At 71.1% G+C, this 56277-nt stretch carries 54 protein-coding genes (1 of these 54 cut by a window edge); 24 read left to right on the top strand and 30 right to left on the bottom strand.

Annotated elements, in window-relative coordinates; translation table 11 throughout:
* Positions 1–327 precede the first annotated feature (327 nt).
* The 5 genes from EDD54_RS14895 to EDD54_RS14875 all read right to left on the bottom strand — a co-directional run bounded on the left by EDD54_RS14895 (position 328) and on the right by EDD54_RS14875 (position 3362).
* Complete coding sequence (locus EDD54_RS14895) at positions 328–774, bottom strand: hypothetical protein (RefSeq protein ID WP_126540393.1); 447 nt, start codon at positions 772–774, stop codon at positions 328–330.
* 62 nt (positions 775–836) lie between these two features.
* Positions 837–1301 carry a hypothetical protein gene (locus EDD54_RS14890; RefSeq protein ID WP_126540392.1) on the bottom strand — a complete coding sequence of 155 codons (465 nt, stop codon included), beginning with the start codon at positions 1299–1301 and terminating at the stop codon, positions 837–839.
* 241 nt (positions 1302–1542) lie between these two features.
* Positions 1543–2007 (bottom strand): hypothetical protein, encoded by a 465-nt coding sequence (locus EDD54_RS14885; protein WP_126540391.1) that lies wholly within the window; start codon positions 2005–2007, stop codon positions 1543–1545.
* A 173-nt stretch (positions 2008–2180) separates the two neighbouring features.
* A complete protein-coding gene (locus tag EDD54_RS14880) occupies positions 2181–2645 on the bottom strand; it encodes a hypothetical protein (RefSeq protein WP_126540390.1) in 465 nt (154 codons plus the stop codon).
* A 261-nt stretch (positions 2646–2906) separates the two neighbouring features.
* The gene (locus EDD54_RS14875) at positions 2907–3362 is read right to left on the bottom strand and encodes a hypothetical protein (protein ID WP_126540389.1); all 456 of its coding nucleotides are present in this window, start codon (positions 3360–3362) and stop codon (positions 2907–2909) included.
* A 178-nt stretch (positions 3363–3540) separates the two neighbouring features.
* On the opposite strand from EDD54_RS14875, the gene dapF reads away from it, so the two are divergent.
* Positions 3541–4428 carry a diaminopimelate epimerase gene (dapF, locus tag EDD54_RS14870; RefSeq protein ID WP_126540388.1) on the top strand — a complete coding sequence of 296 codons (888 nt, stop codon included), beginning with the start codon at positions 3541–3543 and terminating at the stop codon, positions 4426–4428.
* Here dapF and EDD54_RS14865 read toward each other — a convergent pair.
* Positions 4409–4882, bottom strand: a complete 474-nt coding sequence (locus EDD54_RS14865) for a hypothetical protein (protein WP_126540387.1) — start codon at positions 4880–4882, stop codon at positions 4409–4411. The genes dapF and EDD54_RS14865 overlap by 20 nt on opposite strands.
* A gap of 164 nt (positions 4883–5046) precedes the next feature.
* Here EDD54_RS14865 and mtaB point away from each other — a divergent pair, with 164 nt between their 5' ends.
* From mtaB to recQ, 3 genes are read left to right on the top strand one after another with little or no spacing between them, the layout of a single operon-like run.
* Entirely contained in the window at positions 5047–6303 is a 1257-nt protein-coding gene (gene mtaB, locus EDD54_RS14860; RefSeq protein WP_126540386.1) for a tRNA (N(6)-L-threonylcarbamoyladenosine(37)-C(2))-methylthiotransferase MtaB, read from the top strand.
* Between the two features lie 37 nt (positions 6304–6340).
* Positions 6341–7645: a signal recognition particle-docking protein FtsY gene (ftsY, locus tag EDD54_RS14855; RefSeq protein WP_133674011.1), complete on the top strand. Its 1305-nt coding sequence runs from the start codon at positions 6341–6343 to the stop codon at positions 7643–7645.
* The gene (gene recQ, locus EDD54_RS14850; RefSeq protein WP_126540384.1) at positions 7642–9486 is read left to right on the top strand and encodes a DNA helicase RecQ; all 1845 of its coding nucleotides are present in this window, start codon (positions 7642–7644) and stop codon (positions 9484–9486) included. The genes ftsY and recQ overlap by 4 nt, the downstream gene beginning before the upstream one ends.
* A gap of 16 nt (positions 9487–9502) precedes the next feature.
* Here recQ and EDD54_RS14845 read toward each other — a convergent pair whose 3' ends face one another.
* The 4 genes from EDD54_RS14845 to EDD54_RS14830 all read right to left on the bottom strand — a co-directional run bounded on the left by EDD54_RS14845 (position 9503) and on the right by EDD54_RS14830 (position 12786).
* Positions 9503–10399, bottom strand: coding sequence for a DMT family transporter (locus EDD54_RS14845; protein ID WP_126540383.1), 897 nt, complete (start codon positions 10397–10399; stop codon positions 9503–9505).
* 117 nt (positions 10400–10516) lie between these two features.
* A complete protein-coding gene (locus EDD54_RS14840) occupies positions 10517–11569 on the bottom strand; it encodes an aldo/keto reductase (RefSeq protein WP_126540382.1) in 1053 nt (350 codons plus the stop codon).
* A 32-nt stretch (positions 11570–11601) separates the two neighbouring features.
* Positions 11602–12138: a DinB family protein gene (locus EDD54_RS14835; RefSeq protein WP_126540381.1), complete on the bottom strand. Its 537-nt coding sequence runs from the start codon at positions 12136–12138 to the stop codon at positions 11602–11604.
* Positions 12139–12195: 57 nt separating this feature from the next.
* The gene (locus tag EDD54_RS14830) at positions 12196–12786 is read right to left on the bottom strand and encodes an arylesterase (RefSeq protein ID WP_126541874.1); all 591 of its coding nucleotides are present in this window, start codon (positions 12784–12786) and stop codon (positions 12196–12198) included.
* Positions 12787–12906: 120 nt separating this feature from the next.
* On the opposite strand from EDD54_RS14830, the gene EDD54_RS14825 reads away from it, so the two are divergent.
* The 4 genes from EDD54_RS14825 to EDD54_RS14810 all read left to right on the top strand — a co-directional run bounded on the left by EDD54_RS14825 (position 12907) and on the right by EDD54_RS14810 (position 17883).
* Positions 12907–13617, top strand: a complete 711-nt coding sequence (locus EDD54_RS14825) for an ABC transporter ATP-binding protein (protein ID WP_126540380.1) — start codon at positions 12907–12909, stop codon at positions 13615–13617.
* Positions 13618–13629: 12 nt separating this feature from the next.
* A complete protein-coding gene (locus EDD54_RS14820) occupies positions 13630–16203 on the top strand; it encodes an ABC transporter permease (protein WP_126540379.1) in 2574 nt (857 codons plus the stop codon).
* 220 nt (positions 16204–16423) lie between these two features.
* Positions 16424–17206 carry a Bax inhibitor-1/YccA family protein gene (locus EDD54_RS14815; protein WP_126540378.1) on the top strand — a complete coding sequence of 261 codons (783 nt, stop codon included), beginning with the start codon at positions 16424–16426 and terminating at the stop codon, positions 17204–17206.
* 146 nt (positions 17207–17352) lie between these two features.
* Positions 17353–17883 carry a GNAT family N-acetyltransferase gene (locus tag EDD54_RS14810; protein WP_126540377.1) on the top strand — a complete coding sequence of 177 codons (531 nt, stop codon included), beginning with the start codon at positions 17353–17355 and terminating at the stop codon, positions 17881–17883.
* 26 nt (positions 17884–17909) lie between these two features.
* On the opposite strand, the gene EDD54_RS14805 is transcribed toward EDD54_RS14810, so the two are convergent.
* Positions 17910–18338, bottom strand: coding sequence for a DUF2794 domain-containing protein (locus EDD54_RS14805; RefSeq protein ID WP_321184080.1), 429 nt, complete (start codon positions 18336–18338; stop codon positions 17910–17912).
* A 430-nt stretch (positions 18339–18768) separates the two neighbouring features.
* Positions 18769–20706, bottom strand: coding sequence for an acetate--CoA ligase (gene acs, locus EDD54_RS14800; RefSeq protein ID WP_126540376.1), 1938 nt, complete (start codon positions 20704–20706; stop codon positions 18769–18771).
* Between the two features lie 225 nt (positions 20707–20931).
* Between acs and EDD54_RS14795 the strand changes: the two genes are divergently transcribed.
* The gene (locus EDD54_RS14795; RefSeq protein ID WP_126540375.1) at positions 20932–21234 is read left to right on the top strand and encodes a c-type cytochrome; all 303 of its coding nucleotides are present in this window, start codon (positions 20932–20934) and stop codon (positions 21232–21234) included.
* 177 nt (positions 21235–21411) lie between these two features.
* Positions 21412–21813 carry a hypothetical protein gene (locus tag EDD54_RS14790; RefSeq protein ID WP_126540374.1) on the top strand — a complete coding sequence of 134 codons (402 nt, stop codon included), beginning with the start codon at positions 21412–21414 and terminating at the stop codon, positions 21811–21813.
* A 103-nt stretch (positions 21814–21916) separates the two neighbouring features.
* Here EDD54_RS14790 and acnA read toward each other — a convergent pair whose 3' ends face one another.
* Entirely contained in the window at positions 21917–24592 is a 2676-nt protein-coding gene (acnA, locus tag EDD54_RS14785; protein ID WP_126540373.1) for an aconitate hydratase AcnA, read from the bottom strand.
* A gap of 321 nt (positions 24593–24913) precedes the next feature.
* Between acnA and ccmA the strand changes: the two genes are divergently transcribed.
* Together ccmA and ccmB are read left to right on the top strand one after the other, a co-directional pair.
* Positions 24914–25585, top strand: coding sequence for a heme ABC exporter ATP-binding protein CcmA (ccmA, locus tag EDD54_RS14780; protein ID WP_126540372.1), 672 nt, complete (start codon positions 24914–24916; stop codon positions 25583–25585).
* Positions 25582–26250 carry a heme exporter protein CcmB gene (gene ccmB / locus EDD54_RS14775; RefSeq protein WP_126540371.1) on the top strand — a complete coding sequence of 223 codons (669 nt, stop codon included), beginning with the start codon at positions 25582–25584 and terminating at the stop codon, positions 26248–26250. The genes ccmA and ccmB overlap by 4 nt, the downstream gene beginning before the upstream one ends.
* Positions 26251–26260: 10 nt before the next feature.
* Here ccmB and EDD54_RS14770 read toward each other — a convergent pair whose 3' ends face one another.
* Complete coding sequence (locus EDD54_RS14770) at positions 26261–26845, bottom strand: septation protein A (protein WP_126540370.1); 585 nt, start codon at positions 26843–26845, stop codon at positions 26261–26263.
* Between the two features lie 246 nt (positions 26846–27091).
* On the opposite strand from EDD54_RS14770, the gene leuS reads away from it, so the two are divergent.
* Genes leuS through holA form a run of 3 tightly spaced genes read left to right on the top strand, consistent with a single transcriptional unit; the run spans position 27092 to position 31304 of the window.
* A complete protein-coding gene (leuS, locus tag EDD54_RS14765) occupies positions 27092–29719 on the top strand; it encodes a leucine--tRNA ligase (RefSeq protein WP_126540369.1) in 2628 nt (875 codons plus the stop codon).
* Positions 29706–30248 (top strand): LPS assembly lipoprotein LptE, encoded by a 543-nt coding sequence (gene lptE / locus EDD54_RS14760; protein WP_126540368.1) that lies wholly within the window; start codon positions 29706–29708, stop codon positions 30246–30248. Before leuS ends, lptE begins: the two co-directional genes overlap by 14 nt.
* Before the next feature lie 12 nt (positions 30249–30260).
* Entirely contained in the window at positions 30261–31304 is a 1044-nt protein-coding gene (gene holA, locus EDD54_RS14755) for a DNA polymerase III subunit delta (protein ID WP_126540367.1), read from the top strand.
* A gap of 148 nt (positions 31305–31452) precedes the next feature.
* Here the strand turns inward: holA and EDD54_RS14750 are convergent, their stop codons facing one another.
* The 8 genes from EDD54_RS14750 to hemE form a co-directional block, all read right to left on the bottom strand.
* Positions 31453–32340, bottom strand: coding sequence for a ParB/RepB/Spo0J family partition protein (locus EDD54_RS14750; protein WP_126540366.1), 888 nt, complete (start codon positions 32338–32340; stop codon positions 31453–31455).
* A 20-nt stretch (positions 32341–32360) separates the two neighbouring features.
* Positions 32361–33197, bottom strand: coding sequence for a ParA family protein (locus tag EDD54_RS14745; protein ID WP_126540365.1), 837 nt, complete (start codon positions 33195–33197; stop codon positions 32361–32363).
* Between the two features lie 43 nt (positions 33198–33240).
* On the bottom strand, positions 33241–33891 hold the full coding sequence (gene rsmG / locus EDD54_RS14740) for a 16S rRNA (guanine(527)-N(7))-methyltransferase RsmG (RefSeq protein ID WP_126541872.1): 651 nt from the start codon (positions 33889–33891) through the stop codon (positions 33241–33243).
* A 2-nt stretch (positions 33892–33893) separates the two neighbouring features.
* Positions 33894–35768, bottom strand: coding sequence for a tRNA uridine-5-carboxymethylaminomethyl(34) synthesis enzyme MnmG (gene mnmG, locus EDD54_RS14735; RefSeq protein WP_126540364.1), 1875 nt, complete (start codon positions 35766–35768; stop codon positions 33894–33896).
* 207 nt (positions 35769–35975) lie between these two features.
* Positions 35976–37295 carry a tRNA uridine-5-carboxymethylaminomethyl(34) synthesis GTPase MnmE gene (gene mnmE / locus EDD54_RS14730; RefSeq protein ID WP_126540363.1) on the bottom strand — a complete coding sequence of 440 codons (1320 nt, stop codon included), beginning with the start codon at positions 37293–37295 and terminating at the stop codon, positions 35976–35978.
* 219 nt (positions 37296–37514) lie between these two features.
* Positions 37515–38780, bottom strand: coding sequence for a transcription termination factor Rho (rho, locus tag EDD54_RS14725; protein WP_126540362.1), 1266 nt, complete (start codon positions 38778–38780; stop codon positions 37515–37517).
* Between the two features lie 299 nt (positions 38781–39079).
* Positions 39080–39511 (bottom strand): protoporphyrinogen oxidase HemJ, encoded by a 432-nt coding sequence (hemJ, locus tag EDD54_RS14720; RefSeq protein WP_126540361.1) that lies wholly within the window; start codon positions 39509–39511, stop codon positions 39080–39082.
* Positions 39504–40586, bottom strand: a complete 1083-nt coding sequence (gene hemE, locus EDD54_RS14715) for a uroporphyrinogen decarboxylase (protein WP_126540360.1) — start codon at positions 40584–40586, stop codon at positions 39504–39506. Before hemE ends, hemJ begins: the two co-directional genes overlap by 8 nt.
* A gap of 538 nt (positions 40587–41124) precedes the next feature.
* Here hemE and EDD54_RS14710 point away from each other — a divergent pair.
* The 6 genes from EDD54_RS14710 (at position 41125) to EDD54_RS14685 (ending at position 45395) form a co-directional block, all read left to right on the top strand.
* Positions 41125–41979 carry a pyruvate, water dikinase regulatory protein gene (locus EDD54_RS14710; protein ID WP_126540359.1) on the top strand — a complete coding sequence of 285 codons (855 nt, stop codon included), beginning with the start codon at positions 41125–41127 and terminating at the stop codon, positions 41977–41979.
* A gap of 50 nt (positions 41980–42029) precedes the next feature.
* Complete coding sequence (locus EDD54_RS14705) at positions 42030–42623, top strand: Maf-like protein (RefSeq protein ID WP_126540358.1); 594 nt, start codon at positions 42030–42032, stop codon at positions 42621–42623.
* Positions 42620–43438, top strand: a complete 819-nt coding sequence (locus EDD54_RS14700; RefSeq protein WP_126540357.1) for a shikimate dehydrogenase — start codon at positions 42620–42622, stop codon at positions 43436–43438. Before EDD54_RS14705 ends, EDD54_RS14700 begins: the two co-directional genes overlap by 4 nt.
* On the top strand, positions 43435–44016 hold the full coding sequence (gene coaE / locus EDD54_RS23035) for a dephospho-CoA kinase (protein WP_165644317.1): 582 nt from the start codon (positions 43435–43437) through the stop codon (positions 44014–44016). Before EDD54_RS14700 ends, coaE begins: the two co-directional genes overlap by 4 nt.
* A 90-nt stretch (positions 44017–44106) precedes the next feature.
* Complete coding sequence (gene dnaQ / locus EDD54_RS14690; RefSeq protein ID WP_126540356.1) at positions 44107–44829, top strand: DNA polymerase III subunit epsilon; 723 nt, start codon at positions 44107–44109, stop codon at positions 44827–44829.
* Between the two features lie 89 nt (positions 44830–44918).
* On the top strand, positions 44919–45395 hold the full coding sequence (locus EDD54_RS14685) for an NUDIX hydrolase (RefSeq protein ID WP_245515778.1): 477 nt from the start codon (positions 44919–44921) through the stop codon (positions 45393–45395).
* 65 nt (positions 45396–45460) lie between these two features.
* Here the strand turns inward: EDD54_RS14685 and cysK are convergent, their stop codons facing one another.
* The 6 genes from cysK to EDD54_RS14655 all read right to left on the bottom strand — a co-directional run bounded on the left by cysK (position 45461) and on the right by EDD54_RS14655 (position 51400).
* Positions 45461–46426 (bottom strand): cysteine synthase A, encoded by a 966-nt coding sequence (gene cysK, locus EDD54_RS14680; protein ID WP_126540354.1) that lies wholly within the window; start codon positions 46424–46426, stop codon positions 45461–45463.
* A 175-nt stretch (positions 46427–46601) separates the two neighbouring features.
* Complete coding sequence (gene dut, locus EDD54_RS14675) at positions 46602–47048, bottom strand: dUTP diphosphatase (RefSeq protein ID WP_207620222.1); 447 nt, start codon at positions 47046–47048, stop codon at positions 46602–46604.
* Complete coding sequence (gene coaBC / locus EDD54_RS14670) at positions 47045–48271, bottom strand: bifunctional phosphopantothenoylcysteine decarboxylase/phosphopantothenate--cysteine ligase CoaBC (protein WP_126540353.1); 1227 nt, start codon at positions 48269–48271, stop codon at positions 47045–47047. Before coaBC ends, dut begins: the two co-directional genes overlap by 4 nt.
* A complete protein-coding gene (gene phoU / locus EDD54_RS14665; protein ID WP_126540352.1) occupies positions 48268–48990 on the bottom strand; it encodes a phosphate signaling complex protein PhoU in 723 nt (240 codons plus the stop codon). The genes coaBC and phoU overlap by 4 nt, the downstream gene beginning before the upstream one ends.
* 65 nt (positions 48991–49055) lie before the next feature.
* Entirely contained in the window at positions 49056–50045 is a 990-nt protein-coding gene (locus tag EDD54_RS14660; protein ID WP_165644316.1) for a PstS family phosphate ABC transporter substrate-binding protein, read from the bottom strand.
* A gap of 50 nt (positions 50046–50095) precedes the next feature.
* Positions 50096–51400 (bottom strand): ATP-binding protein, encoded by a 1305-nt coding sequence (locus tag EDD54_RS14655; protein ID WP_208112206.1) that lies wholly within the window; start codon positions 51398–51400, stop codon positions 50096–50098.
* 232 nt (positions 51401–51632) lie between these two features.
* On the opposite strand from EDD54_RS14655, the gene ppk2 reads away from it, so the two are divergent.
* A complete protein-coding gene (gene ppk2 / locus EDD54_RS14650) occupies positions 51633–52529 on the top strand; it encodes a polyphosphate kinase 2 (RefSeq protein ID WP_126541868.1) in 897 nt (298 codons plus the stop codon).
* Between the two features lie 26 nt (positions 52530–52555).
* On the opposite strand, the gene EDD54_RS14645 is transcribed toward ppk2, so the two are convergent.
* The gene (locus tag EDD54_RS14645; protein WP_126540350.1) at positions 52556–53707 is read right to left on the bottom strand and encodes a response regulator; all 1152 of its coding nucleotides are present in this window, start codon (positions 53705–53707) and stop codon (positions 52556–52558) included.
* 238 nt (positions 53708–53945) lie between these two features.
* Here EDD54_RS14645 and galE point away from each other — a divergent pair, with 238 nt between their 5' ends.
* The gene (gene galE / locus EDD54_RS14640; RefSeq protein ID WP_126540349.1) at positions 53946–54950 is read left to right on the top strand and encodes a UDP-glucose 4-epimerase GalE; all 1005 of its coding nucleotides are present in this window, start codon (positions 53946–53948) and stop codon (positions 54948–54950) included.
* Between the two features lie 18 nt (positions 54951–54968).
* On the opposite strand, the gene EDD54_RS14635 is transcribed toward galE, so the two are convergent.
* Positions 54969–56147 carry an alpha/beta hydrolase gene (locus tag EDD54_RS14635; protein ID WP_165644586.1) on the bottom strand — a complete coding sequence of 393 codons (1179 nt, stop codon included), beginning with the start codon at positions 56145–56147 and terminating at the stop codon, positions 54969–54971.
* 112 nt (positions 56148–56259) lie between these two features.
* Here EDD54_RS14635 and EDD54_RS14630 point away from each other — a divergent pair, with 112 nt between their 5' ends.
* Positions 56260–56277, top strand: the 5' portion of a protein-coding gene (locus EDD54_RS14630) for an aspartate aminotransferase family protein (protein WP_126540347.1). Its footprint extends 1347 nt past the window's final position; the window shows 18 of its 1365 coding nt (coding positions 1–18); its start codon is at positions 56260–56262; the stop codon falls past the right edge of the window.

Genomic DNA, 56277 nt, shown 5'->3' with positions numbered 1-56277 from the left:
GGGGGCGTTGGGGGAGCTGGTGCGCGCAACCAACACGTTGGCGCCGGCCACCGAGACGGTCGACAGCGTGCTCGTCGTGGCGAGGCAGGCGACGTCGGTGAGGATCGGCGTCTTGCCGGCCGGGACACGGCCGCGCCCTGGAAGACGCACATGCCGGCGTTCCAGCCGCCGCCGTAGATGCGCTCGGGATACTCGACATCGACGCGGGTCGGCGCCATGGCGGCCGAGGCGACGGTGGCCGCGGCTGCGACAGTCTTGCGGATCGTGGCGTTGCCTACCCGGCTCCGGTCGACGCGGCACGATCGGTCCGGCCGTGCCACACGAAGCTCACTTCAGCACGCCGACGATGGTGCAGTCGGCGAAGTTGTCGCCGGGTGCCTTGCTCTTGATCACGTCGATCACCGGCTTCTCGCCGGGGAACACGACGAAGCGCATCTGCTGGTGAGCCTGATAGTAGCGCACCGAGGTGATGCCCATGTACTGCGGCTGCAGCGCCGCCGACAGGCCGGTGTAGGCTTCGTCGGCCTTGCGGCTGGCGAGATCGAGCGTCAACAGGGTCTGGTCGGGCGCGATCTTGACCACGCAGCTGACGTCGGTGACGAACAGCGTCTTGCCGGCGGGGATCGCCGTGCCCTTCACGACGCACATGGAGGCGTTGTAGCAGCCGCCGTAGACGCGCTCGAGATACTCGACGCCGATGATGGTCGGGGCGGCGGCGGCGGGGGCGACGGAGGCAGCGGCGAGCGCCGCGGCGAGGACGGTCTTGCGGATCATGGCGTTTCCTACTCGGATTTGGTCGGCGGGCCACGGCCGGTCCGGCAGTGACGCCACGAAACTCATTTCAGGACGCCCACGATGGAGCAGCTGTAGTAGTTCTCGCCGACGAACTTGTTCTTGAGGTTGGCGACCACCGGCTTCTCGCCGGCGTAGACGACGTAGCGCATCTGCTGATGGGCCTGGAACGTGTTGTAGAGGCCGTTCACCACCTGCGGGCCGAACTCGATGATGCTGTTGAGGAAGGCGTAGGTGCCGTTGGTCTTCAGGCTCAGCAGCTGCAGGAGGACGAGATTCTGGTCGTAGGGCATCTGGCCGCTGCAGCTCACGTCGGTGACGACGAGGGTCTTGCCGGCCGGGATGGCGCTGAAGTTGATGGCGCACTGGTCCTTGCCGTAGCAGCTGCCCTGCAGGCGTTCCGCATAGTCGCTGCCGACGACGATCGGGGTGGCGGAGGCGTGGGGGACGGCGGCGCCGAGCGCGAGGGTCGCGAGGGCGGCGGCGAAGGTGGCGCGGGCGATGGTCATGATGTCGTGCTCCGAATGTCGCGCGGCGCACCGGGATCGGACGGCGCCGGACGGTTGCCGAGGCCGGACCGGTTCCGGTCCGTCGCGTCGGTGTCGTCGGACACTTACGGTCTGGTCGGTGCTCCCCTCGCGACCCGAACCGGGCGGCGCCCCCTCCCCTCGCCGATGCCGCGACCGGTCGCACGTCGAGCCGACCGCGGATCGTCGCGGCGCGGCCCGTTCGGCCGCGCCGCGCCGAAGGTCACTTCAGGACGCCGACGATCGAGCAGACCATGTAGTTGTTGCCGGCGGACTTGTCCTTGAGAGTGCTCGCGACCGGCTTTTCGCCGGCGTAGACCACGAAGCGCATCTCCTGGTGAGCCTGGTAGGTGTTGTCGAGTCCGTTCGTGATCTGATTGCCGAACGCGATGACGCTGTCGATGTAGTTGTAGCTTCCGTTGGCCTTGAGGCTGTTCAGCTGCAGGTACACCAGCTTCTGGTCGTTGGGCATGGAGCCCCGGCAGCTGGCGTCGGTGACGACGAGCGTCTTGCCGGCCGGGACGGCGCTGAAGGAAGCGGCGCACTCGGCCTTGCCGTAGCAGTTGGCGAGGACGCGGTCGTTGTAGTCGCTGCCCACGATGGTCGCGGCGGCGGAGGCGTGGGGGACGGCGGCGCCGAAGGCGAGCGTGGCCAGGGCGGCGGCGAAGGCGGAGCGGGCGATGGTCATGGTGGTGTCCTCTGGATGTTCGGGGGCGCGCCGGAGACGGCTGGCGCCGGATGGTTCGCGGATCGGACCGGGCGGGTCCGGAAATCGATGTCCGTCGTGGCGGTGCATCGGGTCGGGCGCGGCGTGTTTCGTCCGCACGCGGCACGACCCCTCCGGTCGCGCCGCGTCGAAGTTCACTTCAGGATGCCGACGATCGAGCAGACGAGGAAATTCTCGCCGACGAAATCGGCCCTGAGATTGGTCACGATCGGCTTCTCGCCCGCGAAGATCACGAAGCGCATCTGCTGATGACCCTGGTAGGCGTTGTAGAGACCGTTCGGAACCGGAGTATTGAATTCGATGACGTTGTCGATGTAATTGTAATAACCGTCCGGCTTAGCGCTGGTCATCTGGAGACTGACGAGCTTCTTGTTGACCGGGATCTGCCCCCTGCAGCTGACATCCGTGACGACGAGCGACTTGCCCGCCGGGACGGCGCTGAACGTGACGGTGCACTCCGCCTTGTTGGGGCAGCTGCCCATCGAGCGCTCGGCGTAGTCGGTACCGACGACGATCGGGGCGGCGGAGGCGTGGGGGACGGCGATGCCGAGCGCGAGGGTCGCGAGGGCGGCGGCGAAGGTGGTGCGGGCGATGGTCACGGTCGTGTCCTTCGGAACGGGTGGGGCGCTGGCGGACGGGCCGGCGCCGGGTGGTGCGGGGTGTCGAAGCGGGTTCTGTTCGCCGGCCCCGGGACCCGTGGTCCGTCTCGGCCGGCCGTGAGAGAACCCTAGGCGCCCCGCGTTTCGTCCCGTGGACACCACGGCGCCCGGTTCCGTTTCATTCGTTTCAGAACGGTCGCAGAACCGGGGCCGTGGATCAGGTGCATCAGGCATCGCCGCCGCAGGGCGGCGGCCCGACCGTCACTGCAGCAGGCCGGAGATCGAGCACTGCGCCACGAAGGACGCCGGCGCCGGATTCGCTTCCACATAGACGCGCGGCCTCTCCTGTGCGGCGACGATGTGGGTGAGTTCGGCCTGGGCCTGGTAGCGCCGGATGCCGCCGACCACCGACAGCGTGGTGGCGGTCGGGTAGCTCGTACGCGCCACCAGGACGTTGGCGGCGGTGCGCGAGGACACCGAGAGGGCCGACAGCGTGCTCGACGACGTCATCGTGGCGACGCAGGCGACGTCGGTGAGGATCAGCGACTTGCCGGCGGGAACGGCGGTGAACATGAGTTCGCAGGCGGAGACGCCGCTGCAGAGCTTGAGCGTCTGTTCCTGGTAGTAGGCGCCGGCGATGGTCGGGGCGGCCGCGGCGGAACCGGCGGCGGCGAGGAGGACGGTGGCGGCGAGCGCCGCGGTGGTCGAGCGGGTCATGGGTCTTCCCTCGGTTCGGGTTTTCGCACCGGGGCGGGAGCCGGCCGACCGGAACGGTCGTTGCGCGCCCGCCCGGGTTGCACCATCTCCTTACGGACCGACCGGCGACGGCCGGGCTTCTGGCGGCGCGGCAAACCGGTTAGAAGAAAACCTGACGACCTCGACATCCGGCGGCGACATGGGCGGCGACCTCTCCTTCGTGAAGATGAACGGCATCGGCAACGAGATCGTCGTGCTCGACCTGCGCGGCCGGCCCGAACGGGTCGACGCCGCCGCCGCCCGCGCGATCGCGGCGCTGCCCGGCGGCTGGTTCGACCAGATGATGGTGCTCTACGACCCGGTGACGCCCGGCACCGCGGCGGCGATGCGGATCTTCAACGTCGACGGTTCGGAATCCTTCGCCTGCGGCAACGGCACGCGCTGCGTCGCCGCCCGCGAGTTCGCCCGCACCGGTGCGAGCCGCGTCCTGCTCCAGAGCCGCGCCGGCCTGCTCGTCTGCACCGACGCCGGCGACGGCGCCGTCACCGTCGACATGGGCACGCCGAAGTTCGGCTGGGCCGACATCCCGCTCGCCGAACCGTTCCACGACACGCGCGCGATCGAACTGCAGATCGGCCCGATCGACGCGCCGATCCTGCACTCGCCGTCCGTGGTCAACGTCGGCAATCCCCACGCGATCTTCTGGGTCGACGACGTCGAGGCACTCGACCTCGGCCGGATCGGGCCGATGCTCGAGAACCACCCGCTGTTCCCCGAGCGCGCCAACATCTCGCTGGCGCACGTCACGGCCCCGGACGCGCTGACGCTGAAGGTGTGGGAGCGCGGTGCCGGCCTGACCCGCGCCTGCGGCTCGGCCGCCTGTGCCGCCGCCGTCTCGGCCGCGCGCACGCGTCGGACCGGGCGGACGGTGACGGTGTCGCTGCCCGGCGGCGATCTCGTGATCACCTGGACCGACGCCGACCGCATCCTGATGACCGGCCCGGCGGAACACGAATACGACGGCGCCGTGCCGGCGGCCGTGTTCGCGGTGTCGACCGGGGCGGGTCTCAGCGCACCGATGCGGTGAGCGTGCAGTCGAGCATCACGGTGGAGGCGGTGCCGTTGAGCGCGATCGACAGCTGCGGCGTCTCGCCGGCGTTGACGACCAGCTTGACCGGCTCCGACAGCCGATAGTGCTTGATGCCGGCCGTGGAAGCCATCTGGATCGGCGTCAGGTAGGCCGCACGGCCCGACGACCCGCCGCCGGCGCTCGTCAGGCGGAGCAGCGACTGGACCACGTAGAAGGTCGACGAGAAGACCTGCGCGTCGCAGCTGACGTCCGTGACCATCATCTGGTGGCCCGCCGCCACCGGCGAGAAGGCGACGGAGCAGGCGTTGGCGGGCGTGCACGAGGCGTAGGAGCGCTGCTGCATCGTGGCGCCGAAGTACACCGGCGGATCCGGCACCGGCCCGGCGACGGCCGGCAGGGCCGCGAGCGCGGCGGCGATGGCGACGACGGCGGTGGCGGCGATGCGGTGCATGTGACGATCCCCCCGGAACGCGGCGACGCCGGCCCCGGCCGGCGTCCCATGCCCCCTTACGGTCCGCCGGACGCACGCGGGAGCGCTCCACTCTGGCATTCCGCGGCCGTTTCCGCCATATACCGCCCGACCCACCCCTGCGAACGGGAGCACGGATCCCCGCCATGGCGATCGAGGTGATCACCTTCGGCTGCCGCCTCAACACGGCCGAGTCCGAGGTGATGAAGCAGAAGGCCGCCGAGGCGGGCCTCACCGACGCGGTGCTGGTGAACACCTGCGCCGTGACCGGCGAGGCCGTGCGCCAGGCCCGTCAGGCGATCCGCCGCGCCCGCCGCGACAACCCGGGCGCGCGCATCGTCGTCACCGGCTGCGCCGCCCAGACCGACCCCGCCGCCTTCGCCGCCATGGCCGAGGTCGACCTCGTGGTCGGCAACGCCGACAAGACCGACGCCGCCGCCTACCGCGCCCTGCCCGACTTCGGCGTCTCCGCCGAGGAGAAGACGCGGGTCAACGACATCATGAGCGTGCGCGAGACCGCGCTGCATCTCGTCGACGGCTTCGAGGGGCGGGCCCGCGCCTTCGTGCAGGTCCAGAACGGCTGCGACCACCGCTGCACCTTCTGCATCATCCCGTTCGGCCGGGGCAATTCGCGCTCGGTGCCGATGGGCGACGTGGTCGGCCAGATCCGCCGCCTCGTCGAGAACGGCTACGCCGAGGTCGTGCTGACCGGCGTCGACCTCACCTCCTACGGCGCCGACCTGCCGGGACGGCCGCCGCTCGGCCGGCTCGCCCGCACCGTCCTGCGCGAGATCCCCGACCTGAAGCGCCTCAGGATCTCCTCGATCGACTCGATCGAGGCCGACGACGACCTGATGCGGGCGATCGCCGAGGAAGAGCGGCTGATGCCGCACATGCACCTGTCGCTGCAGCACGGCGACGACCTGATCCTGAAGCGGATGAAGCGGCGCCACCTCTCGGCCGACGCGATCCGCTTCTGCGAGGAGGCCCGGCGGCTGCGCCCGGACATGGTGTTCGGCGCCGACGTCATCGCCGGCTTCCCGACCGAGACGGAGGCGATGTTCGCCGGCTCGCTCGCCATCGTCGACGCCTGCGGCCTCACCCACCTCCACGTCTTCCCCTATTCGCCGCGCCCGGGCACCCCGGCGGCGCGGATGCCCCAGGTCGACAAGACGGTGGTGAAGGAACGCGCCGCCCGCCTGCGCGAGAAGGGCGACGCCGCCCTCGCCCGCCACTTCGCCGCCGAGACCGGCCGCCACCGGCTCGTGCTGGTGGAGAAGGCCGGCCTCGGCCGCACCGAACAGTTCACCCTGACCGAGATCGACCGCGGCGCGCCCGGCGAGATCGTCCCGGCCGTCGTCACCGGCCACACCGCCCGCGCCCTCACCGCCCGCGCGGCCTGACCGGCCGCCGGCGCGACACGACAGGATCGAACGCCCGATGGCCGAAGAGAAGAAGCCCGGATTCTTCAGCCGCCTGTTCGGCGGCAAGACGGCGCCCGCGCCCGACGCGGCCGCCGAACCGGCGCTGCCCGCCTCGATCGCCCCGGTGCCGGGCGGCTTCGGCATCGACGGCGCACCGGTCCGCCCGGCCGAACCGGAGCCGGCCGAACCGGAGCCGGTCGAAGCCCGGACGGCCGAGCCCGCGCCGGCCGCCCCCGAGCCGGCCGAAGCCGCGCCCGCGATCGTGGCGACGCCGCGCGAACCCGAGGCCCGCGCGGCGGAACCCGTCGTGCCCGCCCCCGCGCCGACGCCGCCTCTCCCCCCCGCACCCTTGGCGGCCCGCGCCGTCGAGCCCGCTCCCGTGCCGCCGCCCGCTCCGGCGCCGAAGCAGTCGTGGTTCCAGAAGCTGAAGGCCGGCCTCTCCCGCTCGTCGGGGGCGATCGGCACCGGCATCGTCGCGATCTTCACCAAGCGCAAGCTGGACGACGAGACCCTCGAGGAGCTCGAGGACGTCCTGATCCAGGCCGACCTCGGCGTCGCCACCGCGACCGCGATCACCAAGCGCCTCGCCGCCGGCCGCTACGGCAAGGACGTCACCGACGCCGAGGTCAAGGGCGTGCTCGCCGAAGAGGTCGAGAAGGTGCTCGCCCCGGTCGCCGCGCCGCTGGTGCTCGACGGCGCTCTGAAGCCGCACGTAATCCTGGTGGTCGGCGTCAACGGCTCGGGCAAGACCACCACCATCGGCAAGCTCGCCGCCAAGTACCGCGCCGAGGGCCGCTCGGTGATGCTCGCCGCCGGCGACACCTTCCGCGCCGCCGCCATCGACCAGCTCAAGGTCTGGGGCGAGCGCACCGGCGTGCCGGTGCTCGCCCGCCCGGTCGGCTCCGACGCCGCCGGCCTCGCCTTCGACGCCCTCACGGAGGCGCGCGCCGAGGGCCGCGACGTGCTGATGATCGACACCGCCGGCCGGCTCCAGAACAAGGCCGAGCTGATGGCCGAGCTCGAGAAGGTCGTCCGCGTCATCCGCAAGGTCGACCCGACCGCGCCGCACTCGGTGCTGCTGGTGCTCGACGCCACCACCGGCCAGAACGCGCTCAACCAGGTCGACGTCTTCGGCAAGACCGCCGGCGTCACCGGCCTCGTCATGACCAAGCTCGACGGCACCGCCCGCGGCGGCATCCTGGTTGCGATCGCCCAGAAATTCGGCCTGCCCGTCCACTTCGTCGGCGTCGGCGAGAGCGTCGACGACCTCGAGCCCTTCGCCGCGCGCGACTTCGCCCGCGCCATCGCGGGGCTCGAGTGAGCGCCGCGGCCGGCGGCGGGCGCGACCCCGCCGAGATCCTGCGCGCCGTCTTCGGCTTCCCCTCCTTCCGTCCGCAGCAGGAGGACGTGGTGCGCCACGTCGCCGGCGGCGGCGACGCGCTGGTGCTGTTCCCGACGGGCAAGGGCAAGTCGCTCTGCTACCAGATCCCGGCGATCGCCCGGCCCGGCACCGGCATCGTGGTGTCGCCGCTGGTGGCGCTGATGCGCGACCAGGTCGAGGCGCTGCGTCAGGCCGGCGTCCCCGCCGCGGCCCTCAACTCGACGCTCGACGCCGACGAGGCCCGCGCCGCCCGCGAAGCGATGCGCGCCGGCCGGCTCGACCTGCTCTACGTCACCCCCGAGCGGCTCCTGATGCCGCAGTTCCTCGACTGGCTCGAGCAATTCGAGATCGCGCTTTTCGCGGTCGACGAGGCGCACTGCGTCAGCCAGTGGGGCCACGACTTCCGGCCCGAATACGCCGGCCTCGGCCTCCTCGCCGAGCGCTTCCCGGGCGTGCCGCGGATCGCGCTCACCGCCACCGCCGACCCGCGCACACGCGAGGACATCGCCCGCTCGCTGCGTCTCGACGACGCGCGCATCTTCCTGTCGTCCTTCGACCGGCCGAACATCGCCTACACCATCGCCGACCGCACCGAGCCGCGCCGCCAGCTGCTCGACGTGCTCGCCCGGCACCCCGAGGAATCCGGCATCGTCTACTGCCTGTCGCGCAAGTCGGTGGAGACGACCGCGGAGTGGCTGCAGGGCCGTGGCATCCGCGCCCTGCCCTACCACGCCGGGCTCGACCGTGGCGTGCGCGCCGCCAACCAGGACGCCTTCCTGAAGGAGGACGGCCTCTGCCTCGTCGCGACCGTCGCCTTCGGCATGGGCATCGACAAGCCCGACGTGCGCTACGTCGTCCACATGGACCTGCCGTCCTCGATCGAGGCTTACTACCAGGAGACTGGCCGCGCCGGCCGCGACGGCCTGCCGTCGGAGGCCTTCATGCTGTTCGGCATGTCGGACGTGGTCACCCGCCGCCGCATGATCGAGGAGGGCGAGGCGCCCGAGACGGTCAAGCGCGTCGAGCGCGCCAAGCTCGACGCCCTGCTCGCACTCTGCGAGACCTGCGACTGCCGCCGCCAGACCATCCTGCGCCATTTCGGCGAGGCCCATCAGGGCGGCTGCATGAACTGCGACACCTGCGTCACCCCGGTGGCGCGCTGGGACGGCACCGAGGCGGCGCAGAAGGCGATGTCGGCGATCCTGCGCACCGGCGAGCGCTTCGGCGCCGGCCACGTCGTCGATGTGCTCGTCGGCAAACGCACCGAGAAGGTGGTCAAGTTCCAGCACGACCAGATCCGCACCTTCGGCGTCGGCGCCGACATGGACGCCAAGGCCTGGGGCTCGGTGCTGCGCCAGCTCGTCTCCGCCGGCGTCGTCGAGGTCGACCACGACGCCTACGGTGCGCTCCGCCTCACCGCGGCGGCGCGGCCGATTCTGAAGGGCGAGACCCGAGTCACCCTGCGTCACGCCGCCGAGAAGCCGACCCGGCGTTCCATGGGCCGCCGCGGCGGCCCCGCCATCGAGCGCGCCGCGCCGGACACGGCGGACGCCCGCCTGTTCGAGCGGCTGCGCGCCCGCCGGGCCGCGCTCGCCCGCGAACAGGCCGTGCCGCCCTACATGGTGTTCGGCGACGCCGCGCTGTGGTCGATGGTGGCGCTGAAGCCTGCGACCCGCGAGGCGATGGCCGAGGTCCACGGCGTCGGCGCGGAGAAGCTGAAGCGCTACGCCCGCGACTTCCTCGACGCCATCGACGAATGGCGCTCCGAGGAAGGCGCCTGAAGCCGCGCGCGCGCCGTCACGCCGCCGGGACGATCCGGCGCGGCCGGTTGACGAGGTGGATGCCGACGGCGACAAGCGCCACCGCCCCGGCGAGCCGCCATGACGCCGGCTCGCCGAGGAGCAGCACCGCGCCGACGACGCCGAACACCGGCGTCATGAAAGTGGCGGCCGAGAGCAGGCCGGCCGGGTGGGTGCGCACCAGCTGGAACCAGATCACGTAGGTGACCGCGCTGATCCAGACGCCCTGGTAGACCAGCGACCAGCCGACCACCGGCGTCGGCAGCGTCGGCGCCGGTTCGCCGAGGACGAGCGCCACCGCGAGGCCGATCACGGCGGAGACCGCGAGCTGGTAGAGCAGCGTCTTCTCCGCGGGTGCCGCGGCGAGGGCGGTGCGCTTGATCGTCAGCGTGCAGGCGGCCCAGGCGATCGAGGCGAGCACGCTGAAGGCGTCGCCGAGCAGGTGGTCGGGTCCCGCGGTCGCGCCGCCGGTCGAGAACACCAGCACCACCCCGGCGAAGGCGACCGCGAGGCCGGCGATCCGGCCGCCGTCGAGCCGTTCGCCGAGCCAGAGATGTGCGCCGACCGCGACGTGGAACGGGCCGAGGTAGAGCAGGATCGCCGAGCGCGACGCGGTGGTGAACTGCAGGCCGGCGAACAGCAGCACGAATTCGATGCCGAAGGCGGCGCCGACCAGGAGTCCCGGCCGGAGCGTACCGTCGCGCTCGAACAGCCGGATGCCGCGCAGGCGACACCACGCCAGCACCAGCAGCGTCGCCACCGCCGATCGGATCGCCAGCTGGCTCGCCGGACCGACCCCGGCGAGCGTCACCTTCACGGCGGTCTGGTTGAGGCCCCACGACGCGCAGCAGACGACGAGGAGGGCGAGCGTTGCGGCGTCGAGACGCGATTTCATGAGCGGGGAAGGTCCGGCGGGCGGGACCGCCCGGAGCGGCGGCGCCGCTCCGAGTAGCCGCCGGCACCGCCGATGTCCACCGCTCCTCTCGGCGGCGACGGGCGGTCCGGCGCGGTGTCAGGGCGCCGGGTTGCCGACCCGCTGGTGCACGGCGTCGACCGCCTGCTGCATCGCCGCCGTCCATTCCAGCCGCGCCGCGGCGAGGCAGGTCTCGAGCTGCGCCGGGGTCGTCGCCCCGATGATCGAGGAGGTGCAGCAGGACTGGTTCAGCGTGAAGGCGACAGCAAAGGTCGCCGGGTCGACCCCGAAGTCGCGGGCGAGCCCGACATAGGCGTCGACCGCCGCCGCGGTGCCCGGCTTCTCGTAGCGCTGTAGCCGGTCGAACAGGCGCTTGCGGCTGCCTTCCGGCAGGGCGCCGCCGGCGTATTTGCCGGTGAGATAGCCCTGGGCGAGCGGCGAATAGGCGAGCAGGCCGACGCCCTCGCGCTCGCCGACCTCGGCCAGCGCCACCTCGTAGGTGCGGTTCAGGAGGCTGTAGGCGTTCTGGATCGCGATCGGGCGCGGCCCGATCCCCTTCTCGGCGGCGGCGATCCAGCGCATCGTGCCCCAGGCGCTCTCGTTGGAGAGACCAAGCCAGCGGATCTTGCCCTCGCGCACGAGGTCGGCGAACACGGCGGCGCTCTCCTCGATCGCGGTCTCGTCCGAGGCCGGCTCGACCCGGGCCCAGCGCGTCGGGTTGGAGCCGAAACCCGGCACCTCGCGGTCGGGCCAGTGCACCTGGTAGAGGTCGATCACGTCGGTTTGCAGCCGGCGCAGCGACTTCTCGACCGCCTCGACGATCTGGCTGCGGATCAGCCGGCCGGGCGAGCCGTCGTCGCGGAACCAGTCCATCACCGTGCGCCCGACCACTTTGGTGGCGACGGTGACGCGGTCGCGGTTGCCGCGGGCCTTCATCCAGCTGCCGACGATCTCCTCGGTGCGCCCGGTGGTCTGCGGCTTCGGCGGGATCGGGTAGAGCTCGGCGGCGTCGAGGATGTCGACGCCGGCGTCGAACGCCCGGTCCATCTGGGCGTGGCCCTCGGCTTCCGTGTTCTGTTCGCCGAAGGTCATGGTACCGAGCGTGATGGACGAGACCATCGGGCCGGATCGGCCGAGACGCCGCTTCTGCATGTCGGGGGAGGCTCCGGAGCGCGGCAGGCCGATCAGTCGGCGTCGGGCACGAGCAGGATCACGTCCGTCGCGCCCGGATCGATCCCGGCCTGGGTGAGCAGGGTCGTGATCTGTCCGCGGTGGTGGGTCTGGTGGTTGAAGACGTGGCTCAGGACGGGCCCGAGGGCCTTGACGTGACCTTCGCCGCTGACGCGGCGATAGGCAAGGGGGACGTCGAGGTCCGCCTCGGTCAGCGCCGCCGCGAAGGACTCGATCGCCGCGTCGATCCGCGTGCGGGCGGCGCGGAGGTCGGCGAGGTCGCGGAAGAGGACGTCGGCGAGGGCCGTCGGAACCGGCAGGCCGTCGAGGGCACCGGCGAGCGGCGCCCCTGCCGGATGGCCGGCGATGCGGCGCAGCCAGATCAGGTCGGCGACCACGAGGTGGTTCAGCGTGCCCATCGCCGAGCCGAAGAAGGCGCCGCAGTCGGCCCAGCGCGCGTCCGGATCGAGCCGCGCGACGGCGTCGAGGATCCGGCCGTTCATCCAGGTGTTGTAGCTCGCCATCAGGCGGACGTGGTCGAGGAAGCTCATCGGGATCGTCTCCGGCGTGTCGCGCGGCCGGATCCTGGCGAGCGCGGGTGCCGGTGTCTAACGAGAGTTTTCGATCCGATCGATCAACGATTCCACCGCCGGCAGGATCCGCTCGACCACGACGTCTACGCCGCTGACGTTCGGGTGGATGCCGTCGGCCTGGTTGAGGGCGGCGTCGGCGGCGACGCCGTCGAGGAAGAACGGGTAGAGGAGCGCGCCGTGCTTTGCCGCGAGATCCGGGTAGATCGGATCGTAGGCGTCACGGAAGGCCGGCCCGAGGTTGGGTGCCGCCCGCATCCCGGCGACCAGCACCGGCAGCCCGCGCGCCGACAGCTTGCCGAGGATGGCGTCGAGCGCCTTGCGCGTCTCGGCCGGATCGACGCCGCGCAGCATGTCGTTGGCGCCGAGTTCGAGGATCACGCCCTCGACGTCGGGCGTCAGCGACCAGTCGAGCCGCGCCAGCCCGCCGCTGGCGGTGTCGCCGGAGACCCCGCCGTTGACGATGCGGACGTCGCGGCCCTTCGCCTTCAGCGCCGCCTCGAGGCGGGTCGGGAAGGCTTCGGCGGCCGGCAGGCCGTAGCCGGCGGTCAGGCTGTCGCCGAGCGCGAGGATCGTCATCGGCGCCGCGGCGGCGGGCAGCGCGGCCATGATGGCCAGCACCATCGCGAAAACCGCGCTCACCGCATCGTGACCGAACCTGGAAGCCATTTCTCGTCTACCCATATCCGTTGACCGGCACCGACGCCGCCGCACCCGATATAGGACCCGATCTTGGAAAGACCGCAGATCCTCCTGTCCGACGTCGACCTCAGTCTGGGCAGCGGTGCCGCCCGCGTCCACATCCTGAAGGGTCTCGGCCTCTCCGTCGCCCCCGGAGAGAGCGTCGGCATCGTCGGTCCGTCCGGCTCCGGAAAGTCGACACTGCTGATGGTGATGGCCGGCCTCGAACGCGCCGACCGCGGCGGCGTCGAGATCGCCGGCGAGCGGCTCGACCGCATGGACGAGGACGCCCTCGCCCGCTTCCGCGGCCGCCGGATCGGCATCGTGTTCCAGTCCTTCCACCTGATGCCGACCATGACGGCGCTCGAGAACGTCGCCGTGCCGCTCGAACTCGCCGGCCGCCGCGACGCCTTCGCCCGCGCCGAGGCCGAGCTCGCCGCCGTCGGCCTCGGCCACCGGCTGCACCACCATCCCGCCGAGATGTCCGGCGGCGAGCAGCAGCGCGTCGCCATCGCCCGCGCCCTCGCCCCCGAACCCGCCGTGCTGATCGCCGACGAGCCCACCGGCAACCTCGACGCCGAGACCGGCGAGGAAATCGTCCGGCTGATGTTCGCCGCCAAGGCCCGCCGCGGCGCCACGCTGGTGATCGTCACCCACGACCGCGCCCTCGCCGACCGCTGCGACCGCCGCATCGCGATGCGCTCCGGCGAGATCGTCGAGGACGTCCGCCTCGCCCCGCGCGCCGTCGCGACCGTCTGACCCGGAGCCGAGATGAGCGCCTTCGTCGCCGCGCCGACCGCGCCGCCCTTCGCCGCCGCCCTCCGCTTCGTCCGGCGCGAACTGCGCGGCGGCCTTTCCGGCTTCCGCATCTTCGTCGCCTGCATCGCCCTCGGCGTCGCCGCCATCGCCGGCGTCGGCTCGGTGACGCGAGGCATCACCGAAGGCATCGCCCGCGAGGGCGGCACCATCCTCGGCGGCGACCTCTCCTTCACCCTCAGCCAGCGGATGCCCTCGTCCGCGGAGGCTGCCTTCCTGGACGGCCAGGGCCGGACCTCCACGATCGCGAGCCTGCGTTCGATGGCGCGCACCGGCGACGGCGCGACCTCGGCCCTGGTCGAGATCAAGGCGGTCGACGACGCCTATCCGCTGTCGGGCACGGTCGCCTTCGAGCAGCCGGTCCGGCTCGCCGATGCCCTCGCCCCGCGTCCCGACGGCCGCTTCGGCGTCGCCGTCGATCCCCTGCTGCTCGCCCGCCTCGACGCCGCCGTCGGCGACGCCGTGACGATCGGCCGGGCGACCATGGTGGTGACCGCCACGGTCGCCGCCGAGCCCGACAAGATCGGCAGCGGCATCGACTTCGGCCCGCGCGTCATGATGAGCCGCGCCGCCCTCGACGCCACCGGCCTCGTCCAGCCCGGCAGTCTCGTTCGGTGGCAGACCCGGCTGAAGCTCGCAGGCGAGCCGACCGACGAGCGGGTCGCCGCGGTGCGCACCGCCGTCGAGGCCGCGTTCCCCGAGGCCGGCTGGCGCATCGCCAGCCGCGACGACGCCTCGCCCGGCCTGAAGCGCAACGTCGAACGCTTCGCCGAATTCCTGACGCTGGTCGGCCTCACCGCCCTGGTGGTCGGCGGCGTCGGTGTCACCAACGCGGTCAAGGCCTTCGTCGACCGCAAACGCGACAGCATCGCCGCCTTCAAGGCGCTCGGCGCGCCGGGGGGCTTCGTCGTCGGAATCTACCTTATCGAGATCCAGGCGATCACCGCGATCGGTGTCGCGATCGGCCTCGCCGCCGGGCTCCTGCTCGCCACCTTCGGTGGCGACGTCCTCGCCGCGGCGCTCGACCTGCCGATCGAGATCGGCGTCTACCCCTCGGAACTGGCGCTCGCCGCGCTCTACGGCGTCGTCACCGCCCTCGCCTTCGCGCTCTGGGCGCTCGGCCGCGCCCACGACGTGCCGGTCGCGGCGCTGTTCCGCGACCGCGTCGCGCCCGAACGGCGCTGGCCGCGCTGGCGCTACCGCCTCGCCACCGCGGCGGCGGTGGTGGCGCTCGCCGCCCTCACCATCACCGCCGCCTACGACCGCTTTGTCGCCACCGTCTTCGTGGCCGCGATCGCGGTCACCTTCGTGCTGCTCGCGGGCGTCGCCCACGCGGTGATGGCGGCGGCGCGGCGGGCGCCGCCGGTGCGCTCGACGGGCCTGCGCCTCGCGCTGCGCAACATCCACCGCCCCGGCGGCCTGACCCTGTCGGTGATCCTGTCGCTCGGCCTCGGCCTCGCGCTGCTCGTCACGCTCGCGCTGATCGACGGCTCGCTACGGGCCCAGCTCACCTCGACGATCCCGGAGAAGGCGCCGAACTTCTTCTTCCTCGACGTCCAGTCGACCGACGCCGACGGCTTCGCCGCCCTCGTCGAGAAGACCGTGCCGGGCACCACGCTGGAGCGGGTGCCGATGCTGCGCGGCCGCCTGACCGCCCTGAAGGGCGTGCCGGTCGACAAGATCGACGCCCCGCCGGACTCCCGCTGGGCGCTCGACGGCGAGCGCGGCGTCACTTACGCCGACACCCCGCCGCGCGGCGGCGCGCTCGCCGAGGGCACGTGGTGGGCGAAGGATTATTCCGGCCCGCCGCTGGTCTCGTTCGAGGCCGAGCTCGCCGACCGCTTCGGCCTGAAGGTCGGCGACGACGTCACCGTCAACGTGCTCGGCCGCGAGCTCACGGCGCGGATCGCCAACACCCGCCGGGTCGAGTGGGAGTCGCTCGCGATCAACTTCGTCATGGTGTTCTCGCCGAACACCTTCGCCGGCGCGCCGCATTCGGTGCTCGCCACCGCCGCCCTGCCCGGCGGCGGCAGCCGCGAACAGGAGGCGGGGCTGATGAAGGCCGTCGTCGCCGCCTACCCGACCGCCACCGTCGTCCGCGTCAAGGACGTGCTCTCGGCCGTCAACGACCTCGTCGGCGACCTCGTTCTGGCGATCCGGGCGGCGGCGAGCGTCGCCCTGGTCGCCTCGGTGCTGGTGCTCGCCGGCGCCCTCGCCTCCGGCCACCGCCAGCGAATCTACGACGCGGTGCTGCTGAAGACCTTCGGCGCCACCCGCGCCCGGGTGCTCGCCGCCTTCGTCGCCGAGTACATGCTGCTCGGCCTTGCCGCGGCGCTGTTCGGTATCGTCGCCGGCACCGCGGCCGCCTATGGCGTGCTCGAGGGCATCATGAAGATCCCGCCGGTGCTCGACCTCTCGGTCGCCGCGCTCGCGGCCGGCTCCGCCCTGGTGCTGACGGTCGGCTTCGGCCTCGTCGGCACCTGGCGCATCCTCGGCCGCAAGGCCGCACCGGTGCTGCGGGACCTGTGAGCGGCGGCTTCGCGAGCCGCCTCTCGCCGGAGACTCGCGGCGGTAGCGGGCGTCCGGGCGGGACCTTCGGCGTCACATGACGGAAGTTTCATTGCGCCCTCCGCGGATTCACGGATTTCGCGCCCTTGTGAGGGGGGAATGTGTCGCCCATATTCCGGGACGAGGTCCGCCCGAACGGCGGGCCGCTCGCTTCCCAGAGGGTCAGAAAGGGTTACGGTCCATGGCATTCCCCGATCGCAACGCCCAGATGCGCTACGGCTCGGTGGCGCCCGACAGGGCCGCTGACATCGACCAGGGCCTCCGGTCCTACATGCTCAAGGTCTACAACTACATGGCCATCGGCCTCGTGGTGACGGGCCTCGCCGCCATCGGCGCCTTCAGTGCGGCGGTTACCACCGATCCGTCGAACGCGGTTGCTCAGGCCGGCAACATTTTGCTGACCGGCTTCGGCGCGGCAATCTTCACGAGCCCGCTGCGCTGGGTGATCATGTTCGCCCCGCTGATCGCGGTACTGTTCCTGTCCTTCCGCATCCACCGCATGAGCGTCGGCGCGGCCCAGGCGCTGTTCTGGGGCTATTCGGCCCTGGTCGGCCTGTCGCTGTCGTCGATCTTCCTGGTCTACACCGGCCAGTCGGTGGCGCAGGTGTTCTTCGTTACGGCGGCGAGCTTCGGCGCGCTCAGCCTCTACGGCTACACCACCCGCCGCGATCTCTCGGCCTTCGGCTCGTTCCTGATCATGGGCCTGTTCGGCATCGTGATCGCGTCGATCGTCAACATCTTCCTGCAGTCGTCGGCGCTCGGCTTCGCCGTGTCGGCGATCGGCGTGCTGGTGTTCGCGGGCCTGACCGCCTACGACACCCAGCGCATCAAGGAGATGTATTTCGAGGGCGACGACTACGCGACCACCGGCCGCAAGGCGATCATGGGCGCGCTGCAGCTCTACCTCGACTTCATCAACATGTTCGTCATGCTGCTCCAGCTGTTCGGCCAGCAGCGCGACTGACGACGATCCGGACCGACGACGGTTCGCCGAGGGCGCGGGAGACCATCCCGCGCCCTTTTTTAATGGTCGCAGCGGCGGAGAACTTGGCACCGCGGCGCCGGCGTGGTCGAAGGAGACCGTTCCGACAGCCTTCAGACCGGTCCGCCATGTCCGACGTCACGATCCGTCCCGCCACCCCGTCCGACCTTCCCGCGATCGCGGCGATCTACCGCGACGCCGTCCTCCACGGTACCGCCACCTGGGAACTCGATCCGCCCGACGACGCGGAGATGCTGCGCCGCTTCGAGGAGCTGACGGACGCCGGCTATCCCTATCTGGTCGCCGAGGCGGACGGCGTCCTCGCCGGCTACGCCTACGCCGGCAGCTACCGGCCGCGCGCCGCCTACCGCTTCACGGTCGAGAATTCGATCTACGTCGCGCCGGCCCTGCACTGCCGCGGCGTCGGCCGCCGGCTGCTCGCGGCGCTGATCGACGCCTGCACCGCCCGCGGCTTCCGCCAGATGGTGGCGGTGATCGGCGACAGCGCCAACGCCGCCTCGATCGGCCTGCACACGGCGGCGGGCTTCACGCCGGTAGGGGTAGCGCCCGCGGTCGGTTGGAAGCACGGCCGCTGGCTCGACCAGATGCTGATGCGTCGCCCGCTCGGCGACGGTGACGAGACCCCTCCCGTGGGCTGAGATGGGCGACGCGAACAGCCGACCGTTCAGGCGTCGACCAGCGACACGCTCTTGTCGATCACCCGGATCACACGGGAGAGGTCGGTGCCGCGCTTCAGGATGACGCCGGTCTGCGAGATCACGGCGTAGGCGCCCTGGCGGCGGGCGAGCTTGGGGTTCTTCTCGACGCGGTAGAGCGGCATCTCGGTGCTGCGGCGGAAGATCGAGAACACCGCGCGATCGGCGAGCGTGTCGATGGCGTAGTCGCGCCATTCCCCGGCGGCGACCATGCGGCCGTAGACCTTGAGGATCTCTGACAGCTCGTGGCGGTCGAAGGCAACGAAGGGTTTTTCGCGCGCCGGCGGTCCGGCGTGGGGAGCGTTCTGGAGGGGCGCCGTCCCGGGAGAGGCCGAACCGCGCGGGCGCAGCGGGATCAGTTCGGCCGAGAACCTGTCGTCGTCTGCAGCGTCTGCCAAACGCACCTCCCGAACCGGAGCCGCCCCGTCACCCGCCTGTCATGATCGCGCGGCGGGCAGGGCGATGCAAACGGAAAAGGCAGCCGCCTCACCGCAGCAGCATCGCGGCGACCAGAATCGCGACCACGGCCAGGACGGCGACCGGTCCCTCCGCTTCGAGCCGCACCGACCGTCCGAAGAGGACGAAGAGCCTGTCGCGCATCGTCCGATCCCCCTGCTCGCTTAGAGGGGCGCGAGTCTACGGCCGCGGTCGGGGCCTCGAGCGCTCCGCGGTCCGGAAGGCAAACTGGGAGACGCATACGCGGCGGGTTCGGAACGAGAAGATCGTTCCCGGCAATGAAGAAGGGCCCCGATGGAACGAAGCCATCGGAGCCCTTCAGTAGCATTCAACAAAGGCCGCGGCCCAATGAGGTTCGGGCCACCCGCCCTCTCACTTCAAATTCTGGCGGTTGTCGATCAGGTCGGTCACCACGGCCGGATCGGCCAGGGTCGAGGTGTCGCCGAGGCTGCCGAACTCGTTCTCGGCGATCTTGCGCAGGATGCGGCGCATGATCTTGCCGGAGCGGGTCTTCGGCAGGCCGGGGGCGAACTGGATCAGGTCCGGCGTGGCGATCGGGCCGATCTCCCGGCGCACCCAGTCCTTGAGTTCCTTCTTCAGCGCCTCGGTCGGCTCCTCGCCGGCCATCAGGGTGACGTAGCAGTAGATGCCCTGGCCCTTGATGTCGTGGGGATAGCCGACCACGGCCGCCTCGGACACCTTCGGATGGGCGACGAGGGCGCTCTCGACCTCGGCGGTGCCCATGCGGTGGCCCGAGACGTTGATGACGTCGTCGACGCGGCCGGTGATCCAGTAGTAGCCGTCCTCGTCGCGGCGGCAGCCGTCGCCGGTGAAGTAGAGGCCCTTGTAGGTCGAGAAATAGGTCTGCTCGAAGCGCTCGTGGTCACCGTAGATGGTGCGCATCTGGCCGGGCCACGAGTCGGTGATCACGAGGTTGCCCTCGGTCGCGCCCTCGAGGAACTTGCCCTCGGCGTCGACCACCGCCGGCTGGACGCCGAAGAACGGCCGCGTCGCCGAGCCCGGCTTCAGGGCGGTCGCGCCCGGCAGCGGGGTGATCAGGATGCCGCCGGTCTCGGTCTGCCACCAGGTGTCGACAATCGGGCAGCGCTGCTGGCCGACGACGTTGTGGTACCAGAGCCAGGCCTCGGGGTTGATCGGCTCGCCGACCGACCCGAGGATCCGCAGCGAAGCGCGCGAGGTCTTGGTCACGTGGTCGTTGCCGGCGCCCATCAGCGAACGGATCGCGGTCGGCGCGGTGTAGAAGATGTTGACCTTGTGCTTGTCGACCACCTGCCAGAATCGGCCGGCGTCGGGCCAGGTCGGCACGCCCTCGAACATCAGCGTGGTCGCGCCGTTGGCGAGCGGGCCGTAGACGATGTAGCTGTGGCCGGTGACCCAGCCGACGTCGGCGGTGCACCAGTAGACGTCGCCGTCGTGATAGTCGAAGACGTACTGGTGCGTCATCGAGGCGTAGACGAGATAGCCACCGGTGGTGTGCAGCACGCCCTTCGGCTTGCCGGTCGAGCCGGAGGTGTAGAGGATGAACAGCGGATCCTCCGCGTTCATCTCCTCGGGCGGGCAGTCGGCCGGCACCTTGGCGGCCTCCTCGTGGTACCAGACGTCGCGCCCCTCGGTCATGGCGATCGCGCCGCCGGTGCGCTTGACGACCACCACGGTCTCGACGCCGCCGATCTTGGCGAGCGCCGCGTCGACGTTGGCCTTCAGCGCCACCTTGCGGCCGCCGCGCAGACCTTCGTCCGCCGTCAGCACGATCTTCGAGGCGCAGTCCTCGATGCGGCCGGCGAGGCTGTCCGGCGAGAAACCGGCGAACACGATCGAGTGGATCGCGCCGACGCGGGTGCAGGCCAGCATCGCGTAGGCCGCCTCGGGGATCATCGGCAGGTAGATCGTGACCCGGTCGCCCTTCTTCACGCCGTGCGCCTTCAGCACGTTGGCGAAGCGGCAGACCTCGGCGTGGAGCTCGCGGTAGGTGATGTGGCGGCTGTCGTTCGGATCGTCGCCCTCGAAGATGATCGCGGTCTTGTCGCCGCGGGTCGCGAGATGGCGATCGATGCAGTTGGCCGAGACGTTGAGCGTGCCGTCCTCGAACCACTTGATCGAGACGTCCGGCGCGTAGCGGGTGTCCTTGACCTTGGTGTACGGCTTGATCCAGTCGAGCCGTTTGCCGTGCTCGCCCCAGAAGCCGTCGGGATCCTCGACGGAGCGCTGGTACATGGCCCGATAGGCCGCATCGTCCACGTAGGCGGCCTCGGCCACGCTCGCGGGAACCGGAAACACTTCGCCGGACATCTTCGGGGACCTCCCTGGCGGGGGCTCCGCCGACCGTCCTCCCGCGGCGGTACGCCCCCTGTTCGATGCCCGGCATTATGGCCGCCACCCCCAGGGGCGTCCACGCCCGGAGCTTCGAACTTTCGTTCGACAAGGGGGCCCGGAAGCCTCGATTCCGTCTCGTCAATTGGTAGGGTGGAGCCGGTCGGCGACGGGCCGGCCGCCGAATCGGACGGGAGACGGGCGATGAACGCACGGATTTTCGCGGCGGCGGCGCTGACCGTCGCCCTCGTCGGACCGGCCGGGGCGGCGGAACCCGACCTCGCCCGCCTCGTCGCCGAATGCGAGCCCTGCCACGGCGTCGACGGCATCGCCCGCGACGCCGAGGTGCCCCACCTCGCCGGGCAGAACCTCCTCTACCTCGCCAACCAGCTGCGCGCCTTCCACGCGGGCACCCGCCGCCACCACGAGATGCGCGTGATGACCCGCGGCCTCTCCGAGGACGAGATCGAGGCGCTCGCGGAATATTACGCCGGCCTGCCGCGTTGAGCGGGACGCGGACGTCGTCCGCGGCGACCGGACGGCGACCGTGGGTGGCGGCCGTGAGGATGAAGCCGGCGTTATCGGCACCGTAAAAATGTTCGGATCGGCGTTGGCCTGATCTCGAGGGGTGTCGTGCGACAAGGAGCCACCGACGAGAACGACAACGGTGCAGGACCAACCCGCATGATCGACGCCGCCACCCCGCTCTCGCTGACGCTGCTCGGCCTCCTGGTCACCGTCGGCTCCGTGGTCTCGGCCGGTTCCGCCGGCGTGCTGTGCCGCCTCGGCGGCCGCTTCGCCGCGACCGCCCTCGACGACCATGCCGATCCGTTGCAGGTGATGAGCGTGATCCACGGCGTCACCTTCGCCGTCTGGGTCGTCGTCGCCGCCTTCGGCTTCGGCATCTCGGCGGCGCTGCTGCTCGCCGCCGCCGGTCTCCTGGTCCAGGTGTTCCCGGCGGTCGACGCCGGCCTGCGCGACCTCGCCGAGCGCCTCGGCCTCGGCGGCTTCGGCCGCGCCAGCCTGATGGCGCAGGCGTGCGTCATCGTCGCCGCCGCCACCGCCTACGCCGCGACCGCCGCCTGATACCGCCGATCGCAAGACGTTCACGACAAGCGAAGGGCCCGCCGGACGGATCGTCCGGCGGGCCCTCTTCATTTCACGGTCGGCCCGGATGCCGGGCGGCCGGTCAGGCCGCCAGCTGGCGCAGCACGTAGTGCAGGATGCCGCCGTTCCGGAAGTAGTCGAGCTCGTCCAGCGTATCGATCCGGCAGACGAGGTCGACGGCCTTGGTGGAGCCGTCGGCGAAGGTGATCTCGGCCGTCAGCGTCTGGCGCGGCTTGACGGTCTCGAGGCCGCGGATGGTCACGGTCTCGTCGCCCTTCAGGCCGAGCGTCTGCCAGCTCTCGCCGTCCTTGAACACCAGCGGGACGATGCCCATGCCGACGAGGTTCGAGCGGTGGATGCGCTCGAAGGACTGCGCCACCACGGCCTTGACGCCGAGGAGGTTGGTGCCCTTGGCCGCCCAGTCGCGCGACGAGCCGGTGCCGTATTCCTTGCCGGCGAAGACCACCAGCGGAACGCCCTCGTGGCGGTACTGCATGGCGACGTCGTAGATCGGCGCCTGCGCGCCGTCCGGATAGTGGACGGTGACGCCGCCCTCGACGCCCGGCACCATCTGGTTCTTGATGCGGATGTTGGCGAAGGTACCGCGCATCATGACTTCGTGGTTGCCGCGGCGGGTGCCGTACTGGTTGAAGTCGGCCGGCGCGACGCCGTTCGACTGCAGGTACTTGCCGGCCGGGCTCGCCGCCTTGATCGAACCGGCCGGGGAGATGTGGTCGGTGGTGATCGAGTCGAGGAACAGGCCGAGCACGCGGGCGCCGACGATGTCGGTGACGTCGCCCGGCTTGCGGCCCATGCCGACGAAGTAGGGCGGGTTCTGGACGTAGGTCGACTTGTCGTCCCAGACGAAGGTCTGGCCGGCCGCGACCGAGATCGCCTGCCAATTGTCGTCGCCCTTGAAGACGTCGGCGTACTTCTTCTCGAAGATCTCGCGGGTGACGTTGGCGCGGATGAACTCCGCGATCTCCCGCGAGGTCGGCCAGATGTCCTTGAGGTAGACCGGCTGGCCGTCGGAGCCCGTGCCGAGCGGCTCGGTGGTGAGATCCACCTGCAGCGAGCCGGCGAGGGCGTAGGCGACCACGAGCGGCGGCGAGGCGAGGTAGTTGGCGCGCACGTCCGGATTGACGCGGCCCTCGAAGTTGCGGTTGCCCGACAGCACCGCGGCGGCGACGAGATCGGCGGCGTTGATCGTCTTCGAGATCGCCTCCGGCAGCGGGCCGGAGTTGCCGATGCAGGTGGTGCAGCCGTAGCCGACGAGGTTGAAGCCGAGGGCGTCGAGGTCGGGCTGCAAGCCGGACTTGGCGAGATACTCGCCGACCACTTGGCTTCCGGGCGCCAGCGAGGTCTTCACCCACGGCTTGGACGTCAGGCCCTTCTTGACCGCGTTGCGGGCGAGCAGGCCGGCGCCGATCATCACCGAGGGATTCGACGTGTTGGTGCAGGACGTGATCGCCGCGATCACCACGTCGCCGTGGCCGAGGTCGAAGTCGGTGCCGCCGACCTTGGCGCGCTCGCCCGCCTCGGTCTTCTTGAACTCGCCGGCGAGCGACTTCAGGAAGCCCTCCTTGGCGTTCTTCAGGAGCACGCGGTCCTGCGGGCGCTTCGGACCGGCGAGCGAGGGCTCGACGTCGGAAAGGTCGAGCGACAGCGTGGTGGTGAACTCCGGGTCCGCCGTCTCGGCGGTCCGCCACAGGCCTTGCGCCTTGGCATAGGCCTCGACGAGGGCGACGCGGGCGGGATCGCGCGCGGTGTCGGAGAGGAAGCGCACCGTCTCGGCGTCGACCGGGAAGTAGCCGCAGGTGGCGCCGTATTCCGGGGCCATGTTGGCGATGGTCGCGCGGTCCTCGAGGCTCATGGCGTCGAGGCCGGGGCCGTAGAACTCCACGAACTTGCCGACCACGCCGAGCTTGCGCAGCGCCTCGGTGACCGTCAGCACGAGGTCGGTGGCGGTGACGCCCTCCTTCAGCTTGCCGGTCAGCTTGAAGCCGACCACCTCGGGAATCAGCATCGACTGCGGCTGGCCGAGCATGGCCGCCTCGGCCTCGATGCCGCCGACGCCCCAGCCGAGCACGGCCATGCCGTTGACCATGGTGGTGTGGCTGTCGGTGCCGACGAGCGTGTCGGGATAGGCGACCTCCGAGCCGTTCTCCGAGCGGGTCCAGACCGTCTGGGCGAGATACTCGAGGTTGACCTGATGGCAGATGCCGGTGCCCGGCGGCACGACGCGGAAGTTGTCGAAGGCCTGCTGGCCCCAGCGCAGGAAGCGGTAGCGCTCGCCGTTGCGCTCGTATTCCAGTTCGACGTTGCGCGCGAAGGCGGCGGCGTTGCCGAACTCGTCGACGATCACCGAATGGTCGATGACGAGGTCGACCGGCACCAGCGGGTTGATCTTGGACGGGTCGCCGCCGAGCGCCACCATGGCGTCGCGCATGGCCGCGAGGTCGACCACCGCGGGCACGCCGGTGAAGTCCTGCATCAGAACGCGGGCCGGGCGGAAGGCGATCTCCTGGGTGGAGGTCTTCGGGCCGAGCCACTCGACCACCGCCTTGATGTCCTCGGCGGTCACCGTGCGGCCATCCTCGTGACGGAGCAGGTTCTCGAGCAGCACCTTCAGCGAGAAGGGCAGGCGCGAGACGCCGGAAAGACCGTTCTTCTCCGCCTCCGTCAGGGAGTAGTAGACGTAGGTCTTGCCGCCGGCGGTGAGTTCCCTGCGGCACTTGAAGCTGTCGAGCGAGGACATCGGCGAACGGTCCCTCTTTCCTTGGTTGGACGGCGGGTGGCCCGTCGGCCGGGACCGGACTGCCGCGCGGGAGGGCGCGACGCCCGGGACCCGGTGCCCCCGGGCCGTCTCCGCCACCGGTTTTTCGAGCGGTGAAGCGGTGCCGTCGGGGCGAAAAACCAGTGACGTTTACGTAAAGGTCGTATCCCGACCTCAGAACCCGCGGGCCTTATAGTGAATTTCAACCCGCGTGACTAGGATGACGTGAGTCTATATGAAGCGGCTGTCGTGACGGTCTCAAGGCCCCGCGCTGCCCGTAATTTCTCCGGATCGCCGCCACCGATGCCCGCCTTTTCACCAGATCCCGGGACGACGCTGCCGGCCCGTCGTCTGGTGGTGCGCGACCTCGCCGTCGAGCGTGGCGGCCGGCGGGTGCTGGACGGCGTCTCCTTCACCCTCGCCCCCGGCGAGGCGATGACGCTGGTCGGCCCGAACGGCGTCGGCAAGTCCACCCTGATCCGGGCGTTGACCGGCCTCGTCCGGCCCGCCGCGGGCGAGGTCCGCGTCATCGGCGACGGCGTCGAGGACGAGACCGACGTCGCCCCGCACTGCCACTACCTCGGCCATCGCGACGCCCTCAAGGCGGCGCTCTCGGTCGCCGAGAACCTCGCCTTCTGGCGCGACTTCCTCGGCGCCGACGGCGGCCTTCCGGTCGACGCGGCGCTCGACGCGGTCGACCTCGCCGATCTCGCCGACCTGCCCGCCGCCTATCTCTCGGCCGGCCAGCGGCGCCGGCTCGCGGTCGCCCGCCTCGTCGCCGTGCGCCGCCCGCTCTGGCTGCTCGACGAGCCGACCGCCGCCCTCGACACCGCCTCGGAGCGCCGTCTCCTCGAGTTGATGCGCGCCCATGTCGCCGCCGGCGGCGCGCTGATCGCGGCGACCCACCTGCCGCTCGACCTGCCGCGGGCCCGGGTGCTGCGGCTGTCGCCCGCCGGCGCGGAGGCCGTGGCGTGACCACCTGGACCGCCCTGTTCCTGCGAGAACTCCGGCTCGCGGTCCGCGTCGGCGGCGGCGCCCTGATGGGCGTGCTGTTCTTCCTGATCGTGGTGTCGGTCATCCCCTTCGCGGTCGGACCCGACCTCAACCTGCTGTCCCGGCTCGGACCGGCCGTTCTGTGGATCGGCGCCCTGCTCGCCACCCTGCTCGGGCTCGACCGCCTCTACGAAGCCGACCGCGAGGATGGCGCGCTCGACCTGATCGTCGCCTCCGGCCGGCCGCTCGAACTCGTGGTGCTGGTCAAGGCGGCGGCGCACTGGACCGCGACCGGCCTGCCGCTGGTGCTGGCCGCGCCGCTGTTCGCCCTGTTCCTGGCGATGCGCCCCGCCGAGATCGGCTCGACCATGGCGACGCTGGCCGTCGGCACGCCGGCGCTGACGCTGATCGGCTCGATCGGCGCCGGTCTGGCGGTGTCGCTGCGCCGCGGCGGCCTCCTGGTGCCGATCCTGGTGCTGCCCTTCTGCATCCCGGTGCTGATCTTCGGCGTGTCGGCCTCGGTGGCGGTGGCCTTCGACCCCGCCGCCTTCCGCACGCCCTTCCTGCTTCTGACCGCGGTGTCGCTGGTCGCCGCCGTGGTCGGCCCGGTCGCGACCGCGGCGGCCCTGCGCGGCGGCCTCGACTGACGGCGATCGATCAATCCCGGTCGAGGGCGTGGCGGCTCATCAGGGGCAGCTGCAGGGCCGAGAAGACCAGGGTGATCGGCATGATCCCCCAGACCTTGAAGGCGACCCAGAAGTCGGTGGTCTGGGTGCGCCAGACCGCTTCGTTGACGACGGCGAGGAAGACGAAGAACAGGCCCCAGCGCAGCGTCAGCTTGCGCCAGCCCGCCGCGTCGAGCCGGAAGGCGCCGTCGAAGACGTAGCCGAGCAGCGCCTTGCCGAAGGCGAGTCCGCCGAGCAGGACGGCCGCGAACAGGCCATTGACGATGGTCGGCTTCATCTTGATGAAGGTGTCGTCGTGCAGCACCAGCGTCAGGGTGCCGAACACCAGGACGACCACGCCGGTGACCACCGGCATCACGGCGAGCCGCCGCGTCAACGTCCACGAGATCGCCAGCGACACCACCATCGCCGCCATGAAGGCCGCGGTGGCGGTGAAGATGTCGGCCCGGGCGTTGGCGAAGAAGAACACGCCGAGCGGTCCGAGCTCGAGGGCGAGCTTCACGAGCGGGTTCTCGTGGCGCGTGGCCGGGTCGTCGGGGCCCTTCTCGAACTCCATGGGCGTCTCGTCCGTGGCGGGGTGGCGGATATGTCCCGACCTAGGTAGACGGTCGCCCGGCGGCCGGCAAGGCGGAGCGGAGCTCCGCGGCCGTGCGGACGCGGCACCGATGGCGCGTCGGCGCCCCTCGCCATTGACCCCCGCACCCATTTCTGGTGATGGTCCCGATCCGAGCAGAAATCCCCCGAGATGCGCCCGCGGTCGGCCTCCCCGGCCGTGCGATCGGGATCAGAAGATCAGGAACCCATGGCGACCGAGCGTTACAACGCCCGCGAGGCGGAAGCCCGTTGGCAGAAGGCCTGGAACGAGGCCGAGGTCTTCCGGACCCGCAACGACGATCCCCGGCCGAAGTACTACGTCCTGGAGATGTTCCCCTACCCGTCCGGGCGCATCCACATCGGCCACGTGCGCAACTACTCGATGGGCGACGTCGTCGCCCGCTTCAAGCGCGCCAAGGGTTTCAACGTCCTGCACCCCATGGGCTGGGACGCCTTCGGCATGCCCGCCGAGAACGCGGCGATGCAGAACAAGGTCCACCCCAAGGCCTGGACCTACGCCAACATCGCCACCATGCGCGGCCAGTTGCAGTCGATGGGCCTGTCGCTCGACTGGAGCCGCGAGTTCGCCACCTGCGACGTCGCCTACTACGCGCGCCAGCAGAAGCTGTTCCTCGACATGCTCGCGGTCGGTCTGGTCGATCGCCGCCAGTCCAAGGTCAACTGGGACCCGGTCGACATGACCGTGCTCGCCAACGAGCAGGTCATCGACGGCCGCGGCTGGCGCTCGGGCGCACTGGTCGAGCAGCGCGAGCTGACCCAGTGGTTCCTGAAGATCACCGACTTCGCCGACGACCTGCTCGGCGCGCTGGACGGTCTCGACCGCTGGCCCGAGAAGGTGCGCACCATGCAGCGCAACTGGATCGGCCGGTCCGAGGGTCTGCGCGTGCGCTTCGAGGTCGCCGGCAACGGTGCGCCCGGCGGCGCCCGCACCATCGAGGTGTTCACGACCCGGCCCGACACCCTGTTCGGCATGAGCTTCCTGGCGCTGTCGCCGGACCATCCGTTGACGAAGGCGCTCGCCGCCGAGAATGCCGAACTCGCCGCCTTCGTCGAGGAATGCCACCGCATGGGCACCTCGGTGGCGATCCTCGAGACCGCCGAGAAGAAGGGCTTCGACACCGGTCTGACCGTGCGCCACCCGTTCACCGGCGAAGCCTTCCCGGTCCAAGTCGCCAACTTCGTGCTGATGGACTACGGCACCGGCGCCATCTTCGGCTGCCCGGCCCACGACCAGCGCGACCTCGACTTCGCCCGCAAGTACGGCCTGTCGGTCACCCCGGTGGTGCTGCCCGAAGGCGCCGATCCCACCGCCTTCACGGTCGGCGACGAAGCCTTCACCGGCGACGGCCGGCTGTTCAACTCGTCCTTCCTCGACGGCATGGCCGTGCCCGCCGCCAAGGACGAGGTCGCCCGCCGGCTCGAGGCGGTCGAGATCGACGGCGCCCCACAGGCCAAGCGTCAGGTGAACTTCCGTCTGCGCGACTGGGGCATCTCGCGCCAGCGCTACTGGGGCTGCCCGATCCCGGTGATCCACTGCGAGTCCTGCGGCGTCGTGCCGGTGCCGGCGAAGGACCTGCCGGTCGCCCTGCCCGACGACGTCGAGTTCGACCGGCCCGGCAACCCGCTCGACCGCCACCCGACGTGGCGGAACGTCGACTGTCCGACCTGCGGCCGTCCGGCGCGCCGCGAGACGGACACCATGGACACCTTCGTCGACAGCTCCTGGTACTTCGCCCGCTTCACCGCCCCCGACGCCGACGCCCCGACCATCCCCGAGGTCGCCGACGCCTGGCTGCCGGTCGACCAGTACATCGGCGGCATCGAGCACGCGATCCTGCATCTGCTCTACTCGCGCTTCTTCACCCGCGCGATGAAAAAGGCCGGCCATCTCTCCCTCGACGAGCCGTTCCGCGGCCTGTTCACCCAGGGCATGGTGGTGCACGAGACCTACAAGGCGCCGGACGGCGCCTGGGTGTCGCCGGCCGAGGTCCGCGTCGATGTCGACGCCGGCGGCCGCCGCGCCGTGCTCGCCGCCACCGGCGAGCCGGTGACGATCGGCCCGATCGAGAAGATGTCGAAGTCGAAGAAGAACGTCGTCGACCCCAACGACATCATCGAGAGCTACGGCGCAGACACCGCGCGCTGGTTCATGCTGTCGGACTCCCCGCCCGAGCGCGACGTCGAGTGGACCGACGCCGGCGCCCAGGGCACCGCGCGCTTCCTGCAGCGCGTCTGGCGCCTCGTCGGCGACGCCGTCGACCTCGTCGCCGACGCCGGCCCCGACGCGACGGCGCCCGCCACCGAGCGCTCGACCGCCCTGCGCAAGGCCGCCCACAAGGCGCTCGCCGCCGTCGAGGAGAACCTCGAGGGCCTGCGCTTCAACGTGGCGCTCGCCAAGATCTACGAGCTGGTCAACGTGCTCGGCTCCGCCGTCGCCAACGACCGCGCCGGCATCGCCGCCGACCCGGCCGCCGCCGCGGCCCTGAAGGAGGCCGTGACCGTCCTCGTCCAGGTGATGGCGCCGATGACGCCGCATCTCGCCGAGGAGTGCTGGAACCTCATCGGCCACGACGGCCTCGTCGCCACCGCGTCCTGGCCGGTGGCCGACCGGGCGCTGCTGGTCGAGGACGAGATCACCCTGCCGGTCCAGGTCAACGGCAAGAAGCGCGCGGACGTCACCGTGCCGCGCACCGCCGACGCCGCCGCGGTGGAAGCCGCGGCGCTGGCGCTCGACGCGGTGGTCAAGGCGCTCGACGGCAAGGCGCCGAAGAAGGTGATCGTGGTGCCGCAGAGGATCGTCAATGTCGTCGCCTGACCGTCGCACCCGCCGCGCCGCCCTCGCCGCCCTCGCTCTCGCCGGGGCGGCGCTCCTCGGCGGCTGCCAGGTCCGCCCGCTCTACGCCGAGCGCTCCACGCCCGGCGGGACCGAGGTCGGCACCGTCGAGGCGCTCGGCCGCATCGCGATCGAGCGGCAGACCGACCGCTTCGGCCAGTCGCTGATGAACGAGCTGATCTTCGCGCTGCGCGGCGGTGCGGCCCTCGCCGACCCGGTCTACACGCTGAAGCTCATCGTCACCCAGCAGAAGACCGAGCTGAACATCCAGGAGCGCGAGGAGGTGCCGACCTCCAACCTCGTCGCGATCACCGTCAGCTACACCCTGACCGAGAACGTCACCGGTCGCGTCGTCGCCCACGGCACCACCTACGACACCGTCACCTACGACTTCTCGTCCCAGCGCTTCGCCAACCTGCGCGCCCAGCGCGACGCCGAGGACCGCGCCGCCAAGACCATCGCGCAGGAGATCCGCCTCCGTCTCGCCGGCGCGCTCGCCGGTACCAACTGAGGATCGGCCGGCATGGTCGCGGTCAAGGCCCAGGACGCCGATCGCGTCGTCGCCCGCCCGCCGGCCGAGGTTTCGTTCTACCTGGTCTACGGGCCCGACGCCGGGCTCGTCGCCGAACGCGCCGAGAAGCTCGCCGCCGCCGCCGCCGACCCGGCCGATCCGTTCTCGCTGATCCGCCTCGAGGCCGCGCAGGTCGCTTCGGATCCGAATCGACTGCCCGACGAGGCCTACGCGGTCTCGATGTTCGGCGGCCGCCGTGCCATCCTGGTCCGCGACGCCGGCAGCCGGCCCTCGCTCGCCGGCATCCTGACGCCGCTGATCAAGTCGCCGCCGCCCGAGACCACCTTCGTCCTCGACGCCGGCGACCTCAAGAAAACCAATCCGATCCGCACCCTGTTCGAGCGCGAACGCGGCGCCTATGCCATCCCCTGCTACGCCGACGATGCCGCCGCGATCGGCCGGCTCGTCGACGAGGAGGCGGCGGCGTCCGGGCTCTCGGTCGCGCCCGACGCCCGCGCCATGCTGGTCGCCCAGCTCGGCGGCGACCGTCTGATCTCGCGCGCCGAGGTGCGCAAGCTCTGCCTCTACGCCCACGGCAAGGGCCGCATCGGCGTCGACGACGTCGCCGCCACGATCGGCGACAGCGCCTCGGTCGCCTTCGATGACGTGGTCGATGCCGCCGCCGTCGGCGACCTTCCCGGCCTGTCGCTGGCGCTCGGGCGCGCCTGGACCGACGGCATGGATCCTGGCACCCTCGCCCTTTCCGCGCTGCGCTTCTTCCAGAGCCTCGACGAGGCCCGCGGCGCCGTCGACGGTGGACGCCGTCCCGCCGACGTCGTCGACGGCATGCGTCCCCCGGTTTTCTACAAGCGCAAGGACAAGATGACCCTGGCGCTCGGCGCGTGGTCGGCAATCCGGCTCGAGAAGGCCGGACAGCTGCTCGCCGACACCGTCCGCGACGCCCGCCTCAATCCGGCGCTGTCCCGCCAGATCGTCGCCGACGCGCTGGTCACCATCGGCCGCGTCGCCGAGCAGGCGATCAGGACGCGCCGCTGACGAGGGCCGCCGGCGTTTCGCCCCCGACTCCATCGACCCGACAAGAAAAACGGCGCCGAATCGACTTCGGCGCCGTCCATGGTCGTTTCAGGGCGGAATCGATCCGGATCCGAATCCGTCCAGGCTCCGGGGCGTCCCGGAGCCCGGTTCAATGCCCGGCGAGGCGGCGAACGATCTCGTCGAGCTGGTCGAGCGAGGCGTAGCGGATCTTCAGTTCGCCGGCACCGCTCGGCTTGTGGGAGATCTCCACCGCGAGGCCGAGGGCGTCGGAAAGCTGCTTCTCGAGCGCCTTGGTGTCGGCGTCCTTCTCCGGCTTCGGCGTCTTGGCGCGCCCCTTGGGCTCGGCGACCACCGCTTGGGCGAGCGCCTCGGCCGAGCGCACCGTCAGCCCCTCCTCGACGATCTTGCGGGCGAGTGTCGAGGGATCCGGCGCGACCACGAGCGCGCGGGCATGGCCGGCGGTCAGCGCACCGTCGTTGAGATACTGCTTCACCGGTTCCGGCAGCTTGAGCAGGCGCAGCGTGTTGGCGACGTGGCTGCGGCTCTTGCCGATGACCTGGGCGAGATCCTGCTGGGTATACTCGAACTCGCTGATCAGCTGCTCGTAGCCGTAGGCCTCTTCGAGCGGGTTGAGGTCCTGGCGCTGGACGTTCTCGATGATCGCGATCTCGAGCGCCTCCTTGTCGGAGAGCTCCTGGATCACCACCGGGATCTCGTGCGTGCCGGCCTTCTGCGCCGCGCGCCAGCGCCGCTCGCCGGCGACCAGCTCGTAGCCCGGACCGCCGCTCGGCGCGGGCCGCACCACGATCGGCTGCAGCACGCCACGCTGTCGGATCGACGACGCCAGCTCGTCGAGCTCCTCCTCGCGGAAGATCCGGCGCGGGTTGCGCGGGTTGGCCGCGATCATGTCGATCGCGACCTTGCGCACGCCACGCACGCGCTCGACCACCTCGAATTCGTTGGCCGCGTCGCCGATCAGGGCCGCCAGTCCGCGGCCGAGCCGCCGCCGCCCGCTCTCGTCCGTCACGCTGCTCATTCGTCGCTTCCTTCCCGACCTCAGGCCGCCTCGTCGCGCAGACGCCGTTCGCGCTGGATGATCTCGGAGGCAAGCTTCAGGTAGGCCTGACTGCCCGTGCACTTGAGATCGTAGAGCAGCGCCGGCTTGCCGTAGGACGGCGCCTCGGAGACACGCACGTTGCGCGGGATGATGGTGTCGTAGACCTTCTCGCCCATGTGGGCGCGGACGTCCTGCACCACCTGTCCCGACAGGTTGTTGCGGCTGTCGTACATGGTGAGCACGATGCCGTGGATGGTCAGCGCCGGGTTCAGCGTCTTGCGGACCTGCTCGACCGTCTGCAACAGCTGCGACAGACCCTCGAGCGCGAAGAACTCGCACTGCAGCGGTACCAGGATCGAGTGCGCCGCCGTCATGGCGTTGACCGTCAGGAGGTTGAGCGACGGCGGGCAGTCGATCAGCACGTAGGTGAAACGTTTGCGCCTGCCGGTCTCGTCGCGCGCGGCCATGCGGGCCTGCTCGGCGATGGCGTTTCGGAGCCGAAACGCCCGGTCGCTCTCGGCGGCGATCTCGAGTTCGACACCGAGGTTGTCGAGCGTCGACGGCGCCACGGTGAGCCGCGGCACGGCGGTTTCGACCAGGGCGTCGTCGATCCGGGCCTCGCCGACGAGTACGTCGTAGGTCGAGATCGAGCGCGACCGGCGGTCGATGCCGAGGCCGGTGGAGGCGTTGCCCTGCGGGTCGAGGTCGACGATCAGCACCTCCTCGCCGATGGCCGCGAGCGCGGTGCCGAGGTTGATCGCGGTCGTCGTCTTGCCGACCCCGCCCTTCTGGTTGGCGAGGGCGAGGACGCGGGGGCGTTCGGGAAGGCTTGTCATCGCGCGTGTACCCCTCGGGCGGGGAGAATTGGGAGCGGAGGGCTCATCGGGGCTTGAGGTCGCGAACCACGACGATGCGTCCACCCGGATCGATCCTGCTCTGCCGTTCTACCAGATCGGCGGTCCAGGATTGAGAGGTCTCGTTAACCTCCGACCCAAAATCTTGGCCTTTGTGGAAAACACCCACACTACCCGTGGTGAGCCAGGGCGCCGCATAGCCATAGAGAGCGCCGAGCGGGGCGAGCGCCCGCGCCGACACCGCGTCGACCGGGCCGATACCGGCGCCCGCGGACCCGGCGAGCCGTTCGATCCGCTCCGCCAGCACCGTCGCCGGCAACCCGAGCTCGCGAATCACCGTCCGCAGGAAAGCGACCTTGCGACCGTTGGCCTCGACCAGGGTCACCTTGGCGCCGGGCGTCTCGGCGAGCAGGCTCGCGGTGACGAGTCCGGGAAAGCCCGCGCCCGATCCGATGTCGAGCCAGCGTTTCGCGTCCGGAACAGCGGCGAGGGCCTGCGCGCTGTCGGCGACGTGGCGCGACCACACGACCGGCAGCGTCGACGGCGCGACGAGATTCTTGGCCGCCTGCCAGCTCGCCAGTAGCGCGACGTAGCGCGTCAGCCGCTCGCGCGCGGCCGCCGTCAGCGGCCACACCGCCTCGACCGCCTCGGGGCCTTCGGTCAACGGCTTTGCCATGATCACGCCGCCCCCGCGGTCGGGCGGCCGTGGCCGCGCTTCAGATGCGCCAGCAGCAGCGTCAACGCCGCCGGTGTGACGCCCTCGATCCGACCGGCCTGACCGAGGGTCGCCGGACGGATCCGTTCCAGCTTCTGGCGCACCTCGTTGGAGAGTCCGGCGACGGCGGCATAGTCGAACGCGGCCGGAATCGCCAAGCCCTCGTCCTTGCGGAAGGCGGCGATGTCGGCCTCCTGGCGCGGCAGGTAGACCGCGTAATGCGCCTCGGTCTCGAGCGCCGCCGCGACCGTCGGCGCCATGCCGCCGAGCTCGGGCCAGATCCCAGCGAGACGGGCGATGTCGACGTCGGCGTGGGCGAGCAGGTCGTAGGCGCTACGGCGCTGGCCGTCGCGGTTGAGGACGAGTCCGTGCCGGGCCGCCTCGGTCGGGGTCAGGCTGTTCGCCCGCAGCAGCGCCCTTCCCGCCTCCAACGCCTCGGCCTTCGCAGCGAAGGACGCGGCCCGGCCCTGGCCGACCACGCCGAGCGCGACGCCACGCGCGGTCAGACGCTGGTCGGCGTTGTCGGCACGTAGGGTCAGCCGGTACTCCGCCCGCGAGGTGAACATGCGGTAGGGCTCGGCGATGCCCTTGGTGACGAGATCGTCGACCATGACGCCGAGATAGCTGCTCGCCCGGTCGAACACGACCGTGTCCAATCCGCCGGCGCGGCGGGCCGCATTCAGGCCGGCGAGCACACCCTGCGCCGCGGCCTCCTCGTAACCGGTGGTGCCGTTGATCTGACCCGCGAGGAACAGGCCGGCCAGCCGCTTCACTTCCAGGGTCGGCGCCAGCTCGCGCGGATCGACGTGGTCGTATTCGATGGCGTAGCCCGGCTGAAGGATCCGGGCCTGCTCGAGCCCCGGGATCGACGCGATCAGCGCGGCCTGCACGTCCTCCGGCAGCGAGGTCGAGATGCCGTTGGGATAGACCACGGCCGTGTCGAGTCCCTCCGGCTCGAGGAAGATCTGGTGACCGTCGCGGTCGCCGAAACGGACGATCTTGTCCTCGATCGACGGGCAATAGCGCGGCCCCCGGCTTTCGATCTGGCCGGAGTACATCGGCGAGCGGTGGATGTTGTCGCGGATGACCCGGTGGGTCGCCTCGGTGGTCCGGGTGATGTGGCAGGCCACCTGCGGCGTCGTGATAGCCGTGGTCATCGTCGAGAACGGTACCGGATCGTCGTCGCCGGGCTGGGCCTCGAGCCCCTCCCAGGCGATGGTGCGGCCGTCGAGCCGCGGCGGCGTCCCGGTCTTCAACCGCCCGAGCGCCACGCCGATCCGCGCCAGCGTCCGCGACAGCCCGAGCGCCGGCGCTTCGCCGACCCGACCGGCCGGGATCCGACGCTCGCCGATGTGGATCAGGCCGGTCAGGAAGGTGCCGGTCGTCAGCACCACGGCGCCGGCGGTCAAGCGCCGTCCGTCGACCATCGTCACGGCGGCGACTCGACCGTCGGCGATCTCGAGATCGTCGGCCTCGCCCTCGATCACCTGCAGGCCGACCGCGGCACGGATCTCGGACTGCATGGCGGCGCGGTAGAGCGAACGGTCGGCCTGCGCGCGCGGCCCCTGCACCGCCGGACCCTTGCGCCGATTGAGGAGACGGAACTGGATGCCGGCGGCGTCGGCAACCCGCCCCATCAGGCCGTCGAGCGCGTCGACTTCGCGGACCAGGTGACCCTTGCCGAGGCCGCCGATCGCCGGATTGCACGACATCACGCCGATGGTGTCGAAGCGGTGGGTCACCAGCGCCGTGCGTGCGCCCACGCGCCAAGCCGCGTGCGCCGCCTCGACGCCCGCGTGACCGCCGCCGATGACGATGACGTCGTATCCGTCCCGCATGTCCCGAAATCCGCTGAAGACCGCTCCGTGTCTACGGCAATCGGCCGAATCCGTCAAAGACGCCGGGCCGAACCGCTTCCGATTCGATCCACAGCCTGTGGAGTGTTTCACGTGAAACGCGGTGTACGGCGGATCGTTTCGGTTTCGATGTGACCGGGAGACCCGCAACCGCGTTCGGGACCGGCGGGCTTCCCGATCCGCCGAGCGTCACTTGCCGATGCAGAAAGTCGAGAAGATCCGACCGAGCACGTCCTCGACGTCGATCCGTCCGGTCAGCCGACCGAGGTGATCGCCCGCCCGGCGCAACATGTCCGCAACCACCTCCGGCGCGAGTGCGTGTGCGTCGCCGAGCGGCGCGAGGGCAGCGACGGCTTCCGCGAGGTGGTGGCGCTGACGGGCGTGCGCCACCAGCGCCGGCTCGCCGCCCGCTCGGTCGCCCGCCCGCGCGGCGATCGCCGCCACCAGCGCTTCGATCCCCTCCCCCGTCACCACCGAGACCACGGTCGGAAAGTCTCCGCGTTGGACGGGTGGCCGCGGATCGGATCCGAATCGATCGCCCTTGCTCCGGACCGGGACCACTTCGATGCCATCACCGAGATCGTCCGGCGCGGCCATCCCGTCCTCGTCGAGCCAGATCACCAGATCCGCCGCCCTGCCCCGGTCGCGCGCGCGACGGATGCCTTCCGCCTCGACCGCCTCGGCGCCCTCGCGCAGGCCGGCGGTGTCCACCAGCGTCACGGCGACGCCATCGAGATCGAGCCGGATCTCGATCGGGTCGCGCGTCGTGCCGGGAATGTCCGTGACGATCGCGGCGGGACGGCCGGCGAGCGCGTTGAGGAGGCTCGACTTGCCGGCGTTGGGCGGGCCCATCAGCGCCACCTCGAAACCGTCGCGGACCCGTTCGCCCAGAGCGGCCGTCGCCAGCACGGCGGCGATGTCGTCGCGGATCCGAATCGACTCCGTCACCACCGATGCGCCGGCCGCATCAGGCACGTCGTCCTCCTCGGCGAAGTCGAGTTCCGCTTCGAGCATCGCCCGCGCGTCGATCAGGGCCGATCGCCATCCTTCCGCACGACGGGCCAGGGCACCGTCCGCGAGGCGGAGCGCCTGACGGCGCTGGGTCTCGGTCTCCGCCGCGATCAGGTCCGCGAGGCCTTCGACGGCGGTGAGGTCGATGCGGCCGTTCTCGAAGGCGCGGCGGGTGAACTCGCCGGCCTCGGCGGGACGGGTGCCCGGCAGCGCCGCGATCGCGGCGAGCAGTGCCGCGACCACCGCCCGGCCGCCATGGACCGCGAATTCCGCACAGTCCTCGCCGGTGAAGCTCGCGGGCCCGGGAAACCAGGTGACCAGACCTCGGTCGATCGGCTCGCCGTCGGGATGGCGTAGAGTGCGCAGGACGGCCCGACGCGGTTCCGGAGTACTGCCCGCCAGCGCCGCGACGACCGAGGCGGTCACGGGCCCGCTGACGCGGACGACCGCTACACCGGCCGGCAGAGCCCCGCTCGACAGGGCGAAGATCGTGTCCATGTCGGAAGCTCCGATGAGGGGCGCGGGACGGCGACGTCGTCGGACGGAAGCCGCGCGCGGTCAAGTCCCGGCGGACCATTCCGCCGGCTTCGGATCGCACATCAGGATCGTGGACGAATCGATCGTCGATAGGGAAATGATTCACGTGAAACAGAAACGGCCGCCGGAGTGGATCCGGCGGCCGTTCGACTGTTTCACGTGAATCCGGCCCGGGCCGGCTCAGGTGTTCATGGAATCGAAGAAATCGCTGTTCGTGCGGGTCTGGCGCAGCTTGTCGAGCAGGAACTCGATCGCGTCCGTGGTGCCCATCGGGTTGAGGATGCGGCGCAGCACGAAGGTCTTCTTGAGCTTGTCCGGCGGGACCAGGAGGTCCTCCTTGCGGGTGCCGGAGCGCTGGATGTCGATCGCCGGGAACACGCGCTTGTCGGAGATCTTGCGGTCGAGGATGACCTCGGAATTGCCGGTACCCTTGAACTCCTCGAAGATCACCTCGTCCATGCGGCTGCCGGTGTCGATCAGCGCGGTGGCGATGATGGTCAGCGAGCCGCCCTGCTCGATGTTGCGCGCCGCACCGAAGAAGCGCTTCGGCCGCTGCAGCGCGTTGGCGTCGACGCCGCCGGTGAGCACCTTGCCCGAGGAGGGAACGACCGTGTTGTAGGCGCGGCCGAGGCGGGTGATCGAATCGAGCAGGATGACGACGTCGCGGCCGTGCTCGACGAGGCGCTTGGCCTTTTCGATCACCATCTCGGCGACCTGGACGTGGCGCACCGCCGGCTCGTCGAAGGTGGAGGAAACCACCTCGCCGCGCACGGAGCGCTGCATGTCGGTCACCTCTTCCGGGCGCTCGTCGATCAGGAGGACGATCAGGTAGCACTCGGGATGGTTCGTCGTGATCGAGTGCGCGATGTTCTGCAGCAGCACCGTCTTGCCGGTGCGCGGCGGCGCCACGATCAGCGCGCGCTGGCCCTTGCCGAGCGGCGAGACGATGTCGATGATGCGGGCCGAGAAGTCCTTGCCCGGCTGCCCCTCGACCTCCATGCGGAAGCGCTCGTCCGGATAGAGCGGGGTGAGGTTGTCGAAGTGCACCTTGTGGCGCGCCTTCTCCGGATCCTCGAAATTGACGGTGTTGACCTTGAGGAGCGCGAAATAGCGCTCGCCTTCCTTGGGACTGCGGATCTCGCCCTCGACGGTATCGCCGGTGCGCAGCGAGAAGCGGCGGATCTGCGACGGCGAGATGTAGATGTCGTCCGGGCCGGGCAGGTAGTTGGCGTCCGGCGAACGCAGGAAGCCGAAGCCGTCCTGGAGCACCTCGACGACGCCCTCGCCGATGATGTCGACTTCGCTGGCGGCCAGCTGCTTGAGGATGGCGAACAGCAGTTCCTGCTTGCGCATCGTCGAGGCGTTCTCAACCTCCAGCTCCTCCGCGAAGGCGAGCAGCTCGGTCGGGGTCTTCTTCTTGAGGTCCTGGAGTTTCATCTCCGACATGGACGGGGACACTCTCGGTATAGGTCGGCGGAAGCTCGACGGGCGGGGCCGACGTCGAAGGCGGGAAGGCGAGTTCGGAAGCGCGCGGGTCTCTCGAGGAGGCGGCAGGGACGGGGGGGAGTGGAAAAGCCCCCGACCGCTCCGACCGTCGACCGGGGAGGTCGACCGGTCGCCTTGGCGTCTCGATGCACCCGGGGAGAGCGCCGGACGCCGTGCCCGCGGCGTTACTGGACGAGCGACCATATAGAGGCTTCGTCGCCCGCCGGCAAGAGTCGGTGATTTCGTATGGCCGCGGCCGTTCAGAACGGCTTCAGCACGACCAGGATCACGATCGCGACCAGGAGCAGCGTCGGCACCTCGTTGGCGATCCGGTAGAAGCGGTGCGGTCTCGTGTTGGCGTCGGCGGCGAAGTCCTTCTGCCAGCGCCCGCAGGCTCCGTGGAAGCCGCTGAGGATCAGCACGAGCAGCGCCTTGGCGTGGAACCAGCCCTCGGTCCACGCCCCGAGGGTCCAGACCAGGGCGAGGCCAAATACCCAGGTCGAGATCATCGCCGGCGTCATGATCGCCTTGTAGAGCCGGCGCTCCATCACCTTCAGCGTCTCGGAGAGCTCGGATCCCGGCGTGGCGCCGGCGTGATAGACGTAGAGCCGCGGCAGGTAGAACAGCGCGGCCATCCACGCCACCACCGACACGATGTGACCGACCTTCAGCCAGGAATAGGGATCACCCATGGTCTCGAACCTCCCCGGCGCCGCGGACCCGCTCGATCATGCGCGTGACGTTGTCGATCCGCCCGTCCGGCGTGATGCCGTGGCCGAGGTTGAACACCAGCGGTCCGGCGCCGAGCGTTCCGAGGATGCGGTCGATGGCGGCGTCGAGACCGGCCCCGCCGGTGACGAGGCGCAAGGGGTCGAGATTGCCCTGCACCGGTGCCAGCGGCTGGACGTGGTCGCGCACGAAGCCGAGCGAGGCCTGCCAATCGAGCCCGACCGCCGAGACGTCGGTCCGTGCCACGTAGGCCGGCAGCCGCGCGCCGGCGCCCTTCGGGAAGCCGATCACCGGCACGCCGATCCCACGGCCGCGCAGGCCCTCGACGATCCGCCGCACCGGCTCGACCGCGAAGCGCTCGAAGTCGGCGTCGTCGAGGTTGCCGCCCCAGGTGTCGAAGATCTGCACCGCGTCGGCGCCGGCCTCGACCTGCGCGGCGAGATAGCCGATCGAGGTCTCGACCAGGAGGTCGATCAGCCGCTGCACCGCCGCCGGATCGGTCTGGGCGGCCCGCCGGGCCGGGCCCTGGTCGTCGGTGCCGCGGCCGGCGATCATGTAGGTCGCCACCGTCCAGGGCGCACCGCAGAAGCCGAGCAGCGTCGTCTCCGCGGGAAGCCCGGCGCGGATCGAGGCGACCGCTTCGAACACCGGCGCGAGCCGGCCGATCGCCGTCGCGGGATCGACGAGCGGTAGGGCGGCGAGATCGAAGGTCTCGAGCCTGGGCCCCTCCCCTTCGGCGAACCAGAGCTTCTGGCCGAGCGCCTGCGGCACCACCAGGATGTCGGAGAACAGGATCGCCGCGTCGAAGCCGAAGCGGCGGATCGGCTGCAGCGTCACCTCGGTGGCGAGACGCGGGGTGTAGCAGAGCTCGAGGAAGCCGCCGGCCTCGGCGCGGGTGGCACGGTACTCGGGCAGGTACCGGCCGGCCTGGCGCATCATCCAGATCGGCGGCGGCCACAGCCTCTCGCCGGAGAGCACCCGGACCACCTTCCGGGCGCCGGGCTGCGAGGTCGGGGTTCCGGGCGATCCGCTGTCCACCGCGCCACTCCAATAGAGAAGAGTCTCGAAGAGAGATTTTCTGTTTCTTCTAGGCGCTGGATAGCAGGGATCCGCCGCCCTCCACAATCGCTCCCGATTCGCGGACGCCGCATTGCCCGGTCGGGAGACCGTGACGGCGACGACGGGCTTCCGCGGGGAAAACCCGCGTCTGCGCCCGGAGTCCGCGATCGTTTCGGAACCGCATCTGTGAATTCGGCGGCGGTCGGCAGGGGATCGTGAAGCGTCGACGACGGGGTTCCCCACGATTCACGGACCCGCCGGGCGGCTTCCCCGTCGGGGCCCGATGTGGACGGTGGTGGACGCCGCGCGGGGGCGCTCCGGCAGGGGCCGCGCCGACGTCGGTTCGTCCCCGAATCGAGTCGGGCCCGGGACGGCTTTGTGGACAAGCCTCGTCGCCGATTGAGTCCAAAGGATGATTCCGGCCGGCGATCGCCCCTCGCCCTCGCTCGCCGTCTGCGGCACACTCGGGCGTGCCGGGCCGGTCGATCGGATCCGGCGGGGCGCGGGAAGGAACGTCATGAAGCGCGGCCAGATCTACTTCCATCTGCACCTCGTTTCCGATTCCACCGGCGAGACGCTGCTCACCGTCGGCCGTGCCGCAGCGGCACGCTACGAGAACATCGCCCCGATCGAGCACGTCTATCCGCTGGTCCGCTCGCCCCGGCACCTCGACCGCGTCATCGCCGACATCGAGGCCGCCCCGGGCATCGTGCTCTACACGCTGATCGACCGCGAGATCGCCGACCGGCTGGAGACCGCTTGCCGCGAGGCCAACGTGCCCTGCGTCAACGTGCTGGACCCGGTGGTCGACCTGATGCGGTCCTACCTGAACCTGCCGGCGACGGGTAAGGCCGGCGCCCAGCACGCCCTCGACGCCGACTATTTCAAGCGCATCGACGCGCTGAACTTCTCGCTGATGCACGACGACGGCCAGCTGCCGGAGAACATCGAGGACGCCGACATCGTCCTCGTCGGCATCAGCCGCACCTCCAAGACGCCGACCAGCATCTATCTCGCCAACCGCGGTGTGCGCACCACCAACCTGCCGCTGGTGCCGGGTATCCCGGTGCCGGACCGGCTCCTCAAGGCGGAACGGCCGCTGGTGGTCGGCCTGATCGCCTCGCCGGAGCGGATCATGCACATCCGCCAGAACCGGCTGCTGTCGATCAACGCCGCCGACCAGGACACGCCCTACGTCGACAAGACCGCGATCGCCCAGGAGATCGCCTATTCGCGCCGGCTGTGCGGCGAACACGGCTGGCCGATGATCGACGTCACCCGCCGCTCGATCGAGGAAACCGCCGCGGCCATCCTTGCCCTGTGGGACCAACACCGTTACGGCGTCGGCAGCACACGGCCGGGCTTCGTCTGAACCGCGCCGGGCACACGCGGCGGCGAGGGCGTGGAGGAGCATCGAAGAAAATGGCACTGGTACTCGCATCCGGCAGCGCCACGCGGGCGTCGATGCTGACGGCCGCCGGCCTGTTGTTCGAGCGCGTTCCCGCCGACGTCGACGAGCGCGCCGTCGAGGCCTCGATCGCCGGCTCCGGTGTCGGCGCCGATGACGTCGCGGCGATCCTCGCCGAGGTCAAGGCCGGCGAGGTCTCGGCGCGCCGACCCGGCGATCTCGTGATCGGCGCCGACCAGACCCTCGCGCTCGGCGACCGCCGCTTCGACAAGCCGGCCGACATGGAGGCGGCGCGGCGCCAGCTGCTCGCGCTCGCCGGCAACACCCACCACCTGCATTCGGCGGTGACGGTGGTGCGCGACGGCGCGGTGCTGTTCCGCCATGTCTCGACCGCGGCGCTCACCATGCGCGCCTTCACGCCGGCCTTCGTCGGTCACTATCTCGCGGTAGTCGGCGAGCGCGCGCTGTCGAGCGTCGGCGCCTATCAGGTCGAGGGCTTCGGCATCCAGCTGTTCGAGGCGATCGACGGCGACCATTTCACCGTGCTCGGCCTGCCGCTGCTGCCGCTGCTCGGGTTCCTGCGCGACCAGGGAGTGATCGAGCGATGAGGAAGGCCGGTGTCGTCGGGTGGCCGATCACCCATTCGCGCTCGCCGCTGATCCACGGCCACTGGCTTGCCGTCCACGGCATCGACGGCGCCTACGACCGCATCCCCGTGGAGCCGGACCGGGCCGAGGCCTTCTTCGCCGACTTCGCCGCGAGCGGCCTCGTCGGCGCCAACGTCACGATCCCCTACAAGGAGGTCGCGGCAGCGCACGCATGCAACCTCGATCCGGTCGCCGCCCGGCTCGGCGCGGCCAACACGCTGTGGATCGAGGACGGGGTGCTCTGCGCCGGGAACACCGACGTCGCCGGCTTCCTCGGCAACCTCGACGATCGCGCTCCCGGTTGGGACGCCGATCCCGGCGTCGCCTTGGTGCTCGGCGCCGGGGGGGCGGCCAAGGCGGTGGTCGACGGGCTCGTCGGCCGCGGCTTCCGGGTCGAGATCGCCAACCGGACGCTGGCCCGGGCCGAGGACCTAGCCGCGCGCTATCCCGGCCACGTCGGTGCGCATTTTCTTTCGGAAGCGAATCGATTCGTGGCCGACGCCGGACTCCTGGTCAACACCACCTCGCTCGGCATGAAGGGCGAGGGCGACGTCGACCTCGACGTCGGTCGTTGCGCCGCCGAATCGATCGCCTGCGACATCGTCTACGTGCCGTTGGAGACACCGTTCCTGGCGCGGGCGCAGGCGGCCGGCCTGCGCACGGTCGACGGCCTCGGCATGCTGCTGCACCAGGCCGTGCCGGGCTTCGAGCGCTGGTTCGGCGTCCGCCCGACGGTGACGCCGGAGCTGCGCGCCCTGGTGGAGGCCGATCTTTGATCGTGCTCGGCCTCACCGGATCGATCGGCATGGGCAAGTCGACGACGGCCGAGATGTTCCGCGCCCGCGGCGTACCCGTCTTCGACGCGGACGCCACCGTCCATGCGCTCTACGCCGGCCCGCTCGCCGCGCCGGTCGAGGCCGCTTTTCCCGGCACGACGGTGAACGGCGCCGTCGACCGCGCCGCGCTCGGCCGGCGGGTCCTCGGCGACGCCGAGGCGCTGCGGCGGCTGGAGGCGATCGTCCACCCGGCCGTGCGCGCTGCCGAACGCGCATTCCTGGAGGACGCCCGCACGGCCGGTGCCACCGTCGCCGTACTCGACATCCCCCTCCTCTACGAGACCGGCCGCGAGGCCGACGTCGACCGCGTCCTCGTGGTCGGTGCCGCTCCGGAGATCCAGCGCGCCCGCGTGCTCGCCCGCCCGGGCATGACGGCGGAGAAGTTCGAGGCGATCCTCGCCCGCCAGCTGCCCGACGCGGAGAAGCGGCGACGGGCCGACCACGTGATCGACACCGGCGCCGGGATCGCCGCGGCCGAGACGGCGGTTGACGCCCTCCTCGCCGAACTCCGGCGTTGAAAACCGGGCCGTCGGCTTGATCCCGTCCGCTCCACCTGCGAGGGATCGGGAGCCGGCGCGGCTGGGCTCGCCGGAGACGCGGGATCGACCATGCGCGAGATCGTCCTCGACACCGAAACGACCGGCCTCGACCCCAAGACCGGCGACCGCCTCGTCGAGATCGGCGGCGTCGAACTGCACAATCAGTTCCCGACCGGCCGGAGCTTCCACGTCTACATCAACCCCGAGCGGTCGATGCCGCGCGAGGCCTTCGAGGTCCACGGCCTGTCCGAGGAGTTCCTCGCCGACAAGCCGCGCTTCGACGACGTCGCCGACGAGTTCCTCGCCTTCGTCGGCGACGCCCGGCTGGTGATCCACAACGCCCAGTTCGACATGGGCTTCATCAATTTCGAGCTGAAGCGCTCCGGCCGGACCACGATCGGCAACGAGCGCGTCCTCGACACCCTGGCGATGGCGCGGCGCAAACACCCGGGTTCGCCGGCCAGCCTCGACGCGCTGTGCTCGCGCTACGGCATCGACACCTCCAAGCGCGTCAAGCACGGCGCGCTGCTCGACGCCGAACTGCTCGCCGAGGTCTACATCGAGCTGAACGGCGGCCGGCAGGCCGACCTCGGTCTCGCCCCCGCCGGCATGGAGCCGACCCGCAGCGACGGCCGTCCGCGCGCCGTCGTCGGCCCGCGGCCGGTCCCCCTCCCCGCCCGGATCCAGCCCGAGGAGATCGCCGCCCACGCCGCCTTCGTGGCCGGGCTCGGCGACAAGGCGATCTGGCTGCGCTATCTCGACCAGCCGGTGCCGGACGAGACCGGCGGTTGAACACCGTCGGAATCCAACGTCTTTCGCATGGTTCGTGACGGCCGACCCGGCCTAGACTGGGGACGAATCAGCCTATGGAACGAGAGAGCGTGGCGAAGCCGTCCAAGACACCCGCCTTCCTTCAGGTCGCCGCCCTGCCCTGGCGGCGCGACGCCGACGGGACCGTCCGCGTCGTGCTGGTGACGTCGCGCGAACGCGGGCGCTGGATCCTGCCCAAGGGCTGGCCGATCAAGGGCCTGAAGGACTGCGAGGCCGCCGAGACGGAGGCGATGGAGGAGGCCGGCCTCGTCGGCCGCGTCACGACCGATCCGATCGGCCGCTTCCAGTACGACAAGAGCTTCCCGAAGCGCGTCGCCGCGGTGGCGGTCGACGTCTACGGTCTCGAGGTCGAACGTCAGCTCGACGACTGGCTGGAGAAGGGTCAGCGCGAGGTGCGCTGGCTCAAGCCCGACAAGGCGGCCAAGCTCGCCGCCGACACCGGTGTCGGCGCGCTGATCCTCGCCTTCGTGGCGACGCTCACCGAGACCTCGCGGCCGGCCCCGCAGCCGGCGGAGTCGCTCTCCTAGATGGCCTCCGGAAACGCCGAAGCGTTTCCGGAGCTGTCCGATCCGGGGGTGCGGATCGCGATAGATCAGGCGAGACCCTCGAACAGTGCGGTCGAAAGATAGCGCTCGGCGAAGGACGGGATGATCACGACGATTGTCTTGCCGGCGAACTCCGGCCGCTGCCCGACCTTGACGGCCGCCGCGACCGCCGCGCCGGACGAGATCCCGACCGGGATGCCCTCGAGGCGGGCGACCAGACGGGCGGTCTCGAGCGCCTCGTCCGAGGAGATCTGGACGACCTCGTCGTAGATGGCGGTGTTGAGCACGCCCGGCACGAAGCCGGCGCCGATGCCTTGGATCTTGTGCGGACCCGGATTGCCGCCGGACAGTACCGGGCTCTCGACCGGCTCGACCGCGACGATGCGCACGCCGGGCTTCCTCGCCTTCAGCACTTCGCCGACGCCGGTGATGGTGCCGCCGGTGCCGATGCCGGAGACGACGACGTCGACCTCGCCGGCGGTGTCGTTCCAGATCTCCTCGGCGGTGGTGCGCCGGTGGATCTCCGGGTTCGCCGGGTTCTGGAACTGCTGCGGGATGACCGCGCCGGGGATCGTCGACACCAGTTCCTCGGCCTTGGCGATCGCACCCTTCATGCCCTTGGCCGCTTCGGTCAGCTCCAGTTCGGCGCCGAGCAGCTTCAGCATCTTGCGCCGCTCGATCGACATCGATTCCGGCATCACCAGGATCAGCCGGTAGCCCTTGGCGGCGGCGACGAAGGCGAGTGCGATGCCGGTGTTGCCCGAGGTCGGCTCGATCAGCGTGGTCTCGCCGGGACGAATCTTGCCGGCGGCTTCGAGCGATTCGACCAGCGCCACGCCGATGCGGTCCTTCACCGAGGCGATCGGGTTGAAGAACTCGAGCTTGCCGACGAGGCGGGCGCCGACCTGCTTGTCGCGCGCCACCTTGTCGAGGCGGACCAGCGGGGTGTCGCCGATCGTCTCGGTGATCGAATCGTAGATCTTGCCGCGGCCGCGACGGGTCGTGTCGGTCATGGACGGTTCCTCCGGGCAGTTGTCGGTCCGGCCGCGCGAGCGGTCGGCGGAATGGCACGATCCTACCGCCCCCTGCCCCGGCTCGCCAGCCAAGCCGGCGGGCACGCTCGCCGATCGGCAGTGAACCATTCCGAAATCGCCCTGATTCGGAGAAAGAACTTGCGCTTGGGTCCGATCAGGACCGACCCGTTGATCCGAACCCGCCGGCGCCGCGATCGGTTTCGTCGAGATCCTCGACCACCACCGGCGCGGCGCGTGTCACCGGGGCCACGACCAGTTGCGCGATCCGGTCTCCGCGCGAGACCACGAAAGGCTCCTCGCCGTGGTTGACCAGGATGACCTGGACCTCGCCGCGATAGTCGGCGTCGATGGTCCCCGGGGCGTTCAGCACCGTGACGCCGTGACGGGCGGCGAGGCCCGAGCGGGGCCGGACCTGGGCCTCGTATCCCTCCGGCAGCGCGATCGCGAGTCCGGTCGGCACCAGCGCCCGGGCGCCGGGCGCGATGGTCGTCGGCGCCTCGACGGCGGCGACGAGGTCCATGCCGGCGGCGCCGGCGGTCTGGTAGGCCGGCAGCGGCAGGCCGGCGCCGTGGGGCAGGACGCGGACGGGCAGGCGGATCAACCGAGGTCTCCGAGGCGTGCGGCGATCAGGGCGACGAGCCGTTCGGCCACGGCATCCTTGTCCATGGTCGGCCAGTCCTCGACGCCGGCGGCCGAGAGGATGTGGACGGTGTTGCGCGTGCCGCCCATCACGCCGCCGGCGGGCGACACGTCGTTGGCGACGATCACGTCGGCGCCCTTGCGGGCGAGCTTGGCGGTGCCGTTGGCGATCACATCGTTCGTTTCGGCTGCGAAACCGATCACCAGACGCGGCCGCGCCACATGGTGGCCGACGGTCCGCAGGATGTCGGGGTTCTCGGTCAGCGCCAGCCCCGGCACGGCGCCGCTGCCGTCCTTCTTGATCTTGGCGTCGGCGGCGGTTGCGACGCGCCAGTCGGCCACCGCCGCCGCCATGACCGCGACGTCGACCGGCAGGGCCGCCTCGACCGCGGCCAGCATCTCCCGGGCGGTCTCGACCCGGACCACGGCGACCCCCGCGGGGTCGGGGATGGTCACCGGGCCGGACACCAGCACCACCTCGGCGCCGGCCCGTGCCGCGGCGGCGGCGATGGCGTGGCCCTGGCGGCCGGACGAGCGGTTGGCGATGTAGCGCACCGGATCGATCGGCTCGTGGGTCGGCCCGGAGGTGATCAGCACGCGCCGGCCGGCGAGCGGCCGCGGCGTTTCGGCGGCGGCGAAGAAGGCCTCGATCGCGGCGACCGCCTCCATCGGCTCGACGAGGCGGCCGACGCCGGCCTCGCCGCGTTCGGCCATCGCGCCGACGGCCGGACCGACCACGGTCACGCCGTCGGCGAGGAGCGTGGCGACGTTGCGCCGGGTCGCCGGTGCCGCCCACATGGTCGGGTTCATCGCCGGCAGCACCATCACCGGGGCGGTGGTGGCGAGGAGGCAGGTCGAGGCGAGGTCGTCGGCGTGGCCGCCGGCCATCTTGGCGAGGAGGTCGGCCGTCGCCGGGGCGACCACGACGAGGTCGGCGTCGCGGGCGAGGCGGATATGGCCGACGTCCTGCTCGTCGGTGAGGTCGAACAGGTCGGTGAAGACGCGCTCGCCGGTGAGCGCGCCGAGCGACAGCGGCGTCACGAAGCGCTGGGCCGCGGCGGTCATGACCGCACGGAGCCGTGCGCCGCGCTCCTTCAGCCGGCGGGCGAGGTCGAGCACCTTGTAGGCGGCGATCCCGCCGCCGATCACCAGCAGGATCCGCTTGCCGGAAAGGCTCCCGGTCACGGCAGCGCCCCGCCTTCGATCGGGTCGTCGGCCGTGGTGTCGGCCTTCGGCCGTTCGTCGTCGAAGGCGATGCCGGTGATGACGTAGTGCACGGTCTCGGCGATGTTGGTGGCGTGGTCGCCGATGCGCTCGACGTTCTTGGCGCAGAACAACAGGTGCGTGCACAGCGAGATGTTGCGCGGGTCCTCCATCATGTAGGTCAGGAGTTCGCGGAACAGCGAGGTGTAGAGCGCGTCGATCTCGCCGTCGCGCTGGCGCACCAGATGGGCGGCGGCGTCGTCGCGGTCGGAGAAGGCGTCGAGCACCGTCTTGAGCTGCTCGGCGGCGATGTCGGCGATGTGCTCGACGCCGACGACCAGCCGCTTGTTCAGCACCGCGCCCTGGATCGCGACCACGCGCTTGGCGATGTTCTTGGCGAGGTCGCCGACCCGCTCGAGCTCGCTGGCGATCCGCATCGAGGCGACGACCTCGCGCAGGTCGAGCGCCATCGGCTGGCGTCGCGCGATCACCAGGATGGCGCGGTCCTCGGTCTCGCGCTGCAGCCGGTCGAGCAGGCGGTCGCGCTCGATCACCGTGCGGGCGAGGTCGGGGTCCGAACGCTTCAGCGCGTCGATGGCGTCGTGGATCAGTCGTTCCGCCAGACCACCCATCTCGGCGACCCGGCCGCCGAGGACCTTGAGCTCCTGCTCGAACGCGGAAACGGTGTGCTCCATCGCCATCCCTCTCCAATCCCCTCGCCGCCCTGCCTACGACTTTCCGCACCGGGAGGGAAGGGCGCCGGCCGTCACGGCCGCGCCAGCCGGGAGATCCGGGCCCGGAGCCCGACCCGGTCCTCGGCCGACGGCGCCACCACCCCCGCGCCGGCGAGGTGGCCACCGGGACCGAGCGCCTCCTCCGACAGCAGACCGTCGAGCAGGCGGTCGAGGCCCGTCACCGCCGCGCGGTGCGCGTCCTTGACGACGAGATGGAGCGGGAAGCCGGCGGGATAGCGCCCGCTCGCGATCGCCTCCTCGTCCGGTGCGACGCCGTCGAGGCCGATCCGGCGGAGCGGCGCCGCGGCGGAACCGAGACCGACCACGCCGACGGCGGCGGGATCGTCCACGAGCGCGGCGACGACCTTCGCGTCGCCGCCTTCGAGAGCGACATAAGCGCCGTCGCGGCGCAGCGTCCGGCAGACCGGCCCCGCTTCCGCCGGCAGCGCCGCGAGTTCGGGCGAGGCGGCGCAGCCCGGTTCGACCACGCGGTCGAGCAGGATCCCGTAGAGGTCGCCGCCCGGGGCGGGGCCGACCACCCGGATCGGTCGGTCCGGCAGCGCCGGGTCGATCTCGGCCCAAGTGCGGAAGGGATTGGCGATAAGCTGGCCGTCGACCAGTAGCTTGGCGAGTAGAGCCTCGGAGAGCTGCCGGCGCCCGATCGACGGGCCGGGACCGTCCGGGCCGGTCACCAGCACCGCCGCGCCGGTTCCGAGCCGGAGATCGGTCACCGCGGTGATGCCGGCGGCGGTGCAGGCCTTGGTCTCGGCGTCGGTCAGCGGGCGCAGCGTGCCGACGGCGTCGGGCGTCTCGGGCCCGGTACCGGCGCAGAAAGCGGCGATGCCGCCGTCGGTGCCGCCGGCGCGGACGCTGCCGGGCAGGCCGAGCCGTTCCAGGGTGCGGGCGGCGAGGGCGACGACCTCGCGCGCCCCGACCACGGTCACGGCGTCGCGCGCCGCTGTGGTGCCGGTCACGGCCAGGACGAGGACGGCGGCGAGGCTTGCGACGACCCTTCGACCCACGGCGACCTCGCTCGACGACCGCCGGCGGACCCGCGCCGGCCTTCGATCCTCTATGGCCCTTCGCGTGCCGTCGCGCCAGTCTCGACCGCTGCCGCCACCGGCGTCGCCGGCAGCCAGACCGCGACCTCGGTGCCGACGCCCGGCGTCGACCGGATCGCCAGCCGGCCGCGGTGGCGTGCGACCACGTGCTTGACGATGGCGAGGCCGAGGCCGGTGCCCTTGCGCCGCCGACTGCCGTCGGCGTCGACCCGGTAGAAGCGCTCCGTCAACCGCGGCAGGTGCTCGGCGGCGATGCCCGGCCCGTCGTCGCGCACCGTCAGGCGCACGCCGGAGACACCCTCGGGCCCGGCCTCGGCGACGACCGCGAGCGTGACCGTGCCGCCGTCGCGGCCGTATTTCAGGCCGTTCTCGACGAGGTTCGACACCACCTGGATGATCTCGTCGCGGTCGCCGCGGACCGTGGCGTCGACCTCGCCCTCGACGGCGATGCGGCTGCCGGTGCTCGCGGCCAGCGGCGCCAGCGCCGCGGCGACGTGGCGGATCACCTCGTCCGGGTCGACCGCGCCGGACGGCACGAGGTGCGCTTTCATCTCGACGCGCGACAGCGACAACAGGTCGTCGATCAGCCGCGCCATCCGCTGCGCCTGCTCGAGCATGATCTTCAGGAAGCGCTCGCGGTTGGCGGCGTCGTCGCGGGCCGGGCCGAGCAGCGTCTCGACGAAGCCGGTCAGCGAGGCGAGGGGGGTCCGGAGCTCGTGGCTGGCGTTGGCGACGAAGTCGGCGCGGGTGCGGTCGAGCCGGACCTGTTCGGTCTCGTCGGTGAGACGCACCAGCACGAAGTCGGCGCGCTCGCGGCCCTCGCGCCGGCCGAGCAGCATCGGCGTGACACGGACCGCCCAGACCCGCTCCGTCGGGACCCGGTCGGTGAAGCGCAGCGCCCCCGGCGTCGCGTGCCGGCCGGCCTGTTCGACCGCGGCGAGCAGTTCGGGCACCCGGAGCTTGAACGACAGCGGATCGCCCATCCGCGCGGCGCCGAAACGCTCGACCGCGATGCGGTTCTGGTAGCGCACCACCCCTTCGGCGTCGGTGACGAAGCAAGGGTCGTCGATGGCGTCCACGGTGACGCGCATGCCGGGGTCCGGCCAGAGCTTCGGCGAGCGGTCGGCGCCGGCGCGGATCCGTGGCGCCGTCTCGCGCGGGCGTGGCCACAGCGCCGTCGCCAGCGCACCGGCCACGGCCGTCGCGGCCGCCAGCGGCGGCAGGTCGAAGGACGGGATCGCCGCCACGGCGGCCGCGGCGACCACCAGGAGCCCGGGCGCGGCCGCCGCGAGGCGGCGGACGGCGCGCCCCGCCATCGTCCGCCCCGCCCTCTCCTCGCCGTCGGCCAAGGTCACCTCCGTGGAACCGGGGCTCGCCAGCCGCCGTTCGAGCCTGCTAGCATTTCCCTGCGACGGGACATTAAAGGGGTGATCGGTCGTGGCCAAGAAGGACCGCAAGTCCGCCGCGCGCGGCAGGGACGGGGACGGCGTCGACGCTTCGCGCGTCAAGGTCGACGCCGAGAAGACCGCCGCGGTCGAGGGCGAGGCCGTGCTGGCCGCCCAGGCGCCGGAGGCACCGGCGATCCGTGTCCGCGACGTCCCCTTCGATCTCGACGATCCCGTCTTCCCGCCCGCCCTCGCCGAGCGCGCGCTCGCGTCGGGCGGCTACCCCTATGCCGAGGAGATCAAGGGCAAGGTCTACGACGAGCAGCTCCGGCTGCTGCAGATCGAACTCGTGAAGCTGCAGAAGTGGGTCGGCGACACCGGCGCGCGGGTGGTCGTGCTGTTCGAGGGGCGCGACGCCGCCGGCAAGGGCGGCATGGTCTCGACCTTCCGCGCCTACATGAACCCGCGCTCCTGCCGCTCCGTGGCGCTGCCGAAGCCCACCGAGACCGAGCGCGGCCAGTGGTACTTCCAGCGCTACGCCGCTCAGTTGCCGACCCGCGGCGAGATCGTGCTGTTCGACCGCAGCTGGTACAACCGCGCCGGCGTCGAACGCGTGTTCGGCTTCGCCGAGCCGGGGCAGGTCAGCCATTTCCTCGCCGAGGCACCCCGCTTCGAGCGTCTACTCGTCGATGACGGCGTCCTGCTGTTCAAGTTCTGGCTCGACATCGGCCGCGAGATGCAGCTGAAGCGCTTCCACGACCGCCGCCACGATCCGCTCAAGATCTGGAAGCTGTCGCCGATCGACATCGAGGCGCTCGGGCGCTGGGACGACTATTCCGCGGCGCGCGACGCCATGCTCGAAGCCACCGACACCGAGGCCGCCCCCTGGATCGTGGTCAAGGCCAACGACAAGCGCCGCGCCCGTCTGAACGCCATCCGCCACGTGCTCCGCGCCATCGACTACGCCGGCAAGTCCGAGGCGGCGATCGGCGAACTCGACCCCAACCTGATCGGCCGGGGTGCGGCGATGCCGAAGGGCAAGGAGAAGGGCAAGGACTGACGGCCGGGACCGAGGGTCCGCAGCCGTCAGTCGAAGGTGGCGCGCAGCGGCAGCACCAGGCGCCCGATCACCGGACCGGAGCGGCCTTCGAAGGTCGCCTCGCCGCCGCAGGCGCGGGCCAGCGTCTCCACAAGGAACCGGCGGGCCGCCGCGGCCGCCACCGCGCGGGCCTCGTCCTCGTCCTCCGGCGACGGCAGGTCCTCGTCGCGGATCGGTTTCAGGGCGAGGATCTCGATCTCGAGCCGGCCGTCGACCACGAAGGGCACGATCGACAGGCTGCGCCCGCGGGCGATCTCCTCGGACGCCTCGGCGAAGAAGCCCTGGACGAGGTCGGCGAACAGGGCCGGGCTGGTCTCGATCGTCACCGGCATCGACGGCATCGTGAAGTCGACCGTCGCGCCGGCTGCCGCGCGCGTCTCGACGATGCGGACGGCGTCGGCGAGATAGGGCAGGGCGTCGAAGCGGCGCGACCCCGAACCCTGGCGCGTCGCCCGCTCGAGCCCCGCCAGCTTGTCGATCACGTCGGCGCGGATCTCGCTGGAGTTGGAGACGATGTCGGCCATCAGTTCGTGGACGCCGCGCGCGGCGTCGTCCTGCGCCATCGCCAGCGTCGAAGCGGCGTGGACGCGATCGAGGCTGCGGAGCAGCGCCTTCAGCCAGCGCGCGACGCCGCTGCCGGGCTGCTGGTCGGCCGGCCCGTCGCCGTCCTCGGGCGGCAGGAGGGTGGAGAACACGCGGTCGAGCGCGGCCGGGCTGAGGTCGGCCTTGGCGACGAAGCCGGCGGCGCCGGCGCGGCGGCCGATCAGCTCGATGTCCTCGTTCTCGAGCGAGGACACCAGCACCACCGGGCAGGGCACGACGGCGGACTTCAGCTCGTCGATCAGCGGGATCGTGGTCTCGGACCCGAGCCAGAAGTCGCACAGCACCACGTCGAAGCGGTGGCGTGCGATCATCGAGCGGGCGAGCGCCAGCGATTCGGCATGGGCGAATTCGACCTCGAAGCTCCTGAGGTCGTCGAGATGGCGTCCGAGGAGGAAGACGTCGTCGGCGTCGTCTTCGACATAGAGCACGGTGATCGGCCGGCGCTGCGGAACGCCGGACCCGTGCTCGACGATCTGAAGCCGGGGCGACCGAATGTTCCCGAGGGAATCGGCGCGGCGATCGAGAGGGCCAACCATGGAGATTTCCTGTCGAGGGTCGCGATTCCGGGGCCTCCCGCAAGGACCGAATCACTCCTCGGATAAGATCGAACAGACCGCGTTAGTTAACAAGCCTATAAATTCTTCCATTAACAAATGGTTAATTCCCATGCACCACTCATGGGAGAGACTGCGCGCGTGAACGCGATGTCAACGGGTGTCGATGCATGAAGGACCCGGAAACGGCGCGAATCCGCCGCTGGACGGGGCGAGGGACATGGCGACACTGGTCACCGGCGGGGCCGGCTACATCGGCAGCCACATGGTGCACGCGCTGGTCGACCGCGGCGAGACCGTGGTGGTGCTCGACGACCTGTCCACCGGATTCGAGGCGGTTCTGCCCGACGCGGCCACGCTGGTGGTCGGCGACATAGGCGACGAGGTGCTGGTCGGCGGGCTGATCGCGAGCCGGGGCATCGACGCGATCGTCCATTTCGCCGGATCGATCGTCGTTCCGGAATCGGTGGCGGATCCGCTCAAGTATTACTTGAACAATACGGTGAAGTCGCGGGCGCTGATCGCGGCCGCGGTGCGCGGCGGGGTCGGCGCCTTCCTGTTCTCCTCCACCGCCGCCGTCTACGGCGAGCCGACGGTCGATGCCCCGATCGGCGAGACCGTCGCGCCGGCCCCGGTGTCGCCCTACGGCTGGTCCAAGCTGATGACCGAGGTGATGCTGCGCGACGCCGCCGCCGCCCACGGCCTCGCCTACACCGTGCTGCGCTACTTCAACGTCGCCGGTGCCGATCCGAAGGGCCGCACCGGCCAGTCGACCCCCAACGCCACCCATCTGATCAAGATCGCCTGCCAGACCGCCCTCGGGCAGCGCGCGAAGATGCAGGTGTTCGGCACCGATTACCCGACGCCCGACGGCACCTGCCTGCGCGACTACATCCACGTCACCGACCTCGTCGAGGCCCACGTCCTCGCGCTGGCGCGGCTGCGCGCCGGTGGCGGCAACCTCGTCGCCAACTGCGGCTACGGCCGCGGCTTCTCGGTGCGCGAGGTGGTAGAGGCGGTGCGGCGCGTCTCCGGTGTCGACTTCGTCGCCGAGGTGGTCGACCGCCGCCCGGGCGACCCGTCCGCCCTCGTCGCCGACTCCGGCCTGATCCGTCGCGAGCTCGGCTGGGTGCCGGCCCTCGACGACCTCGACGGCATCGTCGGCAACGCCCTCGCCTGGGAGGCCGCGCTCGCCCGCCGCAACAGCGCCCCGGGTGCCCGGTGACCTCCGCGGCCGGGCGTCTCAGCGTCCGGCGACGGCGCGGAACGGCGCGGTGACCAGATAGGCCGGCAGCGTGATCACCGCGCCGGCGGTGCGCCCGACGAAGCCGCCCACCGAGCCGCCGAAGCTCGTGGCGTCGGCGGCGAGGCCGCTGGCGGGATCGGCGAGGTCGCCGGCGGCGATGCGCCGGCGCAGCCGCTCGGTGAAGGCGGGTGTCACCGCGGCGAACTTGGAGTGGTTGAGCGCGTCGTCGTCGACGCCGGCCACCTTGCTGAGGTCCACCACCACCACGCCGAGGTCGGCGATCTCCTCGGCGTCGCCGGTGTAGGCGCCGAGCCGCGGCTTGTCCCCGGCGATCAAGCTCGACACCGCCAGCGCCTGGTCGTCCGACGAGGCGAACAGGATGAACGGAGGCTTCGGCACGCCGAGCCGGCGCATCTGCGCCTTGAAGACGTCGACGTCGATGTCGGGCGAGGCGAGGAACACCTGCGAGAGCTTGCCGCCGAAGTCGCCGTGGCCGCCGATCCGGGCCTGCCGGAGCGTCTCGATCGCCAGCCAGTTCCCCATCGAATGGGCGAACAGGAAGACGTGGTCGGCGCCCGAGCGCGCCGCCATGGTCAGCGTCCGCTCGAGGCCGTCGCGGGCGACGGTGGCGCTGTCGCGGTCGTAGACGTAGTCGAGCACGCCGCCGCGCGAGGCCCAGGTGAACAGCACGGTGACGCCGTCGAAGGCGGTGTCGTGGTCGAGTTGGGCGGCGCGGAACACCGCCTCGTCGAAGCGCGTGTTGTAGCCGTGCACGAACACCGCGACGTCGCGCGAACCGTTCGGCCGGCTCGCCACCGCCGCCTTCAGCCGCGCCGCGAAGGCCGCCTCGCCGTCGACGTAGGCGGTGGAACGGGTGACGAAGTCGGTCGCCGGATTGCCGGGCAGCCGGCGCGGCCATTCCACGACGCCGTCCTTGTGGGTCGGAGGCACCGAGACCGTGAGGTCGGCGAAGTCGAGCGCCTCGGCGCGCTCGCCGGAGAACATTCCCGGCTTGTCGGTCTCGCGCTCGCGGGTGGTGGCGACCAGGATCCGCTGGTCCGTCGCACCGGGCGCCGCGGTCGTCACCGGCACCAGCACGGCGCCGTCCGGCCGTCCCGCGCATCCGGCGGTCGCGAGCGTGAGCGCGAGGAGGATCGTGACGACGGCGGGGCGCATGGCACTTGCTCGAAGGACGGATCGGGTCGCGCGAACCTGCATCGCCGCCGCGGCCTTGGCAAGCGCGGGCCCGGGACTGGACAAGCGGTGCGGTTTCCGCCATCACGGTGCCATGACGATTTGTGATCAC

Source organism: Oharaeibacter diazotrophicus (assembly GCF_004362745.1).
In the GTDB taxonomy this organism is placed as follows: domain Bacteria; phylum Pseudomonadota; class Alphaproteobacteria; order Rhizobiales; family Pleomorphomonadaceae; genus Oharaeibacter; species Oharaeibacter diazotrophicus.
Note: the sequence above shows the minus strand (reverse complement) of the source record. Positions and strands in the feature narration are given on the sequence as shown.

Excerpts from the sequence above, each read along its gene's own strand:
- EDD54_RS14820 (WP_126540379.1), top strand. The coding sequence starts at position 13,630 with ATGAGCGCCTTCGTCGCCGCGCCGACCGCGCCGCCCTTCGCCGCCGCC.
- EDD54_RS14810 (WP_126540377.1), top strand. The coding sequence starts at position 17,353 with ATGTCCGACGTCACGATCCGTCCCGCCACCCCGTCCGACCTTCCCGCG.
- acnA (WP_126540373.1), bottom strand. The coding sequence starts at position 24,592 with ATGTCCTCGCTCGACAGCTTCAAGTGCCGCAGGGAACTCACCGCCGGC.
- EDD54_RS14770 (WP_126540370.1), bottom strand. The coding sequence starts at position 26,845 with ATGGAGTTCGAGAAGGGCCCCGACGACCCGGCCACGCGCCACGAGAAC.
- EDD54_RS14840 (WP_126540382.1), bottom strand. The coding sequence starts at position 11,569 with ATGCAGAAGCGGCGTCTCGGCCGATCCGGCCCGATGGTCTCGTCCATC.
- EDD54_RS14830 (WP_126541874.1), bottom strand. The coding sequence starts at position 12,786 with ATGGCCGCGCTGCCCGCCGCCGCGGCGCCGATGACGATCCTCGCGCTC.
- EDD54_RS14790 (WP_126540374.1), top strand. The coding sequence starts at position 21,412 with ATGATCGACGCCGCCACCCCGCTCTCGCTGACGCTGCTCGGCCTCCTG.
- EDD54_RS14865 (WP_126540387.1), bottom strand. The coding sequence starts at position 4,882 with ATGCACCGCATCGCCGCCACCGCCGTCGTCGCCATCGCCGCCGCGCTC.
- EDD54_RS14795 (WP_126540375.1), top strand. The coding sequence starts at position 20,932 with ATGAACGCACGGATTTTCGCGGCGGCGGCGCTGACCGTCGCCCTCGTC.
- acs (WP_126540376.1), bottom strand. The coding sequence starts at position 20,706 with ATGTCCGGCGAAGTGTTTCCGGTTCCCGCGAGCGTGGCCGAGGCCGCC.
- lptE (WP_126540368.1), top strand. The coding sequence starts at position 29,706 with ATGTCGTCGCCTGACCGTCGCACCCGCCGCGCCGCCCTCGCCGCCCTC.
- EDD54_RS14700 (WP_126540357.1), top strand. The coding sequence starts at position 42,620 with ATGAGGAAGGCCGGTGTCGTCGGGTGGCCGATCACCCATTCGCGCTCG.
- dnaQ (WP_126540356.1), top strand. The coding sequence starts at position 44,107 with ATGCGCGAGATCGTCCTCGACACCGAAACGACCGGCCTCGACCCCAAG.
- EDD54_RS14705 (WP_126540358.1), top strand. The coding sequence starts at position 42,030 with ATGGCACTGGTACTCGCATCCGGCAGCGCCACGCGGGCGTCGATGCTG.
- leuS (WP_126540369.1), top strand. The coding sequence starts at position 27,092 with ATGGCGACCGAGCGTTACAACGCCCGCGAGGCGGAAGCCCGTTGGCAG.
- EDD54_RS14750 (WP_126540366.1), bottom strand. The coding sequence starts at position 32,340 with ATGAGCAGCGTGACGGACGAGAGCGGGCGGCGGCGGCTCGGCCGCGGA.
- mnmG (WP_126540364.1), bottom strand. The coding sequence starts at position 35,768 with ATGCGGGACGGATACGACGTCATCGTCATCGGCGGCGGTCACGCGGGC.
- EDD54_RS14835 (WP_126540381.1), bottom strand. The coding sequence starts at position 12,138 with ATGAGCTTCCTCGACCACGTCCGCCTGATGGCGAGCTACAACACCTGG.
- rho (WP_126540362.1), bottom strand. The coding sequence starts at position 38,780 with ATGTCGGAGATGAAACTCCAGGACCTCAAGAAGAAGACCCCGACCGAG.
- EDD54_RS14745 (WP_126540365.1), bottom strand. The coding sequence starts at position 33,197 with ATGACAAGCCTTCCCGAACGCCCCCGCGTCCTCGCCCTCGCCAACCAG.
- ccmA (WP_126540372.1), top strand. The coding sequence starts at position 24,914 with ATGCCCGCCTTTTCACCAGATCCCGGGACGACGCTGCCGGCCCGTCGT.
- galE (WP_126540349.1), top strand. The coding sequence starts at position 53,946 with ATGGCGACACTGGTCACCGGCGGGGCCGGCTACATCGGCAGCCACATG.
- EDD54_RS14655 (WP_208112206.1), bottom strand. The coding sequence starts at position 51,400 with ATGGCGGGGCGCGCCGTCCGCCGCCTCGCGGCGGCCGCGCCCGGGCTC.
- EDD54_RS14845 (WP_126540383.1), bottom strand. The coding sequence starts at position 10,399 with ATGAAATCGCGTCTCGACGCCGCAACGCTCGCCCTCCTCGTCGTCTGC.
- holA (WP_126540367.1), top strand. The coding sequence starts at position 30,261 with ATGGTCGCGGTCAAGGCCCAGGACGCCGATCGCGTCGTCGCCCGCCCG.
- EDD54_RS14635 (WP_165644586.1), bottom strand. The coding sequence starts at position 56,147 with ATGCGCCCCGCCGTCGTCACGATCCTCCTCGCGCTCACGCTCGCGACC.
- EDD54_RS14710 (WP_126540359.1), top strand. The coding sequence starts at position 41,125 with ATGAAGCGCGGCCAGATCTACTTCCATCTGCACCTCGTTTCCGATTCC.
- EDD54_RS14815 (WP_126540378.1), top strand. The coding sequence starts at position 16,424 with ATGGCATTCCCCGATCGCAACGCCCAGATGCGCTACGGCTCGGTGGCG.
- mnmE (WP_126540363.1), bottom strand. The coding sequence starts at position 37,295 with ATGGACACGATCTTCGCCCTGTCGAGCGGGGCTCTGCCGGCCGGTGTA.
- EDD54_RS14875 (WP_126540389.1), bottom strand. The coding sequence starts at position 3,362 with ATGACCCGCTCGACCACCGCGGCGCTCGCCGCCACCGTCCTCCTCGCC.
- EDD54_RS14890 (WP_126540392.1), bottom strand. The coding sequence starts at position 1,301 with ATGACCATCGCCCGCGCCACCTTCGCCGCCGCCCTCGCGACCCTCGCG.
- EDD54_RS14645 (WP_126540350.1), bottom strand. The coding sequence starts at position 53,707 with ATGGTTGGCCCTCTCGATCGCCGCGCCGATTCCCTCGGGAACATTCGG.
- rsmG (WP_126541872.1), bottom strand. The coding sequence starts at position 33,891 with ATGGCAAAGCCGTTGACCGAAGGCCCCGAGGCGGTCGAGGCGGTGTGG.
- mtaB (WP_126540386.1), top strand. The coding sequence starts at position 5,047 with ATGGCGATCGAGGTGATCACCTTCGGCTGCCGCCTCAACACGGCCGAG.
- cysK (WP_126540354.1), bottom strand. The coding sequence starts at position 46,426 with ATGACCGACACGACCCGTCGCGGCCGCGGCAAGATCTACGATTCGATC.
- EDD54_RS14885 (WP_126540391.1), bottom strand. The coding sequence starts at position 2,007 with ATGACCATCGCCCGCTCCGCCTTCGCCGCCGCCCTGGCCACGCTCGCC.
- dapF (WP_126540388.1), top strand. The coding sequence starts at position 3,541 with ATGGGCGGCGACCTCTCCTTCGTGAAGATGAACGGCATCGGCAACGAG.
- ftsY (WP_133674011.1), top strand. The coding sequence starts at position 6,341 with ATGGCCGAAGAGAAGAAGCCCGGATTCTTCAGCCGCCTGTTCGGCGGC.
- hemJ (WP_126540361.1), bottom strand. The coding sequence starts at position 39,511 with ATGGGTGATCCCTATTCCTGGCTGAAGGTCGGTCACATCGTGTCGGTG.
- EDD54_RS14895 (WP_126540393.1), bottom strand. The coding sequence starts at position 774 with ATGATCCGCAAGACCGTCCTCGCCGCGGCGCTCGCCGCTGCCTCCGTC.
- phoU (WP_126540352.1), bottom strand. The coding sequence starts at position 48,990 with ATGGCGATGGAGCACACCGTTTCCGCGTTCGAGCAGGAGCTCAAGGTC.